Here is a 57,671-nt window from a genome sequence, read left to right as displayed (position 1 = left end):
GCGTTGCTACCATACCCGCAGCCGCAATATTATTAACTTTCAACAGGTTGCCAACGCTCATCAGCGGTTTTTCAAACCAGCGGGTCAGCAGCAGCACCATCGGGTAGGCGCCCAGCAGCACACAGGAGATAGAACCGATAACTTCGATGGCGCGCATCACTTCACCCGGCTTATCGCCCGGTGCCATGAAAATAGGATCAAGACCCGGGATTAGCTCCCAGCCGAGCAGGAACTTGATGACTGCCGCCGCCAGACCGAGGGTGATCAGCGCTACCAGGAACTTGGCGAAGATCTGGAAGCCGTTGATCATTTTTTCCGGGATGAATTTCAGTCCCAGCGCCACCAGCACGGCCACGATCAGCACCGGGATCATGTTCATCAGGATCAGTGCAAAGGTGAACTCCACTGGCTGACCATTTATTTCCACGCCGGAGTACATCGCAACCAAACCACCCGCAATACAGCCAATCGGAATGGTGACGATACCGGCCAGCACGCCCAGCGCCAGATAACGACGGTCAGACGGTTCAATAATTCCCAGCGCAACCGGAATGGAGAAGACCAGTGTCGGTCCCATCATCGCGCCGAGAATCAGGCCAGAGTACAACCATGCCGCCACGTCGCCGCCCGCCAGTTCTTTCGCCAGGAAGAAGCCGCCCATATCGCACGCCAGCAGCGTTCCGGCAAACATCGACGGGTTCGCGCCCAGCATTTCGTACAGCGGAATGATTACTGGTCCGAGCACATGCGCCAGTACCGGCGCCAGCGCGGTCATACCGACCATCGCCAGGCCCAGCGCGCCCATTGCCATAAAGCCTTCTTCGAACTGACCGCCCGATCCCTCAATGCTCTTACCAAACTTACCGAGGAAGCGCGCCGAACCGCCGAACTGAGACAGGATCCTGTCCACGGCAGCAATCAGCATAAAGAACATCATGATGTACATGATGATTTCGTTAATTCCCATAGCCTTCACTCCCTGTCATATGTGTATTTATTGTGCCGCCGCATACAACGCGATAATGTCGGCCTGCGTGGCGGTGCGTGGATTACTGCGAATACAAATATCCTCCAGCGCAGCGTTTGCCCATGCGCTGTAATGCTCGGGCTTTGCCCCAACGTCAGAGAGTCGTTTGGTCTGGCCCACTTCGCTAATCAGCTCGCTGACGGCGTTGATGGCATCACGATCGTCCGACTTCTTGTTGGTTAACGCCCGTCCGATGTGGCTGAAACGCTCACGGCACACCATGCGGTTGAACCCCATTACCGTGGGCAGCAGCATGGCGTTAGCTTGTCCGTGCGGGATGTGCAGCGCAGCGCCCGGCTGGTGTGCCATCGCGTGACACAGGCCCAGTCCCGCGCTGGAAAACGCCATTCCCGCCATGCAGGACGCCAGTAACATGCTTTCCCGCGCCGCCAGATCATGGCCGTATCCCACCGCTTTCGGCAGCGATTTACCAATCATCGCAATCGCGCCAATCGCCAGGCTGTCGGTAAACGGCGTCGCGTTTAGCGCGCTATACGCTTCAACGGCATGGGTCAGCGCGTCAATGCCAGTCATTGCCGTCACGTGCGCAGGAACGCCTTCCGTTACCGCGGCATCCAGAATGGCGACGTCTGGCATAAGGGTTGCGTGGGCCAGCACTTTTTTAAGTCCGGTGGCGGCATCAATAATCACCGTAACGTTGGTGGTTTCTGACCCGGTCCCGGCGGTGGTTGGCACGGCAATCAGCGGTAGACGCGGGCGCAGTACACTGTGCTCCGTCATGTCAGCTAGCGTTTGCGTCGGGTTGGTCACCAGCAGCGCCACTGCTTTAGCGGCATCCAGCACAGAGCCGCCACCAAAGGCCACCACGCCATCGCACTTCGATTCACGCAATTGCGCGACCGCCGCGCAGACGTCCGTGATGCACGGTTCGCCGACCGGACATGGCCACAGCGTCATTGCCACGCCTTTCATCGCCAGGCTACGTTCCAGAGCGGCGGTCATCCCCGCCTCATGCAGGAAGCTGTCAACCATGACAAACATATGCGTCAGTCCGCGCGTTTGCGCTTCCTGTCCGCAGGTACTGAGCGCTCCCAGTCCGCATAATGTGACCGGTGGAACGCTGAACGTTTTTACGCGTTGCAGATTCAGTGCATCGAATGCCTGAAAGAGCGCGGTCTGCAATTCAGCTTGCATAGATTCCTTCCGCTTTTACTTTTCCGCTATTGGCAATCGCCAGCGGGGTCATAAACAGACTGTGCTGCGGTAAATGCACCTGCAGCTCCGGGAAACGCTTACGAAACAGCTCATCAACCCCCGGCTGCATACAGGACCCACCGGCCAGCCATAAATCCGTAATCCCTTGTCCGGCAATATGATGGGCGACAATTTCCGCCATCTTTTCGTAAACCGGCTTAACCACCGGCCAGATTTCTTTGCCGTTGCTGCGTTTGAACTGCTCGGCTTCTTCCAGTTGAATACGACGATTCCCGGCGAGCGTCAGGGAAATGTGGTGCCCACCGGTCGCTTCGTCAGCGGAGTAAGTCACTTTGCCCTGTTTCACAATGGCGATACCAGTCGTTCCACCGCCGATATCGACGACTCCGGCGTTATCAAGCGCCAGCAAATCTGCCACGGCGGTCGGCTCATCCAGCACATGGCTCACCTCAAGCCCGGCGGACTCCAGCACGTTGATGGAGATACGCGGGTCAGTGCCAGGCGGGAATGAGGTAGCCGCATGAGTAAAGCGGCAACCCAGTTGTTGTTCGAGCGTATCGAGATGGCGACGAACAATGGTCACAGCACCGAAGAAATCCCAGACGATGCCATCGCGCACGACGTCGGCCCAGTCCAGACAAACCGCAACCGGCTGCCCTTCGTTGTCGACAACCATCGACACCACATCACAGGTTCCCAAATCAACGCCCAACCACAGCGGTGAATCGCTTGCGGCAGGCGTCTGGTTACACAGCGATGCCGCTTTTTGCAGTCTGGGTGTGAGCCACAGTTGTTCGTCATGCGCCATCTTTTTCACTCCTTATACGATGCGAAACGCATCCACCAGCACACAGCGACGCAGGCGTACAAACGTGCGCGCACTGGTCACCCCTTCCCCGGTTGGCGTGGTAATGGTCATGGTCGTCCAGCCTTCGCCACCAAGTCCAAGGCCGGCAATGCATGGTCCGTTCTTGACGAAAATGCTGGTGTCGATGGCGTTAGCCATACGGTTCATATTGTCGATGTTGCGTGAGTGCATCGCCGCCGTATGGTGACAACCACCTTCGAGCGTAACGGCCAGCGCAATGGCTTCGTCAACGTTAGCTACCCGCACCACCGGCAGCACCGGCATCATCAGTTCAGTCACAGCAAACGGATGCGTGGCGGAGGTTTCGACGAACAACAAGCGGGTTTGCTCCGGAACGTTCAGGCCGATCGACGCGGCGATTTTTGCCGCGTCGCGCCCGACCCAGTCACGGCTGACCGTGCCTTTACCGCGCTCATCGACATTTTTCAGTAGTACCGGTTGTAGCTGTTCAGCCTGGGCGGTTGTCAGTTTGACCGCGTGCTGGCCTTCCATCAGACGCATCAGTTCATCAGCAACGCTATCCACGACGATCAACACTTTTTCATCGGCACAGATAATGTTGTTATCAAACGATGCGCCTTTGACGATGGACTGCGCGGCGCGAGTCAGATCGGCCGTTTCATCCACCACCACCGGCGGGTTACCGGCACCTGCGGCAATCAGACGCTTGTTGGTATGCTTACGCGCAGACTCCACCACCGCTTCACCACCGGTGACGACCAGCAGTCCGATGCCCGGGTACTTGAACAGACGCTGTGCGGTTTCGATATCCGGATTAGCAACGGTTACCAGCAGGTTAGCCGGACCACCTGCGGCGACCACCGCCTGGTTAAGCAGGCCGATCGCGCGCTGAGAAACGCCTTTTGCTGCCGGATGCGGCGCAAAGACGACGCTGTTACCCGCGGCAATCAGGCTGATGGCGTTGTTAATGACGGTCGCCGCCGGGTTGGTGGACGGCGTTACCGAAGCCACCACGCCCCAAGGTGCGTTTTCAATCAGCGTCAGGCCGTTATCGCCGGTCAATACCTGTGGAGACAGGCATTCCACGCCTGGGGTGCCACGAGCCTGCGCCACGTTTTTGGCAAATTTATCTTCAACGCGTCCCATGCCGGTTTCACTGACGGCAAATTCCGCTAATTCTCTGGCGTGTTTTTCGCCCGCTTCACGAATGGCGTGAATGGCCAGTTGGCGCATAGCGACGCTTTTCAGCCCCTGCTGAGCCACTTTTGCTGCCGCTACTGCGTCATCCAGGGAGGCAAAGACGCCCATTTCTTGAACGGCACTGACGGGCTGACTGCTGTCTTTCATTTTCAGCAGCACCGCTTTCACGACCTGTTCAATATCCTGTTGATTCATGATTTTCTGCCTTATTTGTGAAATACCACTTTCCCACCTGCCACCACTTCATCGACGATGCCAATCACGCACAGATCGACAGGCGATGAGTCGTTATGGTGCGCCTGGCGGGCTGAGCTTCCACTGACCAGCAGCACCCACTCTCCGGTTCCCGCCCCGATGCTGTCTATCGCAACAGCGCACTGCCCGTCGGGATTTCCCTGGGCATCAATCATTTCCACCATCAGCAACTTGTCGTGCGCGAGCCCCTGATGGCGAACGGTACAAACAATTTGTCCTGTGACGATTGCCAGTTTCATACCCGCCTCCGTGGCATATTTCAGGTAAAACCTCCCCCTACCCTCCGCAGAAGGTAATGTGAAAAGGAGAGAGGGTGACGCCAGCTTTCTCTCAACGATCCAGTGGCGTCACTTGGACGACTTACATATCGTTGCTGTCGCCTTTGAAGCTGATCGGGAACACTTCTTCCAGATCGCCATGCGGACGCGGGATAACGTGCACAGAAACCAGTTCACCGATACGCTGCGCGGCAGCAGCACCAGCATCCGTAGCCGCTTTGCAGGCTGCCACATCACCACGAACCATGGCAGTACACAGGCCGCCACCGATCTGCTTCACGCCAACCAGTTTCACGCGCGCCGCCTTAACCATTGCGTCAGAAGCCTCAATCAGTGCAACCAGGCCCCGGGTTTCAATCATTCCTAATGCTTCCATTATGCTTTCCTCTTAATCAAAGGGGTCCAGAACGGGACCGTTCATTCAACCAGTGTTTGCGAGACGCTTTCACGGCTCACGTCAGTCTGGCGCGGCACAGCTGCCACTAACGCCAGTTCGATAATTTCCTGTACGCTACAGCCACGAGAGAGGTCATGAAGCGGTGCTGCAAGGCCCTGAATCAATGGACCAACGGCACGATACCCTCCCAAACGCTGGGCGATTTTATAACCAATATTGCCTGCCTCCAGCGATGGAAAAACCATCACATTGGCATTGCCCTTTAACGGACTGGCGGGCGCTTTTTGCGCGGCGACATCCGGCACAAAAGCGGCATCAAATTGCAGTTCCCCATCCACGGTAAGCTGTGGGGCACGCTCACGAACGATCTCCGTAGCCTGCTGCACGTTAGCAACATTGGGATGACGAGCACTGCCGTTGCTGGAAAACGACAGCATGGCCACGCGCGGCTCTTCACCCGTGATCGCCTTCCAGGTTTCAGCGCTGGCGATGGCGATGTCCGCCAACTGTGCAGCGGTGGGCTGCGGCACAACGCTACAGTCTGCAAATCCTAATGACGGCCCGAGATACTGCGGCAGCATCAGGAAAATTGACGACAGCGTTTTGCAGCCAGGCTGTAATCCAATAATGCGCAATCCTGCACGCAGCACGTTTGCCGTTGACGACAAGTTGCCTGCAATACACACATCGGCTTTACCGGCACTGACCATCGCGGCGGCAAACATCAGTGGATCGTTGAGCTTCTCGCGCGCATCCGGCGGCGTTTTTTCGCCCGCGCGGGCCAGCCAACGCAGGGCAAACTCTTCACGCATCTGTACATTGCTTTGTGGATCAATAACCTGAATACCATCCATGGCTACGCGATGGCTGAGCGCAAACTGGCGTAGCGCAAACGGGCTGGCAACGAGAATGGGGCGTGCCAGACCATGCTGGTGCAGGTAATTGGCGGCTTTCAGCACCCGTACATCCAGCGCATCCGGGAACACCACCCGAGCGGGCGTTTGTTTGGCGAGTTGGCGAGCACGTTCAATGATCATGACTTCTCCCCCAGTCGCTGTTGGATTTGGCTGACGCTTAGCGGATGCTTCGCCACGCTCAGAATCATCATTACGTAAACCGTACTGGAAAGACGGTTGAGCGCCTGCAGAATGTCCGGTCGCAAGACTTCAAAACTGCGGGTGATAAATACCTGAGCGGCCACCGTTTCCGTTTCGCGGACTTTAGTGCGCAGCAGATTAAGCAACGCGCAATCACGTCCGTGGCTGGCTTCAGGCACCAGATGATCGTGGTCCAGGTAACGCAGCGGCTGATGCGAAAGGCGGTGTAAATCTTCGTCGCTTAAACCAACAATGGCTTGTGCGGCCAGCGGTTCATCCACAGCATCAGCCCGCATAATATTGCCCAGGCGCGAGCGAATATCCGCCAGCCACGGCTGCCACGGCTCCGCCAGTTCAATTTGCAACCACACGGCCAGACCAATGGTGCTGTCCAGCGCGGCGCGAAATCCAAGCCTCGGGTCACTTTTGGCGACCATTTTGTCCGCCGTCAGATGCGTCAGCGTGTCAGGTTTCTTCGCCACCGGTTGATGACACAGTTCACAGGTCGCCTGCGGATGTGTATCGCTGCTGGTTAAACCATGTACCGGCTGCTGCTGCTGTTCCTCGTCGTCAACAAACAAGCTTCCCTGCTCGTCGATATACTTAATGCGCAGACGACGGCTTTCCAGCAATTCCCGGGCAGACGGCGTCAGGCGAGCATCAGCGGGGAGATGAATTTCAGCCCCTTCGCTGAGCGTATGATTCGCTCTGAGCCATGCTTCGGTAATGAAATCCTTCATACATCCGCCTTAGCAGGACTGCCAGTTCGCAGGCCAGGCCACATACAGGAACTTCACTGTTGATGGCGTACCAAATTCGATGCTGGAGCCTTTCGGGATAAACATCACGTCCCCGGCTTTGGCAATCATGGTTTCGCCTTCATGACGAACGTGCAGCTCGCCTTCCAGAATCATGTCGATTTCGTCGTAGTTCAGCGTCCATGGGAAAAATGCGTTATCCCACTGCATAAACCCGGCGGCCATACTGCTGCCGTCCTGGTCGGTCACCAGATCGGTTAAACCGACGCAGTGCGGCTGCGCGCCATCAAAACGACCAAACTTCACGCTGCTGCCGTCGATGACTTTCACACCGCCTTTGCCAGTCACCGATTTAAAACTCGGCTGCATTCCGCCCTGTTCCAGCGACTGCTTTTCCTTCATCACTTTGTCCATCAGTTGGGCGACCAGGCTTTCGGTAAACTGCCCTTCTGGCAATTGCGCAATGATGGTTTCACGAATGCGCTGGCTTTCCGTTTTGCCGTCCTCCACCGCAGCAGGCGCTGCGGTTGTGGCCGACATAGTGGCCGGAGCGGATTCATCGCATTCAGTGATAGTGACGCCGAGCAGCGCCGCAACTTCGCGCGCCTCCGGGGTGATGATACTGGCGCGCAGAACAACAGACATTTCCTGTTCGCCGCGTGCGTGGGCCGCACGAATATCGTTAGCTGTGATGAGTTTTTTCACCTGCCCTTTCCTCCTTTTGGCTGAGCTCAGTCAGATAATCCACCAGGTGCTGCACACTGCTTGGGTCGTGGCAATTGAGCTCAAAAATTGGCTCCTGAAACCCCATCCCACGAAGTAGTTGTCGCGTTGCGGCGACGTCGGCATCCGGCACATCCGTTTTGCTGATAACGGCGATTTGTCGTTTACTGGCGCCGATATCCAACAGCCCGGCAGGTAAGCGACTTTCTTTATCATTTGCCGCATGTATATAAATCAACGTATCGACATCCTGCAGCGTGGTAATTAAGGCGTGATACCAGCGCGGATGGCTAAAATATTCTCCTGGCGTATCGATATCGCCGTTTTCATTAAACTCCACGGCCTGTGTTTTTCTGGCGAGGGAATAATTCCCTTGTAGCGCGTTAAAGAGCGTTGTTTTCCCTGCCCCCACCGTACCGACAAACGCAATACGTTTCATCACCGCCTCTGATTAACTTTTTGTCAGATTGCACAAAGTGAAATTTAATAATCGCCCGAGGCCGCTTACCGTCTGTAATAACGCTTCTTCTACCGCGCCTACTGAGCCGTAGATCACCAGCGCGCCGCTGAATCTATCGAGAAAGCCGATGTGTACATCCGCCGCTTTCATCGCTAAGTCACCTGCAATCATCGCGGTTTCGCCTGGCGTCAACGTCATGATGCCGATAGCGCCCGCTTCGGGAACGCCGATCTTTTTCGCCAGTTCCTCACCGGGGTGCGCAATGAGATGCGCCAGCGTGACCTGTTTCCCCGGCACAAACTCCTGAATAATGCGTTCTTTTTCCATTGCTCACCGCCTCCGCTAAAACTGCCCTCATCGTGGCAATTTTTTGTCAGAGTAAATAACAAAATTCGGCAACCAGGTTTAAAAGGTGAAGTGGATCACTAAGAAAGAGGAAATAAAAAGGCGCGGGAGAAACCCGCGCCGGAATTAATTAAAGTGAAATTACAGCGGCTGCGTTTGCGCTTCTACGACCGCCAGCGCCACCATATTTACGATACGACGAACAGAAGCAATCGGTGTTAATACGTGAACCGGTTTCGCTACGCCCATCAGTACCGGGCCGACCGTTACGCCTTCTGAACTTGAAACTCGTAGTAAGTTGTAACTAATACGCGCGGCTTCCATATTCGGCATGACCAGAATATTGGCGGAGCCTTTCAGCGGGCTGTCCGGCATCCGGTCATTACGAATACTTTCCACCAGCGCGGCGTCACCGTGCATTTCACCGTCAATCATCAGTTCTGGCGCATGAGCCTTAATCAGCGCCAGCGCCTCACGCATTTTGCTGGCCGACGGGCAGTCAGATGAACCAAAATTGGAGTGCGACAGCAGTGCCACCTTCGGCTCGATGCCAAAGCGACGCACGGTTTCTGCCGCCATCACAGCGATCTCTGCCAGTTGCTCCGGCGTAGGATCGTCATTGACGTAGGTATCGGCGATAAAGGTGTTACCGCTTGGCAGCAGCAGGGCGTTCATTGCCCCAGCCGTATGTACGCCATCACGGTAACCAAATACCGCATTTACCACGCTGAAGTGCTCGTGGTAGTCGCCGATTGTGCCGCAGATCATCGCATCCGCTTCACCGCGCTGCACCATGATCGCGCCGATCACCGTGGTATTAGCAATCACCGCCCGCTGCGCCTGCTCCTGAGTGATCCCACGACGCTTCATGATCTGATAATACTCACTCCAGTACTCTTTAAAACGCGGATCGGATTCATTGTTGACGATCTCAAAATCAACGCCCGCTTTGATCTGCAGACCCAGTTTCTGGATGCGCATTTCGATCACGCTCGGACGACCAATCAGGATCGGCTTCGCCAGACCTAAAGTGATCAATTCTTGAGTGGCGTGCAGCACTCGCGCCTCTTCCCCTTCCGTCAACACCACGCGCTTCGGCGCTTTGCGTGCCAGCGAGAAAATCGGCTTCATAAACAGGTTGGTTTTGTAGACGAATTCGGTCAGCTTATCGATATAAGCGTCAAAGTCGGCAATCGGGCGCGTTGCCACACCGGAGTCCATCGCCGCCTTCGCGACCGCAGGGGCGATTTTGACGATCAGACGTGGGTCGAACGGCTTAGGAATAATGTATTCCGGGCCAAAGCTCAGGTCCTGATCGCCATAGGCAGAAGCCACCACTTCGCTCTGCTCGGCGTGCGCCAGCTCAGCAATGGCGTGTACCGCGGCCAGTTTCATCTCTTCGTTGATAGCAGTAGCGCCGACATCCAGCGCGCCGCGGAAGATGAACGGGAAGCACAGAACGTTGTTAACCTGGTTCGGGTAGTCGGAACGACCGGTGCAAATGATGGCGTCGGAACGCACCTCTTTTGCCAGCGGCGGCAGGATTTCCGGTTCCGGGTTCGCCAGCGCCAGAATCATTGGCGCACGCGCCATCTTCTTGACCATTTCCTGCGTCAGCACTTTCGGGCCGGAACAGCCAAGGAAAATGTCTGCGCCATCAATCACGTCGTCCAACGTGCGCTTACCGTCATCCACCACCGCGTAAGCCGCTTTGGTTTCCGCCATGTTCGGTTCGCGGTCTTTGTAAATCACGCCCTTGGAGTCGCAAACCACAATGTTGTGTTTCTGCATCCCCAGCGCCACCAGCAGGTTCATACAGGCAATCGCTGCCGCACCTGCGCCGGACACCACCATGCGCACATCAGAGATATTTTTCTCAACCACCCGCAGACCGTTAAGAATGGCGGCGGTACTGATGATTGCCGTGCCGTGCTGATCGTCGTGGAAGACCGGAATATTCATGCGCTCACGCAGCTTTTGCTCAATGTAGAAGCATTCTGGCGCTTTAATATCTTCGAGGTTAATGCCGCCAAACGTGGGCTCCAGGGCCGCGACCACGTTGATAAATTTATCCGGATCGAGTTCATCTACTTCGATGTCGAACACGTCAATCCCGGCGAATTTCTTAAACAGAACGCCTTTACCTTCCATCACCGGCTTGCCAGCCAGCGCGCCAATGTTGCCCAGCCCCAGCACCGCCGTACCGTTAGAGATAACCGCAACCAGGTTGCCGCGCGCGGTGTATTTGTAGGCCGCCAGCGGGTCCTTTTCAATTTCCAGACACGGTGCTGCAACACCGGGTGAATAGGCCAGCGCAAGATCACGTTGAGTGGCAAGCGGTTTGGTCGGAGAAACCTGAATTTTGCCTGGTACTGGAAATTCGTGGAAATCGAGGGCGCTTTGTTTTAACTGGTCATCCATCTTGTTGTTCCTTTCACGTATCGATCAAAAAAGTGTCGCAGGTACCCTTCTATTGAGCCGCACATTATCACCTCTGTCAGCGGCGCAAACTTTGAAGGTCCCCAAACTCTCACTACTCAAAGAAAGAATTTGTTATCAATTTATAACAACCATGTTACCTGCTTAAGCCAGCAATACCATGCCTGTCTGCTATGCTTTTTGCTGACAACGCCTGCAAATTCTCCAAAAGTGTGAATTAACACACGCTCTAACGCTTTACTTTTCAAGGAGTATTTCCTATGACCCGTAAAGATCTTGCCAATGCCATTCGTGCGCTAAGTATGGATGCCGTACAAAAAGCTAACTCAGGCCACCCCGGCGCGCCAATGGGTATGGCTGATATCGCCGAAGTACTGTGGAATGATTTCCTCCGCCATAATCCAAGCGATCCTCACTGGTACGATCGCGATCGGTTTATTTTGTCCAACGGCCACGCCTCAATGCTGCTTTACAGTCTGCTGCATCTTTCCGGCTATGACCTGCCGCTGGAAGAATTAAAAAACTTCCGCCAGCTGCATTCAAAAACTCCCGGCCACCCGGAGCTTGGCTACACGCCGGGCGTGGAAACCACCACCGGGCCGCTGGGCCAGGGTTTAGCCAACGCTGTCGGAATGGCGATTGCCGAACGCACGCTGGCGGCGCAGTTTAACCAGCCGGACCATGAGATTGTCGACCATTTCACCTGGGTTTTTATGGGCGACGGCTGCCTGATGGAGGGGATTTCTCACGAAGTCTGTTCGCTGGCGGGCACGCTGGGACTTGGTAAACTCATCGGCTTCTACGATCACAACGGCATCTCAATTGATGGCGAAACCGACGGCTGGTTTACCGACGATACTGCGAAACGCTTCGAGGCCTACCACTGGCATGTGATACACGATATTGACGGTCACGATCCTGAAGCGGTGAAAAAAGCGATTCAGCAAGCGCAAAGCGTTACCGACAAGCCGTCGTTGATTATCTGCCGCACGGTGATTGGTTTTGGATCACCGAATAAAGCCGGGAAAGAGGAAGCGCACGGTGCGCCGTTAGGTGAAGAAGAAGTGGCGCTGGCCCGACAGAAATTAGGTTGGCATCATCCTGCTTTTGAGGTCCCCAAAGAGATTTATCGGGCGTGGGACGCGCGCGAGAAAGGCGAAAAAGCGCAACAGGACTGGAATGAGAAATTCGCGGCGTATCGACAAGCGCATCCGGAACTGGCGGCAGAGTTTACCCGGCGGATGAGCGGAGAACTGCCGGAAGCATGGGAAGAAACAACCCAGCAATATATTACCGACCTGCAAGCCAACCCGGCCAAAATAGCCACCCGTAAGGCCTCGCAAAATACCCTGAACGCCTACGGACCGATGCTGCCCGAACTGCTTGGCGGCTCAGCGGATCTTGCGCCCAGCAACCTGACCATCTGGAAAGGCTCCACTTCTCTTAAGGAGGATCATGCAGGAAACTACATCCACTATGGCGTGCGTGAATTTGGTATGACCGCGATTGCCAACGGTATCGCGCACCACGGTGGCTTCGTACCATACACCGCAACGTTCCTGATGTTTGTTGAATATGCCCGTAATGCCGCACGCATGGCGGCGCTGATGAAAGCCCGACAAATCATGGTTTATACCCACGACTCGATTGGTCTGGGGGAAGATGGTCCCACACATCAGGCCGTCGAACAGCTCGCCAGCCTGCGACTGACGCCGAATTTCAGCACCTGGCGACCGTGCGATCAGGTTGAGGCAGCAGTGGGTTGGAAGCTGGCAGTCGAGCGTCATAACGGCCCTACGGCGCTGATCCTTTCCAGGCAGAATCTGGTGCAGGTTGAACGCACGCCTGAGCAAGTGCAGCAGATTGCCCGCGGCGGCTATGTGCTGAAAGATAGCGGCGGTAAGCCGGATGTTATCCTGATTGCTACCGGTTCAGAAATGGAAATCACGCTGCTGGCTGCGGAAAAACTGACCGGCGAAGGCCGTAACGTACGGGTAGTTTCTCTACCTTCAACCGATATCTTCGACGCCCAGGATGAGACGTACCGGGAGTCGGTCCTGCCAGCAAACGTCAGCGCACGCGTGGCGGTAGAAGCCGGTATTGCCGACTACTGGTACAAATATGTTGGGCTGAAAGGGGCGATTGTTGGTATGACGGGCTATGGGGAGTCGGCGCCGGCAGACAAGCTGTTCCCGTTCTTCGGCTTTACGGTGGACAACATCGTAGAGAAAGCGCATAAGGTGCTGACAAAATAACAATTCATCCGTCTTAACCCGCATACGAGGGACATTACGTCCCTCATTAAAGTGACCAACAAAATAGCCTTTATTCTGGCATGCAGACATCGTTTTTCATTTTAAGTCTTGGCATGCTTTCTGGCGTGGTAAAAAATATTTCACCTGAAACTCAAATATATTTGAATGCAATATAGAATAATCAATTGGTTGGTAATTTTCATCAACTGCCTGCGTTTGAATTCTCAATATTGGATCTTTGGTACTGGTATGAAGAATACTGGCTATTTCCGCCGTTGGAAATACCGGAGAAAACGTTTCAAACGTGCCAATTATTTTAATATTACATTCTTTTTCTATATACGTAAATTTGGAATTCCTCATATGTGAAATGGTTAATTTCGGGAAGCGACTCACTGAAAGCCAGGTTTCCTCTAATTGCGCTGGTTTATTATCAATCACCCGCAGTCGTTTTATATAATATACTGATTCATTTTGCTCCATATTTAATTCTTTAGCAATACGTCCTGAGGCTACCTGTAGTTCAAACTTCATAATCTGGCTAACGACCTCTTTACCACTGTTATATGCAATCTCACTAAAACTGTTCATGTGATGTACATGTGCGACAAAAATCTTCTTCTTCACATAGGTACCGGAACCGTGCTTACGTTCAATTACCCCCTCACTCTCTAAGAGATTCAGCGCTTTTCGTAAGGTATTGCGTGAAACATTAAAACGCTGTGCCAATTCGACTTCTGACGGCAATAAATCACCCACATTATATAAATATCCATTAATGATATCTTTCAGCATTTTTGCAATATTCTGGAATACCACTTTAGCACCTCTTTGCATTCATAAAAAACAATTGGTTACGTTATATGAAAACGAAAAAATGGAAAGTTGTTCATTTTTTCTAATCAAACTGAACCTATTTATCGATATCGACTGTGACCAATGTAACAAAAAACACCCCAAGGATTAAATAATATTAAAACGTAGTCATTCAGATTTAATATAACAATTGAGGATTTATATGAAAAATATATTATTGGTTTGTGCCGCGGGAATGTCGACCAGCATGTTAGTAAAGAGAATGATTGAACATGCCATAACTATCAATGCTGATTTTAATATTAATGCACTGGCTATTGCGGAAGCCAAAGGACGGATCAAAAACAATGAAGCCGATGTTGTCTTATTAGGTCCACAGGTTCGTTTTCAGAAATCTGAAATTGAAGAGGTTGCACAAGGAAAAATCCCTGTCGCGGTTATTGATATGAAAGATTACGGATCAATGAATGGCAAAGCAGTTCTGGAGTTTGCACTGAAACTTCTCAAGTAACCAACGCACTGCATAGTATATTCCTGCTCCTGAGAATAACCAACTCAGGAACCAAAAGACCTATCCAAAATAAATACCTAACAATTACAGGTGACCGTAATGGGATTAATGAATACCTTTGAGCGAGGGATGGAACGTTTTCTTGTTCCAATAGCAATAAAATTAAATTCACAAAAGCACGTTGCTGCTGTTAGAGATGGGTTTGTCTATACCTTTCCAATTATAATGGCAAGTTCATTAATTGTATTAATAAATTTTGCGATCTTATCACCCGATGGCTTTATCGCCGGACTGCTGCATCTTAGCAGCATATTCCCGAACCTGGAAAAGGCTCAAGCCATCTTTACCCCAGTAATGAATGGCTCCGTGAATATCATGTCCATCATGATTGCGTTTCTCGTCGCCAGAAACATGGCAATCAGCTACGAACAGGATGAGCTTCTGTGTGGATTAACAGCTATTGGCGCGTTTTTCATTGTTTATACTCCCTATCAGATGATCGATAACCAGGCATTTCTGACAACCAAATTTTTAGGTGCACAAGGCCTGTTTGTTGCAGTCATCGTGGCGTTATTGACCAGTGAAATTTTTTGTCGGATGGCAAGAAATCCCAAGATAACCATCACCATGCCAGCAGCGGTTCCACCTGCAGTTGCACGATCGTTCAAAGTGTTATTACCCATTTTCTTTGTGATGATCTTTTTTTCAGCACTGAATTTTTTACTCTCCCTTATCTCTCCCAATGGGCTCAACGATCTGATCTATACGTTAATTCAGGCTCCTCTCAAGCATATGGGGACGAACATCTTCGCTGTCATCGTTCTGGGCGCCGTCGGAAATTTTCTGTGGGTTCTCGGGATCCATGGCCCTAATACAACATCAGCTATTCGTGAAACGGTTTTTTCCGAAGCAAACCTGGAAAACCTTTCCTGGGCCGCCCAGCACGGCGCAACCTGGGATGCCCCCTACCCGGTAACCTGGACATCAATCAACGATGCATTTGCAAACTGCGGTGGCTCAGGTATGACCTTAGGATTATTACTGGCGATCTTTATTGCTTCACGTCGCGCTGAATATAGAGATCTGGCCAAGATGTCTTTTATACCCGGTATTTTCAATATTAATGAACCGGTCATGTTTGGCTTACCTATTGTATTGAACCCAATAATGATGGTGCCTTTCATTCTGGTGCCGATTGTTAACTCGCTGATTGGCTATTTCTTTGTCACGATGAAAATCATTCCCCCGGTTGCCTATGCCGTGCCGTGGACCACCCCAGGTCCCCTCATCGCATTTCTTGGAACAGGTGGTAACTGGTTGGCTTTACTCGTGGGCTTGCTCTGCCTCGGCGTTGCAACATTGATCTATTTACCCTTCGTTATTGCTTCCAATAAAGTGAATGCTACCACAACTGAATAACCATCAGATTATCAAATAAAAACCAGGAGTTATTTATGTTTGCCAATGAAGAAACAGTAATGGAATTATTGATTCATGCCGGACAAGCTCGTTCCGACGCAATGGAGTCGCTGAAGTATGCGCGTGAAAAAAATTGGGATGCTGTAACGCAATTGCTGAAAAGCTCAGAAGAAGCAAGCCTTCAGGCTCATAAAATACAAACGGCTTTAATCAGCCAGGATGAAGGCTGCGGAAAAATAAATGTCAATTTAATTCTCGTACACGCACAGGATCATTTGATGAATGCGATACTTTGCCAGGACTTAGTCAAAGAAATAATAGCATTAAGGAAAGAGCTTTTTTCCTGATTTACTTTCCTTCAGCAACCAGTTAGAGGAAGGTATTTTAGCTTATCAAGGATACTCTATATGCAATTAAATAAATACAAAACCAATATTTTATATGTATTGGTATGCCTCGCTTTATACCCTGCTAGCGCACTGGCAAATAAATTAACTATTGAACAAAGGCTGGAACTTCTTGAAACAGAGCTGACAGAAAACAAGAATGAACTGCAAAAAACAAAAGAAGAGTTGGGGCATTACAAATCAAAGGTTGCATCTTTGCAGCACAGTATAATAGCAAATGGTTACCGCAAGGCAGCTATTTCTGAACCATCAAAATCATCCCCCGTCGCCGATAACATAGCGAATGAAAATGGCGAACTCACCCAATCCGCGGAGAATGCTACGGTTAAAGGTAGTCAGCAGATAGCCGTTATTGACAGCAACGGTGAACAGACCACCATTGAAAGCGTCACGCGGCTTTGTTGAATAAATCGAACTTTTGCTGAGTTGAAGGATCAGATCACGCATCTTCCCGACAACGCAGACCGTTCCGTGGCAAAGCAAAAGTTCAAAATCACCAACTGGCCCACCTACAATAAAGCCCTCATCAACCGTGGCTCCATAACTTTCTGGCTGGATGATGAAGCTATTCAGGCCTGGTATGAGTCAGCAACACCTTCTTCACGAGGCAGACCTCAGCGCTATTCTGACCTTGCCATCACGACTGTGCTGGTCATTAAACGCGTATTCAGGCTGACCCTGCGCGCTGCGCAGGGCTTTATTGATTCCATTTTTCTCTGATGAACGTTCCGCTACGCTGCCCGGATTACAGCTGTGTCAGCAGGCGGGCAAAGTCGGTTAACGTCAGTTTCAAAACGTTCACCCGGGGTGAAATCGCGCATCTGGTGATTGATTCCACCGGGCTGAAGGTCTTTGGTGAAGGCGAGTGGAAAGTCAAAAAGCATGGCCAGGAACGCCGTCGTATATGGCGAAAGTTGCATCTGGCAGTTGACAGCAACACACATGAAATCATCTGTGCAGACCTGTCGCTGAACAATGTGACGGACTCAGAAGCCTTCCCGGGTCTTATCCGGCAGACTCACAGAAAAATCAGGGCAGCATCGGCAGACGGCGCTTACGACACCCGGCTCTGTCACGATGAACTGCGGCGTAAGAAAATCAGCGCGCTTATCCCACCCCGAAAAGGTGCGGGTTACTGGCCCGGTGAATATGCAGACCGTAACCGTGCAGTGGCTAATCAGCGAATGACCGGGAGTAATGCGCGGTGGAAATGGACAACAGATTACAACCGTCGCTCGATAGCGGAAACGGCGATGTACCGGGTAAAACAGCTGTTCGGGGGTTCACTGACGCTGCGTGACTACGATGGTCAGGTTGCGGAGGCTATGGCCCTGGTACGAGCGCTGAACAAAATGACGAAAGCAGGTATGCCTGAAAGCGTGCGTATTGCCTGAAAACACAACCCGCTACGGGGAGACTTACCCGAAATCTGATTTATTCAACAAAGCCGCGTCACGCTTAAAGATATCAGCAAGTACATTAAGGATGATATCGGTTTTAGTTACCAGGGATATTTTCGCTCCGGATGGGGGACGGGTAATCACGGTTCGCCGGAAACTTATGCAGCCGGATCGTTGGGCCGTTTTGGTAACGAAATGAGCGGTTGGTTCGATCTGACATTAAATCAACGCGTTTATAATCAGGATGGTAAAACGGCTAATGCGATTGTCACCTACGATGGTAACGTTGGTGAACAATACAACGACGCATGGTTTGGCGACAGTGATAATGAAAATATCATGCAATTCAGTGATATTTATCTGACAACTCGTGGTTTTTTACCTTTTGCACCTGACGCTGATTTTTGGGTGGGCAAGCATAAATTACCTCAGTATGAAATTCAGATGCTTGACTGGAAAACATTAACTGCGGATGTCGCCGCTGGAGTGGGTATTGAAAATTGGGCATTAGGGCCAGGCATGCTCGATGTTTCCTTAAGCCGCGATGATGTTGATGTCTATTCCCGCGATTTTGAACATACCACTCAAATGAATACCAATTCTGTCGATCTGCGCTACAGGAATATACCTTTATGGAATAATGGAATGTTATCGCTGATGGCCAAATACTCTTCACCTAATAAAACCAATCAACAGGAAAACAATGAAAATGACGGTAGCTACTTTGAAATGAAAGATAGCTGGATGTTGACATCAATACTTCGTCAAAACATGGAGCGTGATGCGTTTAACGAATTTACTCTGCAAATTGCTAACAACTCTTATGCCAGTAGTTTCGCCAGTTTCTCCGATGCAAGCAATACTATGTCTCATGGTCGTTACTACTATGGCGATCATACCGACGGTATTGCCTGGCGTTTGATTTCCCAGGGAGAAATGTATCTCGGTGACAATATCATTATGGCCAATGCTTTGGTCTATTCTCATGGGGAAGATGTATACAGTTATGAAAGCGGCGCACACAGTGATTTCGATAGTATTCGTACGGTTATTCGTCCAGCATGGATCTGGAATACCTGGAATCAAACTGGCGTAGAATTAGGCTGGTTTAAACAACGTAATAAAACTCAACAAGGTATTACCCTTGATGAATCAGCATATAAAACGACCCTTTACCATGCCTTTAAAGTTGGAACCAGTATTTTAGGCTCAAGACCTGAAATTCGTTTCTATGGCACATATATTAATATTTTGGACAATGAACTCTCTAACTTTAATTTTGATGATAAAAGTAAAGATGAATTTATGGCCGGTGTGCAAGCCGAAGTCTGGTGGTAATAATTTAATTAAGGAGAAATATTATGTTTGGTTTTAAAAGTGATTTCCTTTGGGGGGGCGCCGTGGCCGCACATCAACTTGAAGGGGGCTGGAATGAAGGCGGAAAAGGAATCAGTATTGCCGATGTTATGACTGCAGGGGCATATGGCGTCCCACGCGAAGTGACCGCAGGGGTAATGGAGGGACGAAACTACCCAAACCATCAAGCTGTTGATTTTTATCATCGGTACAAAGATGATATTAAACTATTTGCTGAAATGGGATTCAAATGTTTTCGCACATCCATCGCCTGGTCCCGAATCTACCCTCTCGGTGACGAAATTGAACCGAATGAAGCTGGATTACAGTTCTATGATGATATGTTTGATGAATGCCTGAAATACAATATCGAACCGGTTATTACTTTGTCTCATTTCGAAATGCCATACCATCTTGTCACTGAATATGGTGGCTGGCGTAATCGTAAAATGATCGAATTTTTTACCCGCTTTGCCAAAACAGTTTTTACTCGCTATCGGTCCAAAGTAAAATACTGGATGACGTTTAACGAGATAAATAATCAGGTTAATTTTCATGAAAGCCTTTGTCCGTTTACTAATTCCGGGGTTCTTTATTCTGATGATGAGAATGAATACGTTCGTGAAAAAATAATGTATCAGGCCGTACATTATGAACTGGTTGCCAGCGCAATGGCCGTAGATGCCGGGCACATTATTAATCCTGATTTTAAAATTGGTTGTATGATTGCGATGTGCCCGATTTATCCTCTCACCTGTGCGCCAGCAGACATGATGATGTCCATTAAGGCAATGCATCGCCGTTACTGGTTCACCGATGTTCATGTGCGCGGCCATTACCCGCAACATATGGTTAATTATTTCGCCAAAAAAAATTTTTCCCTCGACATAACTGAGAGTGATCTTGAGATTCTGCAGCATGGTTGCGTAGATTATATTGGTTTCAGCTACTATATGTCTTTCGTCACCCAATCCACAGATGATAACCCAGATTTTAATTACGTTGAGCCGCACCATTTAGTTAAAAACCCTTATATTCAAACATCTGACTGGGGATGGCAAATCGATGCCCAAGGGCTACGATATTCACTTAACTGGTTCTGGGATCATTACCAGTTACCGATGTTTATTGTAGAAAATGGTTTTGGCGCAATTGACACACTGAAAAATGACAAAACCGTAGACGATCAGTATCGTATTGATTATCTCACGGCACACGTCAGTGAAATGAAAAAAGCCGTGGTTGATGATGGCGTCGATTTAATCGGCTATACGCCATGGGGATGCATTGATCTGGTTTCTGCTGGTACCGGAGAAATGAAGAAACGCTACGGAATGATTTATGTAGACAAAGATAATTCCGGCAGGGGTTCACTGGAGCGTTATCGTAAAAACTCTTTTTACTGGTATAAAGAAGTTATTGCTCATAACGGTAATAATCTTTAATTATTTCTGCCATATCAACACATCACCGCGTGATCCACAGCGTGGGCCAGGCATCTGGCCCATGCCAGTTATCGCAGCTTGGCTCCTGGGCATAACGCACCAGACGAAAACGCTGACCGTCGTAGCGCCAGCGAGTCTGGATCCCGCAATCTGCCATCCCTCGCCCTTTGGCGAGAGTTACCAGCTCCCGCGATTTCTCGTCAAACGTAGCGTTGGTCAGCTCCATATCGCGACTTTCTGCATCCGTTTTAAAAGGCAGACTTAGCCGTACCGCACGTGAAGTCAATGGCGTAGTACGTGAAACCACCCACGCCAGATCGATGGTGTTATACGCCCCGGCCTCACAGCCGATCATCATCAGCGCTTTATCATCCGTTAAGGCCGTCACGCGTATCTCGCGACGCAGCGGATCGATCGAGCAGCGAATACCGTTGATCCGCCAGTTACCGTAGTCCAACAGTTCACTGCGCTCTTGCTGCGTGAGAGGCGTTGGTGTTGGGTTAATGACAGCCACGCCTTTTAAAGCGGGAGCCGGTGGTACGCTGAGCGGTGGCTCGTCGCCTTTTTCGATCCATGCGGTTTCGTTACCGACCCGTTTTTGCTGGGCGTCGATAAACAGCAGCGCGGCTTTTAGCCCGACCAGTGACAAGGTTTGTGCGCCTTTTTGCAGGGTTATCGCCTTCGCGTCCTGGACGGTTTGTAAAAATGCGCTGATGGTGGCCGGATCATCGGTCATCAGCTGCCAGGGGGTAATACGCCAGCGTTCGCCGCGAAGCGAGAGCGGTGCGCCATCCAACAGCAGACGTGGCGCAATATCGCTCTCTTTGATATTGGAAGACTCCAGTCCACCCAATTCAATACGCAACACAGCGTCGGTATGTGCCCCAGCGCTACGGCTTAAAGTCATGACCAGGCCGTGATGTTCTCCGGTATTGCGCGCCACGCAAAAGTTTTGGTTATTGCACGTTACCTGCCAGTCAGAAAACGCCTGTTGCGCAGGCGCTGCCCACAGCAAACTGACGGGTAACAACCCGAGCAGGAAAAGTAAAATAACGCGATAGCGCATGAACGGTACAACCCCGAAGTCAAAACACACAGCCTAAGCGGTATCTTCCTTGCGCGACTGATGTGGCTCAATAAGAATCGTCGGATTGGCCGAAAATTTGTAAAGAAATATAAATACCGGTATTAGTCCATGAGATGCGACGACTGCAAATAATTCAGTAATAGCACCGTTTTACCGTCACGGATCTCACCCGTTTTAATCATTTCCAGCGCCTGGGTAAACGGCAGCTCCAGAACCTCGATATCTTCATCCTCCACACCGCCGCCCGCGTTTGCCCGCTGGTTGTCGCTGTATTGGGCGATGAAAAAGTGGATTATCTCCGTCACGCCCCCCGGCGACATGTACAGTTCGAACAGCTTACGCACTTCACCTACTTCAAAACCGGTCTCTTCAATGGCCTCTTTGCGAATGCACGCCTCCGGTTCGTCGTTATCCAGAAGCCCGGCGCAGGCTTCAATCAGGTGACCATCTTCGTTACCATTGACCCAGGTAGCAACGCGAAACTGGCGAATTAACACCACCGTTTTCTTCTCCGGGTTATACAGCAGGATAGTGGCACCGTTGCCGCGATCGTAAACCTCGCGTTTATGACGAATCACCTCACCGTTGCTACGGGTCAGATCATAGGTGATGTTGCGCAGGATGAAGTAGTTATCGGAAAGGACTTTGTCTTTGATGAGGGTGATTTTTTGCGACATACCGGCTCCACGACGAAAAGTGAGAAATAATACTACGCCGTGAAACCGGGTTTGTCTTGAGCTCAGGCTAGTGAGATTTGGCTGATTTTACGCCCAGCCAGTCAACGATCCCCTGTGCAGCATGTCGCCCTTCCGCCATCGCCGTCACCACCAGATCCGCACCGCGAACCGCATCGCCACCGGCAAAGATTTTCGGGTTACTGGTTTGATAACGGTATGCGCTTTCAACATCGGCGGCAATGCGCCCCCAGCTATCGACCTTAACACCATGCTTCTCAAGCCACGGCATACCGTGCGGATGAAAACCAAACGCCATAATCACCGCATCTGCGGGCATAACAAACTCACTCCCGGCGATGGGGACCGGGCGACGCCGCCCCTGTGCATCAGGCTCGCCAAGCTGGGTACGTAAGAAACGCACGCCGCTGACGCGACCGTCGGCATGCAATACCAGCTCCACCGGCTGGACGTTAAATTCAAAGTTTGCCCCCTCTTCCCGGGCATTCTTCACCTCTTTTTTCGAACCCGGCATGTTGGCTTCATCACGACGATAGGCGCAGGTCACCTGGCTTGCACCGTGGCGCAGCGCAGTACGTACACAGTCCATGGCCGTATCGCCTCCGCCGAGAACAACCACGTTCAACCCGGCGGTGTCGATAAACGGCTCTTCAGGCAACTCATCCAGCCCCATCACCTGTTTGGTGTTGGCAATCAGGAATGGCAGTGCGTCATACACGCCAGGCGCGTCTTCATTCGGCAGATCCGCCTTCATCGAGCGATAAGTCCCGACCCCCACAAACACGGCATCGTAATCCTCGAGTAACGTGGCCAGCGTAACGTCCTTGCCGACCTCACAATTCAGTTCGAAATGAATACCCATGGCGCTGAAGATTTCGCGGCGGCGCGTCAGCAGCGATTTGTCCAGTTTGAAGGCCGGAATACCGAACGTCAGCAAACCGCCGATTTCAGGGTGGCGATCGTACACGGTGGTGTTGATACCGCTGCGCGCCAGCACATCTGCGCAGGCCAGACCCGCAGGGCCCGCACCGATGATGGCAACACGCTTGTCCACTTTCTGCACGTGGCTTATGTCTGGTCGCCATCCTTTGCTCAACGCCCGATCGGAGATGTAACGCTCAATATTACCGATAGTCACCGCGCCATGCTCGTTACGTACGGTACAGGCGCCTTCACAGAGCCGATCCTGCGGGCACACGCGCCCTGTCACTTCCGGTAAGCAGTTGGTCTGGTGAGAAAGTTCAACCGCCGCGTCGATGTTCCCGGCTTTGACCAGCTCAATCCACTGCGGAATATGGTTATGCAACGGACAAGTCCATTCGCAAATACTGTGGTCGCCGCACTTCAGGCAGCGGGACGCTTCCCGCTCCGCCTGTACTGTGCGAAACGGCAGATAGATCTCTTCAAAACTTGTTTTACGCGCTTCAATCGGTAGTTTATCCGGTTCGCCACGCGCAGGCGTAGCCTGCATTTGCTCACGTTTGGTAATGACATGTGGAACAAAATCGGTAGCGCTGGCATGCCAGGGCTGGCTTTCCAGACTGGCGGTACGCAACCTGCGCGCTTTTGACAGACCGGTCAGCGAATTCTCCGTCACCAGCTGTAACGCCTGCGCCGGACAGTTTTCTACGCAGGCGGGTCCCTGTTCACGCTCCTGACACAAATCGCATTTGTGCGCGGTCGCTTTGACCTTTCCTTTAGCGACGGGCGTGAGTACGATCTGCATGGTGCCGAAAGGACAGGCCACAACGCACGATTTACAGCCAATACACTTTTGCGGGTTAACCTGGACGCTGTCATTTTCATGGCTGATTGCCCCGTTCGGGCAACTTCGGGCGCAGGGCGCATCTTCACAGTGATGGCAGGTTACCGCACTGCGCTGCTTCTGATGCTTGATGACGGTAATTCGGGGCTGAAAATGCCGTTGGCTCAGGACATGCTGCTCGCCGTTGTGAGCCATGACGCAGGCGACCTCACAGGCATGGCATCCCAGGCACTGCTGGCTATTGACCATAACAAAACGATTCATGGCTTCCTTCTTTTTTGGTTGCAAAAACCTTATTCTTTATATGAGTGTTGTTATTAACCGACACGGAAGGAAGCGGCAATGTTCATTTGCCCAGGAAGCGCAACTATTTATCCAGAACCTGTGGCAGATCAATTTATTTCATCGCATATGAAATTGTGTTTCAGTTACTATTCAGTTTCATGGCGTTTTTATTAACATTTATCAAATACACCGCATCGTTCAGGCTGTTTTAAGGCGCGACGTGTATTGTGTGGGGATGCACAAGTGACGGTAAAGCGTCCGGTCTCGGCCAGTCTGGCTAAAGCTTTTTTCTACATCGTGTTGCTGTCGATTCTCTCAACGGGTATTGCGCTGCTCACGCTGACCAGCAGCTTACGGGATGCTGAAGCCATCAACGTTGCGGGCTCATTGCGCATGCAAAGTTACCGTCTGGGTTACGATCTGCAAAGCCAAAGCCCGCAGCTCAACGCTCACCGCCAGCTTTTCCAGCAGGCGTTAAACTCACCCGCATTACAAAATCTGAACGCATGGTATGTTCCGCAAGCGGTAAAAAGCCGCTATGGGCATCTGCACGCCAACTGGCTGGAAATGAACGCCCGTCTGATCGATGGCGATTTAAAATGGTACCAGGCCAATATCAATAGCTATGTCGATCAAATCGATCTCTTCGTGCTGGCGCTGCAGCATTATGCCGAACGCAAAGTGATGTTAGTTTTCGGTATTTCACTGGCAGGCGGAATCGGCATATTCACTCTCGTCTTCTTTACCTTGCGGCGCATTCGCCAGCAGGTGGTACGCCCACTCAATAAGCTGGTGATGGCCAGCCAGCACATTGAACACGGTCAGTTTGATATCCCGTCGCTGGATACCGGTTTGCCCAACGAACTGGGGTTGCTGGGCAAGACCTTTAGCCAGATGTCGAGTGAGTTACATAAGCTTTACCGCTCACTGGAAGCCTCCGTTGCGGAGAAAACGCACGATCTCCACGAAGCTAATCGTCGCCTGGAAGTGCTGTATCAGTGTTCTCAGGCGCTGAATACCAGCCAGATTGACGTGTACTGCTTCCGCCACATTTTACAGATTGTCCGTGAGCATGACGCCGCGTATTTCCTGGAACTGACCGTCGGCGATAACTGGCGTATCAGCGAAGGGACGAAAAGCCCCGATCTCCCGATGCAGATCCTGCCGGTCACGATGCAGGAGACCGTTTATGGTGAACTGCACTGGCAAAGCCCAAACGTGAATGCTTCCATCCCGCTGCTCAACAGCGTTTCCTCAATGCTGGGACGCGGGTTGTACTTCAATCAGGCGCAAAAACATTTTCAGCAGCTGTTGTTAATGGAGGAGCGGGCGACGATTGCGCGCGAGCTGCACGACTCGCTGGCGCAGGTGCTCTCTTATTTACGCATTCAGCTCACGTTGCTGAAGCGCTCGATCCCGGAAGATAACGCCCCGGCGCAAAGTATTATGGCCGATTTTTCTCAGGCGCTGAACGATGCCTATCGTCAGTTACGCGAACTGCTCACCACCTTCCGCCTGACCTTACAGCAGGCCGATCTGCCCTCAGCATTACATGAAATGCTGGAGACGCTGCAAAATCAGACCTCGGCTAAACTGACGCTCGATTGCCGACTACCTACGTTGGCGCTGGACGCGCAAATGCAGGTGCATCTGCTGCAGATCATCCGTGAAGCGGTGCTGAACGCGATTAAGCATGCCAGCGCCACCGAAATTGCCGTCAGTTGTGTCACCGCGCCGGATGGCAACCACACGGTTTATATACGCGATAACGGCATCGGCATAGGTGAACCGCACGAGCCTTCAGGACACTACGGGTTAAATATTATGCGTGAGCGGGCAGAAAGGCTGAGCGGCACGTTGACCTTCTCACAACCCTCTGGCGGGGGAACGCTGGTGAGCATCAGTTTTCGTTCGGCAGAATCCGACGGTGGACTGACGTAAAAAAACGAACAGCGTCGTCGGGCCTGACGGCGTTGGCACGAAAGGTACGCCGTAAACGGGCATGATAATTTACATTATCTTCTTTTTTTCTCCACGTTTGACCCGTACCTTGCCGCTAAAGTGAAGCAAGTCATACCTATAACGATACGCAGAAACACGAGGTCCCCTTTTAATGGCGAATTTTTTCATCGATCGCCCCATTTTTGCCTGGGTGTTAGCTATCCTGTTGTGCCTGACAGGAGCCCTGGCTATTTTTTCGCTGCCCGTTGAGCAATATCCCGATCTGGCGCCCCCCAACGTGCGGATTACCGCGAACTATCCAGGTGCCTCTGCGCAAACGCTGGAAAATACCGTAACCCAGGTTATCGAGCAGAACATGACCGGCCTCGACAATCTGATGTACATGTCGTCACAAAGCAGCGGGACAGGCCAGGCATCAGTTACGCTGAGCTTCGTCGCCGGAACCGATCCTGATGAGGCCGTCCAGCAGGTGCAAAACCAGTTGCAATCGGCAATGCGTAAGCTGCCGCAGGCGGTACAGGATCAGGGGGTCACGGTACGAAAAACCGGGGACACCAATATTCTGACCATCGCCTTCGTCTCCACCGATGGCTCAATGGATAAGCAGGATATCGCCGACTACGTCGCCAGTAATATTCAGGACCCGCTCAGCCGCATCAACGGCGTGGGCGATATAGACGCCTACGGCTCACAATATTCCATGCGGATCTGGCTCGACCCAGCCAAGCTAAACAGCTTCCAGATGACTGCCAAAGATGTGACCAACGCTATCGAGTCACAAAATGCGCAGATTGCCGTCGGACAACTTGGCGGCACGCCTTCGGTGGACAAGCAGGCGCTAAATGCGACGATTAACGCCCAGTCCCTGCTGCAAACGCCAGATGAATTCCGTGCGATTACACTTCGTGTCAACCAGGACGGATCTGAAGTTAAACTGGGTGACGTAGCAACAGTTGAAATGGGTGCAGAAAAGTATGACTACCTCAGCCGCTTTAACGGCAACCCGGCTTCTGGTCTGGGGGTGAAACTGGCCTCCGGGGCCAATGAAATGGCAACGGCAGAGCTGGTGCTTAACCGCCTTGACGAACTGTCACAGTATTTTCCGCACGGGCTGGAATACAAGGTGGCGTATGAAACCACCTCTTTTGTTAAAGCCTCAATTATCGACGTGGTGAAAACGCTGCTGGAAGCGATTGCGCTGGTATTCCTCGTGATGTACCTGTTCCTGCAAAACTTCCGTGCCACGCTTATACCGACCATCGCCGTTCCGGTAGTGTTAATGGGCACTTTCTCCGTGCTTTACGCCTTTGGCTACAGCGTTAACACCTTGACGATGTTTGCCATGGTGCTGGCGATCGGCCTGCTGGTCGATGACGCCATTGTGGTGGTGGAAAACGTCGAGCGTATTATGAGTGAGGAAGGACTCACGCCGCGTCAGGCAACGCGGAAATCGATGGGGCAAATTCAGGGCGCGCTGGTCGGCATCGCTATGGTACTGTCGGCGGTGTTCATCCCGATGGCCTTCTTTGGTGGTACTACCGGGGCTATTTACCGCCAGTTCTCGATTACCATCGTCTCCGCGATGGTGCTGTCCGTTCTGGTGGCGATGATCCTCACCCCCGCCCTGTGTGCCACCTTGCTCAAACCACTGCATAAGGGCGAACATCACGGACAAACGGGTTTCTTTGGCTGGTTTAACCGGATGTTTAATCGCAACGCCGAGCGCTACGAAAAAGGTGTCGCCAAAATTTTGCACCGTAGCCTGCGCTGGATCCTGATCTACGGCCTGCTGCTCGGCGGCATGGTCTTCCTGTTCCTGCGTCTGCCCACCTCCTTCCTGCCGCTGGAAGATCGCGGCATGTTTACTACCTCGATACAGTTGCCCAGCGGCTCCACACAGCAGCAAACGTTGAAAGTGGTTGAGGAAGTAGAGAAGTATTACTTCACCCATGAGAAAGACAACATTATGTCGGTCTTTTCCACGGTTGGTTCCGGCCCGGGCGGGAACGGTCAAAACGTAGCGCGTATGTTTGTCCGTTTAAAAGACTGGGATGAGCGCGACGCCATCACCGGAACCTCTTTCGCCATTATCGAACGTGCGACCAAAGCCTTTAATAAGATTAAAGAGGCCCGCGTCTTCGCCAGCAGTCCTCCGGCGATTAGCGGCCTCGGAAGCTCTGCCGGTTTCGATATGGAGCTGCAGGATCACGCTGGTGCCGGTCATGACGCGTTAATGGCCGCACGCGACAAGTTGATTGAACTGGCCGGGACAGACGCGTCCCTGACCCGCGTTCGTCACAACGGTCTGGACGACAGCCCGCAGCTGCAAATTGATATCGATCAGCGCAAAGCCCAGGCGTTGGGCGTTTCCATTGACGATATCAACGACACAATGCAAACAGCCTGGGGCTCCAGTTACGTTAATGACTTCATGGACCGGGGCCGCGTGAAGAAGGTCTACGTGCAGGCGGCGGCAAAATATCGCATGCTCCCGGACGACATCAACCTATGGTACGTACGCAACAATAGCGGCGGCATGGTGCCTTTCTCGGCCTTTGCCACGTCACGTTGGGAAACCGGTTCACCGCGTCTGGAACGCTATAACGGCTACTCCGCCGTCGAGATCGTCGGTGAAGCCGCGCCCGGCGTCAGCACCGGTACAGCGATGGACATCATGGAATCGCTGGTCCATCAGTTACCAACCGGATTCGGCCTCGAATGGACGGCAATGTCCTATCAGGAACGACTGTCGGGCTCTCAGGCTCCAGCCCTGTACGCTATTTCTCTGTTGGTGGTATTCCTGTGTCTGGCTGCCCTGTACGAAAGCTGGTCGGTTCCCTTCTCCGTCATGCTGGTTGTGCCTCTGGGGGTAATTGGCGCGCTACTCGCCACCTGGATGCGCGGCCTGGAAAACGATGTGTACTTTCAGGTCGGGTTACTCACCGTTATCGGGCTTTCGGCAAAGAATGCGATATTGATTGTTGAATTCGCCAATGAGATGAACGAGAAAGGACACGATCTGCTCGACGCCACGCTGCATGCCTGCCGCCAGCGCTTGCGTCCAATTCTGATGACGTCGCTGGCGTTTATCTTCGGAGTCTTGCCGATGACCATTAGCAGCGGCGCAGGTTCCGGCGGCCAACATGCGGTGGGGACTGGCGTAATGGGTGGGATGATTTCAGCCACGATCCTGGCGATTTACTTCGTGCCCCTGTTCTTTGTACTGGTGCGCAGACGCTTCCCGTTGAAACCGCGCCCGGAATAATCGGACACAAAAAAGGCGACTTACGTTGAGTCGCCTTTTTTTATCCCTTGCAGGATATGAATTTCTTCCAGAAAATTATTTACGAAGCATCACTTCGATAAAGTCTTTCCAGTTCCCCAGTTCACGTTCAATCATAACAACCTCTCTTATTATTATGAGCATTCTACAAAAACATCATCATCAAAAGAAGATCATTTAACCGATGGTTGTGATTACATCCTCCCGTGTTTGGGGTTATGTATTCACTATGCGCCATACCCATAAATTTTATGTGACTTAATGCAATATTTTGAAATATTCATACACTATCTACTACTTTGCCAATTCTGATGGAAAAACAGACTGATGCAAACAGATAAATTCTGAATTGTGGTTCAGTACAGATTATTGGAACTTTCAGGAATTATTATTAACCATTGCTCAACAATGTTATATTTTTCTATAACGCCTGAATGACAATATGTATTATCTGCATTCATCAGCACAAGAATAGATATTCAAAATTAGTTAATAAGGATTCAAATGATCACCCTCTACGGTATTAAGAATTGCGACACAATTAAAAAAGCCAGACGCTGGCTGGAAGAAAATGAGGTCGACTACCGCTTTCATGATTATCGCGTCGATGGTCTGGACAACGCGCTATTACACACTTTTATCAGCGAGTTAGGTTGGGAGGCACTGCTCAATACGCGTGGCACGACCTGGCGTAAACTGGATGAATCCACTCGCAGTCAAATCACCGATGCGGCTTCCGCCGCCGCGTTGATGATTGAAATGCCAGCAATTATCAAACGCCCATTGCTCTGCGCGCCGGGTAAGCCTATGCTGCTTGGTTTCAGTGAATCCAGTTATACTCTGTTTTTTAATGAGGTGTAATCTATGTCGTGCCCGGTTATTGAGCTGACACAGCAGCTTATTCGCCGTCCTTCTCTGAGCCCGGATGATGCCGGGTGCCAGGCGTTAATGATTGAACGTCTGCGCGCGGTAGGTTTTACCGTTGAGCGTATGGATTTTGGTGACACACAGAATTTTTGGGCATGGCGCGGTACAGGTGAAACCCTGGCGTTTGCCGGTCATACTGACGTAGTGCCTGCCGGCGATGTCGATCGCTGGATCAATCCGCCGTTCGAGCCGACCATTCGCGATGGCATGTTATTCGGGCGTGGCGCTGCCGATATGAAAGGCTCACTGGCGGCAATGGTCGTGGCCGCAGAGCGTTTTGTCGCCCAGCATCCAAACCATCAGGGTCGTCTGGCATTTTTGATAACTTCAGACGAAGAAGCCAGCGCCAAAAACGGCACCGTGAAGGTGGTTGAAGCGCTAATGGCACGTAACGAACGACTGGATTATTGCCTGGTCGGCGAACCGTCCAGCACCGAAATCGTTGGCGACGTGGTGAAGAATGGACGTCGTGGTTCACTGACCTGCAACCTGACCATTCACGGCGTGCAAGGCCACGTAGCCTACCCTCATCTGGCCGATAACCCGGTACACCGCGCAGCACCAATGCTCAACGAACTGGTGGCAATTGAGTGGGACCAGGGGAACGAATTTTTCCCGGCGACCAGCATGCAGATTGCCAATATTCAGGCAGGTACCGGCAGCAACAACGTTATCCCCGGCGAACTGTTTATTCAGTTCAACTTCCGTTTCAGCACAGAACTGACCGATGAAATGATTAAAGCACGGGTTCACGCGCTGCTGGAAAAACATCAGCTGCGTTATACCGTCGACTGGTGGCTTTCCGGTCAGCCGTTCCTGACCGAACGCGGTAAACTGGTGGATGCAGTAGTGAACGCTATTGAGCACTATAATGAGATTAAACCGCAGTTACTGACTACAGGCGGGACGTCCGACGGGCGCTTTATTGCCCGCATGGGGGCACAGGTAGTCGAACTTGGGCCGGTCAACGCCACTATTCATAAAATAAATGAATGTGTTAATGCCGCCGACCTGCAACTGCTTGCCCGTATGTATCAACGTATCATGGAGCAACTCGTCGCCTGATGAGTACTCCCGCAAGAGGAAAAATGCATGGACTGGCTAGCTAAATATTGGTGGATTTTAGTGTTAGTGTTTCTGGTAGGCGTGCTGCTTAACGTGATTAAAGATCTCAAGCGCGTCGATCCAAAGAAATATCTCGCCAACAAGCCGGAGCTTCCCCCGCATCGCGACTTTAACGATAAATGGGACGACGATGACGATTGGCCGAACAAGGATCAACCGAAAAAATAAACCAACACAGGCCGGAGGAGACTTCATATCGCCATCCGGCCTACGGATTAAATCATCTCAATCACATCATCATCATGAGGCTTACCGCCGCTCAGCGCTTCATCAAAGTAATGCTTCGGTACGGTAAAACGCAGATGATCGAGTGCAAACTGCATGCTGCGTTCATCAATGGCATGCCCCAGGTTTTCGACGATATCCAGTGTCACATCTCCACCCGCAGCAATTAATGCCTCTTGCGCAGCAACGGCGTGAGATAACTCAATCACCCGATCTTCACCGCCGTGAATCAAATGCACCGTCGTCGCGGTGGTTGCCGTCTCTGGCAAAGTAGCATAGCGACCATTGAAGGCAATGACCCGCGACGCCAGCCCCGGCTCGGCTTTGATGCTCTCAAGCGACATAATCGAACCCTGAGAAAAACCAATCAGCGCGGTAGCCTGCGGTGAAACGCCGCTTTGCTTCTGCCAGTAACGAACGGTTTCGATAAATACCGGCATAATCGCGTCAATACGCGCCTGGCGGTTATCTTCCGTTACGCCCTGTACCGAAAACCACTGACGTCCGGAAGTCGTACCGTAAGGCTCTGCCCCGCCAATACTGACAATTAGCGCATCCGGAAACAGCGGCGCAAACCAGGAGCCAATTTCGCCCATGGCAACCGGGTTATCGCCGACGCCATGAAACAGCAGCAATAGCTGTTGAGCGGGTTTATCGGGACTTTGAACAACAAAATGGTCATGTTTCATGGCGATCTCCTTAACTGATGAGAATCATTCTACGCCGCTTAACCGCAATGACCATGCCAGGAAATTGAAGATGTTAGTGAAAAAATTGCCATTGCATAATGCGATTATGTAGCCGCTGTGCACGCTCAGCATCCAGCTGATTTAAGGCCTGTGCCGCTTCAGCGCGCTGAACGACCAGCAGCGCTTTACGGCCTGAGACCTTCAGCTGTTGGCATAATTCGGTGTCGCTGCGTTGAGCCTGTATACGTCCGCGCAATGCCGGAAGGGGTAACTCGCTGTGCTCAAGCAGACGGCTCAGACAGCCCAGTGATGTCAATAGTGGTCGATGCGCGAAGGCAAACCCAGCCAGCTCATCCCAGTCATCCTCATTAAGCGTAGTCTCTTTCAGCGGAGTAAGCGGGATGTGCTCATAGTTCCACTGCGCCAGGATTTCCGCATCCCGACGCAAACGCTGATGCTCTCGCCCGGCAAGGCGCTTGCCCGCTTCGCTGATGGGCAGCAACGCCATGGCGGTATAACAACCGCTGCTGGCTTCGCGATGGTTCCCCATCCGCACCAGCACAAAACCACAGCGCTGCCAGAAACCCCATAGTTCAGCCGTATAACCAAAACTGACGGACAGATAGTCACACTGCGAGCAATAGTGCCGGGCCTGCATAATCAGCTGTTGCCCAATACCTTCTCTTTGGCGCGCAGGATGAACCGCGATTCGACTGACCCGCCGCCCGACGAGCGTCGCCGCTAAGGGATCACTACCGTGTGCCGCCAGCGACTGCGCAACCAGATTGCCTCTGGGTCGGCGATATCCGGCCCAGACGGCCTGGCTTAATTCTGCGGATAATCCCCCTTCATCGACCAGCCAGACGGCTCCCGCCACCGAATCAGCAGCCGAAGCCTGCAGAAAATGCTGCCCCGGCGCGTCCATCATGCGTCGCAGGTCCAGCGGTGAGGTACGATAATGCGCCCCGGAAAGCAGCTGATATACCGCCAGCGGCAGCGCCGGTTGAAAACGCCATGATTGCTGCTCAAATGTCGAGTAGTGCAACTCCCCCGATGGAACATGCGTGAAGTTATCATCGTCAAACACCAGTGCATCGCTGACGATTTTCTCCAGGGGGCATCCCTGCGCCCAGCGCACGGGCTGCTGCAACTCATAGCGTCGCAGATTGGGAAAGCGGGCGCAGAATTTGAGCAAAAAGCCCCTGCCGGTCCCCTCGTAGCCCTGTACCGTAGTGGTTAACAGCGTTCGGGGAAAACGCGCCACCAGTTGCTGCAGCAGCGGCGCGGGGATCGCAGCAGCTTCATCCACGATCAGCCAGTCTGCACGTGCTGTACTGCTTAACAGCGCATCTGGTGCCATAAAGCGATAACGCTCTGCGGCAAATTGCGCCAGCACGTCTGTTGCTGCTTTCGCGGGCGCGGTAACGATCGCCGTCCCGTTTATGCGTGATATCAGCTGTCCTGCCAGCGCGGACTTACCCCGACCACGCGCAGCTGTGATGGCCACCACGCCGGAAGACATATCCAACAAGTGCGTTAAAATCATCGCCTGTTCAGGCTGTGGTTCACCGGTTGCCGCGTGCCAGTCGACACGAGCAGGAAAGTGCGGACACAAAGCGGGCTGATGTTGCTGCCAATGCAGAGCCTGCCCGTCACGGGAAATCACTCTTTTGAGGTGTTCAATAAAGTGCGGTGTTGGGACGGGTTCTGCGCAGTCGCTCCAGCGCAGTGAGTCCGCATCAGGATGCGTGTGCCAGGTATGCCACGGTGGAGTCAGCAACACCAGCCAGCTCCCGGCGATCAGCGTACCGCTTAAGGCGGCAAATGCTGCAGCGTCAAATCCCTGCCCGGCGTCGAAAACAGCATGACGAAACTCACGCCCCAGTAACGTTTGCAGCGCCTGTGGCGTACAGTTTGGTTCAGCAGGGGCATTCGCCCCTACCCACAACCAGTCGCCGGGTAATATGTCGCGTAGCGATAACGCCTGCCCCTGACACCAGTTTTCCTCGCCACTGATAATCAGCAGACGACGGATCCCCTCACGAGCCATCTGTTCGGTTAACGCGCTCAGCGCTGTGTTATCAGACATCCCTGCCCCAGTATCTTAAATGCCTTTACCAAACGTATTACATTGTCCCGGATCGCCGCTGTCAAAGCCGCGCTTAAACCAGGTAAAACGCTGTTCGGAAGTACCGTGGGTAAAGCTGTCCGGCACTACGCGCCCTTGCCCTTGCTGCTGCAGGCGATCGTCGCCAATGGCCTGAGCGGCGTTCAGCGCCTCTTCCAGGTCGCCGGACTCCAGCACGCCCTGCTGCTGCATGCTGTGGCCCCAGACGCCAGCAAAGCAGTCCGCCTGCAATTCCATACGTACGGAAAGACGGTTCACCTCAGCTTGTGAGGCGTTCTGCTGCATCTGGCGAACTTTCGGTTCAATACCCAGCAGTTTCTGTACGTGGTGGCCCACTTCATGCGCGATAACATAGCCCTGGGCAAAATCACCATCGGCGCCCAGCTTGTTTTTCATATCGTCATAGAATGAGAGGTCGATATACACCGTACCATCCGCCGGGCAATAAAATGGCCCCATTACGGACTGGCCCGCGCCACAACCGGTCCGCGTCGCTCCGCGATACATGACCAGCTTTGGTTGTTGGTAGGTCCGCCCCATTTTTTCAAACTGCTGCCCCCAGGTATCTTCCGTGGTGGCCAGAATCACCGAGGTGAATTTTGCCGCTTCATCATCATTGGGACTGATGGAGTGTGAAGATTGCTGTTGGGATACAGGTTGGCCGGTCATTAATCCGGTAAGATCCACGCCATAATAACCTGCGACAAGCACCACAATCAGCAGGATGATACCGCCTTTACCACTGGGTAAACGAAAACCTGGTCCGCCCATAGAGGGGCCGCCGCCAGAGCTGTTTCGTCTGTCTTCCACATTGTCACTTTCACGACGCCCTTGCCAGCGCATAATCACCTCAACTTTTTTATTCATTATGATGATGATCGTAGGCGGTTCGGAACAGGATTACCATAAGAAACAGTAATCAAAATCGGCGGGATTGATGAGCCGGAGAGCGATCGCCGGCTCAGGGGAGGATTAGTCTAACTTCACACCCAGACGATGCGCGACGGCTTCATAGGCTTCGATCAGGCCGCCAAGGCTCTGGCGGAAGCGATCTTTGTCCATTTTATCCAGCGTTTCTTTGTCCCACAGACGGCTACCGTCCGGTGAGAATTCATCGCCCAGGACCACTTCGCCTTTATACAAACCAAACTCAAGTTTGAAGTCGACCAGAATCAGACCTGCATCATCAAACATCTTTTTCAGCACGTCGTTGGCTTTGTAGGTCAGCTCTTTCATACGCGCCAGATTCTCTTTGCTCACCCAACCAAAGGTTTCGCAATAGGAATCGTTAATCATTGGATCGTGCATAGCATCGTTTTTCAGGAACAGATCAAACAGCGGTGGATTCAGTTCAATACCTTCCTCAACGCCTAAACGCTTAACCAGTGAGCCTGCCGCGCGGTTACGTACCACACATTCAACCGGTACCATCTCCAGTTTTTTCACCAGACATTCGGTATCAGAAAGCAGTCGCTCCATCTGGGTAGGAATGCCCGCTTCTTGCAGTTTAGTCATAATGAAATGGTTGAACTTGTTGTTCACCATGCCTTTACGGTCAAACTGTTCAATGCGCGCGCCATCCCCTGCTGACGTATCATTGCGGAATTCGAGCACCAACAGGTCCGGGTTTTCCGTGCTGTATACGGTCTTCGCTTTACCACGATACAACTCAGCTTGCTTTTGCATCTTTATTACTCCTGGGTGTGAATTAACGATAAATATTGCGTTTTTCTGCCGACGCACACGTTTGCGTATCATATCAGAAAAAAAGGGCTGGATAACTCCAGCCCTTCATTTTTACTTACTGAACGCTGCCTGGAAGACTGCGACCAGCGCGTCGTTCTGGCTTTGCGTCAGGGTATGCCCCTTCGGATCGATAAACTGCAAGCTACTACGGTTGTCTAAATCACCGACCTGCAGTTTATAGTCGCCGGATACCAACCCCGGATCGCTTGCGCCCAGCTCCTGCCAGCTGCTATCAGACAGTGGTTTGTAGGTCACGGCGATGCTGCCCTGAGAACGGGTGCTGTCGGTCACTTTCATCCCCACTTTCTCAAGCGCTGCCGGCAGACGCTGCCACACCACGTTGAACGGTCCGCGTACCACCAGCATAGGTAAACCGGTGTCATCGGCGGCGCTCTGAACATCCATGGTGGCTGCAGAGCGGTTCTGCGCAGCATTCGCGGCGTCGTTGGCGTTCTTGTCCAGACCAGCAGAGATAACGTTCATCATCTCAGCGCTGTAACGCTGCATTGATGCCGCATCGGCAACGGGTTTGCCCGCCTGCTCAAGGTTAATCAGTTTCACCGTTATCGCTTGCTGATAGCCCTGCGGTTTAACCGAGATTTGATAACGCCCACGGTACTGCTCGTCTTCATCCAGACGGTTCCAGTCGACCCAGTCGGTGGTTAACGTCTGGCTGGCATCATCACGTTTGGCGATTGTGTAGTTTTTAGACTGAATGACACTCACAACCTGCGGCCACAGCGTGTTACCACGACCATTTTCAACCAGCAACGTTGAGGTATCGCCTGCGATTTGCGTGCGAGCACCGGTGACTAACGCTAACGGCTGAGCCGGTGGACGAATATCCAGTGCCTTACCCACGGCACCGCTGCCGTTGGTTACCGGGATATTATAATCACCCGACATCACCGGCAGAATCATTCCAGCTGGAGCATGAAGCTCAGCAAGCGGTGTGGCCTCCAGATAGGATTCATCACCGCTCACCTGGCGCTTATAACGCGAGTCAGAACTACAGGCCGCGAGCAACATAACAAGCGAAACACCCGCAACCTTGGCCAGGCGCGACTTTTGTACTGAGTAAGCCATCAAATCTCCCTAAACTTTACAGCAAACCGGCATGCTTAAGCGCCGCTTTGACGATTTCACGAGCATTGTCCGTGATTGGCGTCATCGGCAGACGCAGCGTATCGGTCGCCACAAGTCCCAACTCCTTACATGCCCATTTCACGGGGATAGGATTGGGTTCGACAAATAGTTTGTTGTGTAACGGCATCAGACGCTGGTTAATCACCCGTGCTTCAGCAAAATGACCAGCCGCCGCCAGTTTGCACATTTCAGCCATATCGCGCGCCGCAACGTTAGACGTTACGGAAATCACGCCATGACCACCGAGCTGCATGAAATCCAGTCCGGTCGCGTCATCACCGCTAAGCAGAATAAAGTCGTCTGAAACCAGCTCTTTGATCTGGTGAACGCGACTTAAGTTCCCCGTGGCCTCTTTAATAGCGATAATATTTTTTACTTTCGCCAGACGACCTACGGTTTCCGGCAGCATATCGCAGCCGGTACGGGACGGCACATTATACAGAATTTGCGGCAGGTCAGTATGTTCAGCGATGGCTTTGAAATGCTGGAACAAACCTTCCTGGGTTGGGCGGTTGTAGTAAGGCGTCACCGTCAGGCAGCCGACAACTCCGCTGTCGTTGAAACGCTGCGTCAGACTAATGGCTTCCGCGGTCGCATTGGCGCCGGTTCCGGCAATGACCGGAATACGCCCGTCAGCCAGCTCCAGGGTCATCATCACCACATCGCCATGTTCATCATGACTCAGGGTGGCCGACTCACCAGTGGTGCCAACCGAAACGATCGCCGAGGTGCCGCTGGCGACATGATAATCAATCAGTTTTTTCAGGCTCGACCGGCAGACTTTACCTTTCTCATCCATCGGCGTAACAAGCGCGACAATACTTCCCGTGAACATGGGCCATCCTCTGTGCAAACAAGTGTCTCAATGGTACGTTTGGTACGGCAATAAAAGCAAGCGACCAGAGCCGTTCTGATTGTTGTATGCATGTTTTTTTTATGCTTTCCTTATGATTACCTCACCGCTCAAAGGAAGAACAGGTTTGACTTCGTCATCGCAACACTATCTGGTCATTACTGCGCTGGGTGCCGACCGCCCGGGAATTGTGAACACCATCACTCGTCATGTCAGCAGTTGCGGCTGTAATATCGAAGACAGCCGACTGGCCATGCTGGGTGACGAGTTCACGTTTATCATGCTGTTGTCTGGCACCTGGAATGCCATCACCCTGATTGAATCAACCTTGCCGTTGAAAGGCGCAGAGCTGGATTTACTGATTGTGATGAAACGCACGACCGCGCGTCCCCGTCCGGCAATGCCTGCCACGGTATGGGTGCAGGTCGATGTTCCCGATTCTCCGCATTTAATTGAACGCTTCACCGCCCTGTTCGACAGCCACCAAATGAATATTGCAGAACTGGTGTCACGCACACAACCGGCGGAAAACGGAAAGGCGGCGCAGTTGTTTATTCAAATTACCGCACATAGTCCTGCGTCACATGATGCGGCAAATATTGAAGATGCCTTTAAAGCACTCTGTACAGAACTCAATGCGCAAGGCAGTATTAACGTCGTCAATTACTCACAGCATGATGAACAGGATGGAGTTAAGTAATGAACCCACTGAAAGCCGGTGATATCGCACCGAAATTTAGCTTGCCGGATCAAGACGGAGAACAAGTAAATTTAACCGACTTCCAGGGACAGCGTGTTCTGGTTTATTTTTACCCGAAAGCCATGACACCCGGCTGTACCGTCCAGGCCTGCGGCCTGCGCGATAACATGGATGAGTTAAAAAAAGCAGGCGTTGAAGTACTGGGAATCAGCACCGATAAATCGGAGAAACTTTCCCGTTTTGCGGAAAAAGAAGTCCTCAACTTCACGCTTCTGTCCGACGAAGATCATCAGGTTTGCGAGCAGTTCGGCGTCTGGGGTGAGAAGTCATTTATGGGCAAAACCTACGATGGCATCCATCGCATCAGTTTCCTGATTGATGCCGAAGGCAAAATTGAGCACGTGTTCGATGACTTCAAAACCAGCAATCACCACGACGTGGTACTGAACTGGCTGAAAGAGAACGCCTGATTTACGTTTTACCGATCCAGGTCTGATGGCGACACTACGCGTCTTATCAGGCCTGGATCCGCCCCCCCATAGGCCGGAAAAAGCGTTTATTCAAACGTCCCTTTTACGCAGGCTTTCTTCTCTCTGACCACGACTTTTCCCTTCGCCCACAGGTGATTAACCTCCAGCGCATCGTTAAGCACCAGAATGTCTGCATCGCATCCCGCCGCCAGACGCCCCTTATGTTCGAGACCCAAAAATTCTGCGACCGTACGCGTCAGCGGACACAGCGCCTGTTCCAGCGGCACGGCATGCACCTTCACTAACTGACGCACCGTTTCAGCCAGAGATTCAAACCCTGCGACACCAATGCCGGTGAGATTACCCAATGCATCAAATTCCGGCTGACTACCGTTGCCGTCCGAACTCAGGGTAATGCGTGACAGCGGCACATTCTGGCGCAGTGCCGTAGCAATGGCCATGGCCGGATCGACAGGCTCATCAATGCTGCTGGTAATATCGATAAATCCGCCCTGGCAGGCATACTCCAACGCCGCCTGGAACAACGGTTCCGCACGGTTAACGTGTGTCGGCAACAGCTTGGTAATCGGAACATCACAGCACTCGAGGATGTCGTACAACGGCTCCAGCATGCGCGGGCTGTCACCCATGTGGAAAACACTGATCCCCGGCTTGCGCCCTAACAATCCGCCAACGCGTGACTGCGCCGCCATGTTCGCCAGCGCCGAGGTGTCCGGGGCGGAGGAACGATGATCAGAAACCGCGCATTTCACGCCAATGACTTTATCGATCAGCGCCACGTCGCGATCGATACTGCCGGTGATGGTCGGCGATGGCAGAGAATAGGCCCCGGTCAGCATCCATGCGCTGATACCTTCCAACTCCAGCGCGCGGGTTTTCGCCAGCAGCGATTCCGGGTGACGGGTGATGCCATCGGTACCCAGCAATCCCACCACCGAAGTGACGCCAGCTTCCACCAGTCGTGACAAGCGCACTTCCGGCGTACGCGTGTGCGGCCCCGCTTCCCCGCCGCCGCCAATCAGGTGGACGTGCTGATCAATAAACCCCGGGCACACAATCGCACCATCAAGATGGATGCACTTGCAACCGGGAAAGTCTTCAGGAGAAATCGACGGCGCGATGGCAACAATTTTAGTACCAGAGACCAGAATATCCTGGCGTCCTAAATCTTCCGGCGCGTACACATGTCCCTGCAGGAACAACGTCAAATTAAGAATTGAACAGTTCATAACCTTCCTTGTCAGGCAATTACCTGCATAACCCAAATAGAGAGCAGCGCATTAATGACGCATACCGCAATAATCAGTGGATAATAACGAGGATGGACCCCCGCAGTCCCCAGACAGCGTCCCACATTTTGCACCGGATTGCCCATCAGGTAGATAGCCGGTAGCAATACAGTCGCATCATGTCCCGAAAGCGTACCAGCGACAACCAGACTGGCGCAAACGCCGACACCGCCTCCCATACTCATCACCGCCGCCAGCAGCACGGTGGCAGATTCCCCCGGTAACCCCCACAGCGCCATAACCGGTTCGCACACCCGCCCGACAATCTCGAGCAACCCCGTCACCTTCAACGCCTGAATAATCACAAACGCCATCACCACGTTTGGTAACAGGCTGGTAGTTGCAATAGTAAACCCGCGCCGTGCGCCATCGATAAACATATCCATGACGTTTTTACGTACCTGCGTTGTCATCTCAGACCTCCCGCTGCAGACGGCGATTTTCAAGCTGCGCGATCCACAGACGCAGCAGATTCGCTCCCACAAATTTGAAGACAAGGATCACCGCCAGCGGCGTAATCACCGGCACGGTCACCATGGTAAACAGCGCGGCACCCGAGGAAAAATAGTTGGTAATACACGCGCTGCCGCTGGTTTGCCAGCAGGCAAAAATAGCGCGTTCCTGTTCAGTAATAATTCCCTCTTCCGCCATCTCTTTGGTCATCCCTGCCGCAGCATCGGTATTTTGCAAATTCGCAATCAGCGCCAGCGAGCAAATACCAGGAATACCGAGTAACGGGCGCAGGGCAGGCGTCATTAACTGTTGCGCCGCGCGCAAACCGCCCAGCCCTTCAGTGACGGAGATTATGCCGAGAGAAAGAATGACGGAAGGTGCCAGCTCAAGTGCGAATAAGAAGCCGTCTTTTGCTCCCATTCCCCCTGCTCCGCGAAAAGAGACTGCCGTATCGCCTGCGGCATTGATCTGCCCAAACGCGCCATTGAGGATGGTGAAGTCAAAGACTCGCCACCATTCGGTACTTTTCGCAAACATGCCGGAAAAAAGCACAATTGTAATAAAAAAAGCGAGATAACCGCCCCATCCCACTTTTTGCTGCGTGTGTGTGTTATGACCCATGTTGTTCTCCTGTTGGTCTTATTCCTTGCGTGACGAAAAGACATCACGTTGGTCAAGTTAAAGGCAAACACGGAGAAAAACGACACCAGAGGAGATTATTCAGAAAGAGTGGATAGAGGTCAGACAAGTTCAGTTCCGGCGACGTTGCGCCGCCGGTACTTGCCGATTAGGGTTCGTCAACGGCCTGACCATCCGGCCAGGCATGCATTACCGCTTTGATTAACGTCGCCAGTGGGATCGCAAAGAATACGCCCCAAAAGCCCCACAGGCCGCCGAATATCACGACTGAGAGAATAATGACCAGCGGATGCAAATTTACCGCTTCAGAGAACAGCACCGGCACCAGCAAATTACCGTCCAGCGCCTGGATAATCAGGTACACGGCAAAACAGCTCCAGAACTCGGTACCAAGCCCGAACTGGAACAACGCCACACCGACCACCGGAATCGTCACCACAAAAGCACCGATATACGGGATCAGCACGGAAAATCCGACCAGCACCGCCAGCAGCAGCGAATAGTTGAGGCCAAACATCAGGAAGCCGAGCCAGGTCGCTACGCCGACCACCACCATTTCCAACACCTTGCCGCGGATATAGTTGGTGATTTGCTGGTTCATCTCTTTCCACACCTGCCCCGCCAGCCCGCGATTACGCGGCAGCACCCGGCGCACGGCGTTCAGCATTTGTCCTTTATCTTTGATCAGGAAGAACACCATCAACGGGACAAGCACCAGATAGACCGCCAGCGTTAGTAAACCGACCAGTGAAGCCAGCGAATATTTCACCACCGAATCGCCCATGGTGAGCATTCGCGAGCGCATATTCTCCGCCATCGCATCAATAATGCCCGCATCCATCAACGCCGGATAACGCCGCGGCAAGGTAGCGGCAAAATCAGACAGTTTATTGAGCATGCCGGGCATATCGCGGATCAGGTAGATCCCCTGCTGCCACGCAACGGGCATCACCACAAACGCCATCAGCAGCAAAATACCGACAAACAGAATAAGTACAATCGATGTCGCCCAACGTCGTGAACAACCAATATGCTCCAGCCGCACCGTTGGCCACTCAAGCAGATACGCCAGCACTATGGCGACCAGTAGCGGCGCCAGAAGACCGCTAAAGAAGAACAGGATGCCAAAACCGGCAACCAGAATAATCAGCAGGGCAATGGCTTCGGGGTCGCTAAAGCGGCGACGATACCATTGCATCAACATTTCGAGCATAAAACCCTTCCATGAACCCAATAGCGGGATTGCGATCCCGAATTGTATCGAAATGTCACAAAAAAGACTTCGCTTTTTATGGCTGATTACGCAAAGTGAAAAGACATTTTTCCTGGGTGTTCATCGTCAGGTTTCGCAGTTACACTCCCTAAGCTTGCGGAGTGTGAACGATACTTCACGGCATTGGTCAAATGGCTATCTCAAAAAAGAATACAGGACAGAGGTTATGTTCAGGCAGTTGAAAAAAAACCTGGTTGCTACCCTCATTGCCGCACTGACTATCGGTCAGGTCGCGCCCGCATTTGCAGACACCGCGGACACCCTGCCTGATATGGGAACCTCGGCAGGGAGTACGCTTTCCATAGGACAGGAAATGCAGATGGGCGATTATTACGTACGCCAGCTGCGCGGTAGTGCGCCATTAATTAACGATCCGTTGCTGACCCAATACATTAATTCTCTGGGTATGCGTCTGGTCTCGCACGCCGACTCGGTAAAAACGCCCTTCACCTTCTTTTTGATTAACAACGATGAAATCAACGCCTTTGCTTTCTTTGGCGGCAACGTTGTCCTGCACTCCGCACTATTCCGCTATTCCGATAACGAAAGCCAGTTAGCATCGGTCATGGCGCACGAAATCTCCCATGTCACTCAGCGCCACCTGGCACGTGCAATGGAAGATCAGAAACGCAGCGCGCCGTTAACGTGGGTTGGAGCGTTAGGTTCAATTTTATTGGCGATGGCCAGCCCGCAGGCGGGTATGGCTGCGCTGACCGGTACGCTGGCAGGTACACGTCAGGGTATGATTAGCTTTACGCAACAAAATGAACAGGAAGCAGACCGTATCGGTATTCAGGTACTGCAACGTTCGGGCTTTGATCCCCAGGCCATGCCAACGTTCCTCGAAAAACTGCTCGATCAGGCCCGTTACTCTTCGCGTCCGCCGGAAATTTTGCTGACTCACCCCCTGCCTGAAAGCCGTCTGGCGGATGCCCGTAACCGCGCCAACCAGATGCGTCCGGTTGTCGTCCAATCATCGGAAGATTTTTATCTTGCTAAGGCGCGAACATTGGGCATGTACAACTCGGGTCGTAACCAGTTGACCGATGACCTGCTGAGTAACTGGTCGAAAGGCAACGTACGTGAACAACGTGCCGCCCAGTATGGGCGTGCATTGCAGGCGATGGAAGCCAGCAAATATGACGAGGCGCGTAAAGCGCTGCAACCGCTGCTGGCGGCGGATGCAAACAATGCCTGGTATCTCGACCTGGCAACGGATATCGATCTCGGCCAGAAGAAAACCAGCGACGCCATTAACCGGCTGAAAAACGCCCGTGACCTGCGAACCAACCCGGTACTGCAGCTTAACCTGGCGAATGCGTATCTACAGGGCGGACAAGCCAAAGAAGCGGCAACCATCCTGAATCGCTATACATTTAACCATAAGGATGACCCTAACGGTTGGGATCTGTTAGCGCAAACGGAAGCTAGCCTGAACAACCGCGATCAGGAGCTGGCGGCGCGCGCGGAAGGGTATGCCCTCGCCGGACGTCTGGATCAGGCGATTTCGATGCTCAGCAGCGCAAGTTCCCAGGTGAAACTGGGCAGTCAACAACAGGCCAGATACGATGCCCGTATCGACCAGCTACGCCAGCTGCAAGAACGCTTTAAACCGTACACCAAGATGTAACAGGAAAGAAAAATGTCCGACGCGATTAAAATCTACCATAACCCACGCTGCTCCAAGAGCCGTGAAACACTGGAATTACTGAAGTCCAACGGCGTGGATCCGGAAGTGGTGCTATATCTGGAAACCCCGGCTGACCCCGCGACCCTGCGTGAACTTCTGCAGATGCTGGGCATGTCCAGCGCGCGTGAGCTGATGCGCCAGAAAGAAGATCTCTATAAGTCACTTAACCTGGCGGACAAAAACCTGAGTGAAGATGCGCTGATTCAGGCAATGGTAGAAAACCCGAAACTGATGGAGCGCCCCATTGTGGTTGCCAAAGGCCAGGCGCGAATTGGACGTCCCCCGGAGCAGGTACTGGAAATCGTCGGTTAACCTGAAACCTGCCGCAGTCTTTTGGCTGCGGCGCTTACAGCTTCAGTATCTCTTTTACGAACGGAATGGTCAGCTTACGCTGGGCGGTGATTGATGCATGATCAAGTTGATCCAACGTCATAAACAGCGTACGCATTTCCCGATCCAGACGCTTAAGCAGAAAGCGTCCCACATCTTCCGGCAGTTCAAACCCACGTAGCCTGGCGCGTAATTGCAACGCCTGCAGTTTATCTTCATCAGAAAGCGGCTGTAGCTTATAGATTTGCCCCCAGTCCAGGCGCGAAGCGAGATCTGGCAGCCCCAAATTGAGCTGCCTTGGCGGGCGATCACCGGTGATCAGCAGCCGAGTTTTCCCCGACTCCAGGATGCGATTGTAGAGATCGAAGATCGCCATTTCCCATAGCGAATCGCCGGCCACGCATTCGATGTTGTCGATGCAGACCAGCGACAAATGCTCCATACCGTCAAGCACCTCGGGGACGAACCAGGTGCGCTTATCAAGCGGCACATAGCCTACCGCATCGCCCCGCGCAGACAGTTCCGCACAGGCTGCATGCAGCAAATGGCTACGGCCAGCGCCTTCACGCGACCAAAGATAAATATACCCGCTATGTTCCTGACGCAGCACATTTTGCAGTGCAGCCAGTAAAGAGGAGTTATCCCCCGGCCAGAAACTTGCGAAAGTTTCGTCGTCAGGCAGATAAAGTGGCAAAGAGAGCTGTGCCGGTGTGTTCAGAGATACCTCAACCCAGGATTTCATAAAATCGCGTTGAGTTTAACACAGAAATGCGTCGCGATAGAACCGGGCAGCGTCGCCGCCCGGTCAAAGGTTTACTGTTGCTCAGTGTCGGCATCTTTGGCGTCAAGCACCACTTCTTCCGGACGCAGCAGGCTGATAACTTTGAAAATCAGGCTCAGACAGACACCCACAATAGTCGCCAGCGCCATGCCTTTCAGCTCAGCAGCACCGATGTGAACTTTCGCGCCGCTGACGCCGATGATCAAAATAACCGAGGTCAGGATCAGGTTCTGTGCTTTGTTGTAATCAACTTTTGACTCGATTAGCACGCGAATACCGGAAGCACCAATCACGCCGTACAGCAGCAGAGATACGCCGCCCATGACCGGCAGTGGAATGATTTGGATCGCCGCAGCCAGTTTACCCACGCAAGAGAGCAGAATGGCGAAAATCGCCGCGCCACCAATAACCCAGGTACTGTAAACGCGGGTAATCGCCATAACGCCGATGTTCTCGCCGTACGTGGTGTTCGGCGTAGAACCGAAGAAGCCGGAGATCACCGTCGACAAGCCGTTAGCAAACATAGAACGATGCAAGCCTGGATCGCGAATCAAATCTTTTTTTACGATATTCGCCGTTACCACCAGGTGCCCGACGTGTTCAGCAATAACCACCAGCGCCGCAGGCAGAATGGTCAGAATAGCGACCCATTCAAAGCGCGGTGTGTAAAACGTTGGCAGAGCAAACCAGTGAGCCTGCGCTATCGGCGTGGTGTCCACGACGCCCATCACGAAGGAGAGCGCGTAACCGGCCAGCACCCCAATCAAAATCGGGATAATCGCCATAAAGCCACGGAACAGTACGGAACCAAATACCGTCACCGCCAGCGTCACCATTGAGATGATGATGGTTGTTGAGTCTGGCGCTTGTCCTTCAGCAGGCAGTAATCCCGCCATGCCCGCAGCGACCCCTGCCAGCTCCAGACCGATGACGGCAACGATTGCGCCCATAGCCGCAGGCGGGAACATTACATCCAGCCAGCCAGTACCGGCTTTCTTAACAATGAATGAAACCAGGCAGAAAAGGATGCCACACATAATGAAACCGCCCAGCGCCACTTCATACCCTAGCGGCAGCAGCAGCAGAACCGGGGAAATAAACGCGAAACTGGAACCGAGGTAAGCCGGAATTTTACCTTTACAAATAAAGAGATACAGTAACGTACCAATGCCGTTAAACAGCAGAACGGTAGCAGGGTTGATATGAAACAGGACTGGCACCAGTACCGTTGCGCCAAACATGGCGAACAGGTGCTGCAAACTAAGCGGGATTGTCTGTAAAAGCGGCGGTCTTTCACTCACCCCGATAGCACGGCGCGTCATAGTGTTTTCCTCTGAGTGTTGTTTGTTATTAGCGATTGGGTTGTTTTATTCAAAAAAAAGCCGACTCTTAAAGTCGGCTTCTTTTTATTTATTCATTTACTTGGTACCAAAAATCTTATCGCCGGCATCGCCGAGCCCAGGAATAATGTATCCGTGCTCGTTCAGTCCCTGATCGATGGAGGCGGTGTACAGCTCGACATCCGGGTGCGCTTTTTCCAGCGCCGCGATACCTTCCGGCGCGGCAACCAGTACCAGTACTTTAATGCTGCTGCAGCCTGCTTTTTTCAGCAGGTCGATGGTAGCGATAACCGAACCGCCGGTTGCCAGCATCGGGTCAACGATCAGCGCCATACGCTCATCAATGTTAGAAACCAGCTTCTGGAAGTATGGAACCGGCTCCAGCGTCTCTTCATTGCGGTACATACCTACCACGCTGATACGCGCGCTTGGAACGTTTTCCAGTACGCCTTCCATCATGCCCAGGCCCGCACGCAGAATTGGCACAACGGTGATTTTTTTACCTTTGATTTGGTCAACTTCAACCGGACCATTCCAGCCTTCAATGGTCACCTTTTCGGTTTCCAGACCAGCGGTTGCTTCATAAGTCAGCAGGCTGCCAACTTCCGAGGCGAGTTCACGAAAGCGTTTAGTGCTGATGTCGTTTTCACGCATCAGTCCCAGCTTGTGTTTGACGAGTGGGTGTTTGACTTCCACGATCTTCATACTCTTCTCCTTTCCTCAGACGAGTGGCAACCACAAAAAAAATCGCCGGATTATACCGCTTTTCGTCTCTGGCGCAACACTGCATACGCTTGATATGGATCAACCAAAATCGTTTGCGTCCGGATGATGAGTATAAAACAAGCCCCGCTTTGAGGTCGGGGCTTATTGTCAACACTATGAATTTTAAATATTTTCAGCGTTGCTCTGGATGACGTTTCGATACCAGGAAAAAGATTTCTTCGGCGAGCGTGCTAATGTCCCACTCCCGTCATTATTTTTATCAACATAGATAAAACCGTAGCGTTTTTTCATCTCCCCCGTCCCGGCCGAGACTAAATCAATACAGCCCCACGGGGTATAGCCCATCAGATCCACGCCATCTTCCACCACCGCTTTTTTCATTTCGCGGATATGCGCGGCCATATAGTCAATACGATAGGAATCATCCACCGAGCCGTCGGCCTGCTGCACGTCAATCGCACCAAAGCCGTTTTCTACAATAAACAGCGGCAGTTGATAGTGATCCCAGAACCAGTTCAGGGAATAGCGCAAACCGACCGGATCAATCTGCCAGCCCCAGTCCGACTTCTGCACGTACGGGTTAGAAACCAGGCTTTTCGACTCATCGTAATCCAGCTGTGGATTATCTGCCGTAGCCTGCGTCGCGAAAGACATATAATAACTAAAGCCAATGTAATCAACGCAGCCTTCAGTCAGTACCTGGCGATCTTCCTCGGTGATATCAAGTAAAAAGCCACGGCGTTCGAAATAGTTCATCAGATGCTGCGGATACTTGCCGCGCACGTGTACGTCAGTGAACCAGTAGCGGCGGTGCATGGCGTTCATCGCCATCATCATGTCATTCGGCGCACAGGTCAGCGGATAAATTGGGCACATCGCAATCATGCAACCAATTTGCAGCGCCGGATTTATCTCACGTGCGGCCTTTACTGCCAGCGCGCTCGCTACCAGCTCATAGTGCGCCGCCTGGTACATGACCGGTTCGCGATCTTCACCGGGCAGGTATTTCAGACCAGAGTTAGTAAAGGGCGCGAAGTCTTCGTGATAATTTGCCTGATTGTTAATCTCATTAAACGTCATCCAGTACTTCACTTTGTGCTGGTAACGAGTGAAAACCACCCGGGCAAAACGGACAAAAAAGTCGATCAGCTTACGGTTGCGCCAGCCGCCATATTCCGTCACCAGATAGTAGGGCATCTCGAAGTGCGACAACGTAATCACCGGCTCAATGCCATATTTCAGACATTCGTCGAACAGATCATCATAGAACTGCAGGCCAGCTTCGTTGGGTTGCGCTTCGTCGCCTAAGGGAAAAATCCGCGTCCAGGCAATAGAAGTACGAAAACATTTAAACCCCATTTCGGCAAACAGCTTTATGTCGTCTTTATAGCGATGATAAAAATCGATGGCATCGTGGTTAGGGTAATTTTTACCGGCAATGACACCGTCAGTAATTTCACGCGCCACACCATGCGCCCCCGCCGTCATGACATCGGCAACGCTAATTCCTTTACCGCCCTCCTGCCAGCCACCTTCCAGTTGATGAGCAGCGACAGCGCCACCCCACATGAAATCTGCTTTAAATCCTGACATCCCCTTCCCCTATCGTGATGAGTCTGCGCAAAACGCTCTATACCCGTCATACTTCAAGCTGCATGTGCGTTGGCTTTTCTCGCTCACTCCAGTTACGTACTTATGTACGCTCCTGGAGATTCGCTGCGTCGCCGCCTTCCTGCAACTCGAATTATTTAGGGTATAAATGAGGTTCGTAACAGAAAACAGAAACCGGTTTCAGTACGATACTGTGCATTCGGCTGGCAGGTTTCAAGCACAAGACTGTACCCGGTTTCATTTTCGTGGCGCAGTTCAAACAAATAGATAAATGATTGTAAAATGCTGAAAAAATCAGCAGATAAAACTTGATGCAGAGCAGGCTCGCAAACGTTTGCTTTCCCTGTTAGAATTGCGCCGAATTTAACTTTTACTGCAAGTAAACATGTGGGGAAGCAGGCAGTGACCGATAAAACCTCTCTTAGCTACAAAGATGCCGGTGTTGATATTGATGCAGGTAATGCTCTGGTTGATCGAATCAAAGGCGTAGTAAAGAAAACGCGTCGTCCGGAAGTTATGGGTGGTCTGGGTGGCTTCGGTGCGCTGTGCGCATTGCCGCAAAAATATCGTGAACCGGTACTGGTTTCCGGCACTGATGGCGTTGGCACAAAACTGCGTCTGGCAATGGATCTGAAACGTCACGACACTATCGGTATTGACCTTGTCGCTATGTGCGTGAACGATCTTGTCGTTCAGGGTGCTGAGCCGCTGTTTTTCCTCGACTACTATGCGACCGGCAAACTGGATGTAGATACCGCAGCCAGCGTCATTAACGGGATTGCCGAAGGTTGTCTGCAGTCTGGCTGTGCACTGGTCGGCGGGGAAACGGCAGAAATGCCGGGGATGTACCACGGCGAAGATTACGATGTGGCGGGCTTCTGTGTTGGCGTCGTCGAAAAATCAGAAATTATCGACGGTTCTAAAGTGGCTGACGGCGACGTACTGATTGCGCTCGGCTCCAGCGGTCCGCATTCCAACGGCTACTCTCTGGTGCGTAAAATTGTTGAAGTCAGCGGTTGTGACCCGGAAACCACCGAGCTCGAAGGCAAGTCGCTGGCCGATCACTTGCTGGCCCCGACCCGCATTTACGTAAAATCCATTCTGGAACTGATCGAGAAGGTTGATGTGCATGCCATTGCCCATCTGACCGGCGGCGGTTTCTGGGAAAATATTCCACGCGTTCTGCCAGACAACACGCAGGCCGTGATCGACGAATCTTCATGGCAATGGCCAGCCGTCTTCAACTGGCTGCAAACGGCGGGTAACGTTAGCCAGCATGAGATGTATCGCACCTTTAACTGCGGCGTAGGCATGGTTATCGCCCTGCCAGCTCCGGAAGTGGACAAAGCCCTGGCTTTGCTCAATGAGAAAGGTGAAAACGCATGGAAAATCGGTATCATCAAAGCTTCTGATTCCGAACAGCGTGTGGTTATTGAATGAAAAACATTGTGGTGCTCATTTCCGGCAACGGAAGCAATTTGCAGGCGATAATTGACGCCTGCGAACAGAAAAAAATCAATGGCACCATACGTGCAGTATTCAGTAACAAGGCCGATGCGTTCGGCCTTGAACGCGCACGCGAAGCGAATATTCCGGCGTACTCGCTGGAAGCCGCCCAGTTTGCCAGTCGCGAAGCCTTCGACCGCCAACTGATGCAAGAGATTGACGCCTGGGCACCCGATGTGGTGGTGCTGGCCGGTTATATGCGCATCCTCAGCCCGGCGTTTGTCGCACACTATTCTGAACGATTGCTGAATATCCACCCGTCTTTATTGCCGAAGTATCCAGGCCTGCACACGCACCGTCAGGTGCTGGAAAATGGCGATGAAGAGCATGGAACCTCCGTCCACTTCGTCACCGATGAACTGGACGGTGGACCGGTTATTCTCCAGGCCAAGGTTCCGGTATTTGAAGGCGACAGCGAAGATGATGTCACGGCACGGGTTCAGGCCCAGGAGCACACCATTTATCCGCTGGTGGTAAGCTGGTTTACCGATGGTCGACTGAAGATGCGTGAAAACGCTGCATGGCTGGACGGCGTTCGTCTGCCGCCACAAGGCTACGCCGCCGACGAATAATAAAAAAACCTGTAAACCGGATCTCACCCTCCGGTCTACAGGCATAAATACCTTTTCCGGTTAACATCTCCGGTATTCATATATGCTCCCCCTTTCTCTTTGCTATCAGACGGTTTATTGTCATATTTTTCTGGCACAGTTGGACATCTGAGAGCAATGCTCGCCATAATAAATCGGTAGTGTCCCGTGAATGAAACGGAGTAAAAGTGGTAATGGGTCAGGAAAAGCTATACATAGAGAAAGAACTCAGTTGGTTAGCGTTCAACGAACGCGTACTCCAGGAAGCTGCTGATAAATCAAACCCGTTGATCGAACGGATGCGTTTCTTAGGCATCTATTCCAACAACCTCGACGAATTTTACAAGGTTCGCTTTGCCGAACTGAAGCGCCGAATCATTATTAGCGAAGAACAGGGTTCAAACTCTCACTCCCGCCATCTGTTGGGCAAAATCCAGGCTCGCGTATTAAAAGCCGATCAGGAATTTGACGGACTGTACAACGAGTTGTTGCTGGAGATGGCGCGCAATCAGATTTTCCTCATCAACGAACGTCAGCTGTCGGCCAATCAACAGAGCTGGTTACGCCATTACTTCAAGCAATATCTCCGCCAGCACATTACGCCGATTCTGATTAATCGCGAGACGGATTTAGTTCAGTTTCTGAAAGATGACTACACCTATCTGGCGGTGGAAATTATCCGTGGCGATACAATCCGCTACGCGCTGCTGGAAATCCCTTCTGATAAGGTTCCCCGTTTTGTGAATCTGCCGCCGGAAACCCCGCGCCGTCGCAAACCGATGATCCTCCTGGACAACATCTTACGTTACTGCCTTGACGACATTTTCAAAGGATTCTTTGATTACGATGCACTGAACGCCTATTCGATGAAAATGACCCGTGACGCTGAATACGATTTGGTGCACGAGATGGAATCGAGCCTGATGGAGCTGATGTCATCCAGCCTGAAACAGCGTCTGACCGCAGAGCCTGTACGCTTCGTCTATCAGCGCGACATGCCCAATGCGCTGGTTGAGGTACTGCGTGAAAAACTGACGATTTCTCGCTACGATTCGATTGTGCCAGGCGGGCGTTACCATAACTTCAAAGACTTTATTAACTTCCCCAACGTTGGCAAAGCCAACCTGGTAAATAAACCGCTGCCACGTCTGCGCCACATCTGGTTCGACAACGAGAAATTCCGTAACGGATTTGATGCAATCCGTGAACGCGATGTACTGCTGTATTACCCATATCACACCTTTGAGCATGTTCTCGAACTATTGCGTCAGGCCTCCTTCGACCCAAGCGTACTGGCGATAAAGATCAATATCTACCGTGTGGCAAAAGACTCGCGCATTATTGACGCGATGATCCATGCCGCGCATAACAGTAAAAAAGTGACCGTGGTCGTGGAATTACAGGCGCGCTTTGATGAAGAAGCCAATATCCATTGGGCCAAACGTCTTACCGAAGCGGGCGTTCACGTTATCTTCTCTGCGCCGGGTCTGAAAATTCATGCCAAACTGTTCCTTATCTCACGTAAAGAAGGTGATGAAGTCGTGCGCTATGCGCATATCGGGACGGGCAACTTCAACGAAAAAACGGCGCGACTGTATACCGACTACTCGTTGCTTACCGCTGATTCGCGCATCACCAACGAGGTTCGCCGGGTTTTCAACTTCATCGAAAACCCGTATCGTCCGGTGACGTTCGATTATCTGCTGGTTTCTCCGCAGAACTCACGCCGTCTGCTGTACGCGATGATCGACAAAGAGATCGCTAATGCACAGCAAGGCCAGCCTTCTGGTATCACGCTAAAACTGAATAACCTGGTCGATAAAGGCCTGGTTGATCGTCTCTATGCGGCCTCAAGCTCAGGCGTACCGGTTAATTTGTTGATTCGCGGTATGTGTTCTCTGATCCCAAACCTGGAAGGTATCAGTGACAATATTCGCGTGATAAGCATTGTTGACCGCTACCTTGAACACGACCGGGTTTATATTTTCGAAAACGGTGGCGATAAGCAGGTATACCTCTCCTCCGCAGACTGGATGACCCGCAATATCGACTATCGTATCGAGGTCGCCACTCCGCTGTTGGACCCTCGTCTTAAGCAGCGCGTGCTGGATATTATCGATATCCTGTTCAGCGACACGGTGAAGGCTCGCTTCATCGATAAAGAACTCAGTAATCGCTACGTACCGCGCGGAAACCGCCGTAAAGTTCAGTCACAATTGGCGATTTACGATTACATCAAATCACTCGAGCAACCTGACTAACGCTATGCCAATACACGACAAGACTCCACGGCCGCAAGAATTTGCTGCGGTCGACCTTGGTTCAAACAGTTTCCATATGGTCATTGCCCGCGTGGTTGATGGCGCAATGCAGATAATCGGACGACTGAAACAACGCGTTCACCTGGCGGATGGCCTCGGCGAAGATAACAAACTGAGCGAAGAGGCAATGGAACGCGGATTAAGCTGCCTGTCGCTATTTGCCGAACGTCTGCAGGGCTTTCCCCCGTCAAGCGTATGCATCGTGGGAACCCATACTTTACGTCAGGCGCTAAATGCGACCGATTTTCTCAAGCGAGCAGAAAAAGTCATCCCCTACCCGATTGAGATTATTTCCGGTAATGAAGAAGCCCGACTGATTTTTATGGGTGTGGAACACACCCAGCCGGAAAAAGGCCGCAAGCTGGTTATTGATATCGGCGGTGGCTCAACAGAACTGGTGATCGGCGAAGATTTCGAGCCCAGGCTGGTCGAAAGCCGCCGTATGGGCTGCGTCAGTTTTGCCCAGATGTATTTCCCAGGCGGTGTCATCAACCGGGAAAACTTTCAGCGTGCCCGCATGGCAGCAGCGCAGAAGCTCGAAACCTTAACGTGGCAGTTTCGCATTCAGGGCTGGAATGTCGCAATGGGCGCGTCAGGCACGATTAAAGCGGCACACGAAGTGCTGCTGGAGATGGGTGAAAAAGACGGTTTTATCACCCCCGAACGCCTGGACAAACTGACATCTGAAGTGCTGAAGCATGCCTCATTTGATGCGCTCAGCCTGCCGGGGCTGTCAGAGGAGCGAAAGGCGGTATTTGTTCCCGGGCTCGCGATTCTGTGCGGCGTTTTTGACGCACTGGCGATCCGCGAACTTCGCCTTTCTGATGGCGCGCTACGCGAAGGCGTGCTGTATGAGATGGAAGGACGTTTTCGCCACCAGGACGTTCGCAGCCGTACCGCCAGCAGTCTGGCGAATCAGTACAACATCGACAGCGAACAGGCCCGGCGCGTGCTGGAAACGACGATGAAAATGTACGACCAGTGGCATACGCAGCAGCCAAAACTGGCCAATCCTCAACTGGAAGCGTTACTGCGCTGGGCAGCGATGCTGCATGAGGTTGGGCTGAACATCAACCACAGCGGTTTACATCGCCACTCTGCTTATATCTTACAAAACAGCGATTTACCGGGGTTTAATCAGGAACAACAGCTGATGATGGCAACATTAGTTCGTTATCATCGCAAAGCGGTGAAACTGGATGACTTGCCTCGCTTTACGTTATTCAAGAAAAAACAGTTTCTGCCGTTAATTCAGTTGTTGCGCCTGGGCGTGCTGCTGAATAATCAGCGCCAGGCGACTACTACGCCGCCATCCCTGACTCTGATAACCGACGACAACCACTGGACCTTACGCTTCCCGCATGACTGGTTTAGCCAAAATGCGCTGGTGTTGCTCGATCTGGAAAAAGAGCAGCAATACTGGGAGGGCGTAACCGGCTGGCGTCTCAAAATTGAAGAAGAAAGCTCACCCGATATCGCCGCATAAACTCTCAGCAGGTGCCAGTTCAACTGGCGCCTGTTCTTCCAGCGTTTCATGCAATGGCAGGGGTTTACCAATCAAATATCCCTGCATGTAATCAATTCCCAGCGAAATTACCGCACTGCGTATTTCTTCACTTTCAACATACTCTGCAACCACCTGCATTCTTTTCATCCGCGCCAGATGGCAAATAGAAGCCACGATTTGGTAGTCGAGGCTGTTCGAAACGATATTGCGAATAAAGCTGCCGTCAATTTTCAGGATATCGGCATTCACATTCTTCAGCCGCGCATAGCTGGCGTATCCGGTGCCAAAATCATCAATCGCAATCTGACAGCCCATAGATTGCAGCTGCAGTAACGTTGCCTGTGCCTGTTCCGCATTGGTTAAGGCGTTGCTTTCCGTAACTTCAAAGATCAACTGCCATGCTTCAACCTTGTACTTAACCAGTAGCTTGTTGATGTCATGCGGAAGTCGGGCGCGACATATCGACGTGGGTGACAAGTTAATGGCAAACCGACGGGCGGGCATTTTTTCCCGATTCTGCGCCATAAACTTCAGCGTATTTTCAATCACCCATAGATCAATACTGGACGACAAGCCAAACTCATGCGCGACCGGCAAGAAGCAATCAGGGGCGACGGTTTCACCGTCATCCCCCTCAAGACGCAGCAGGATTTCATGATAAACATCGCCGCGTACGCCAGAAATCGGCTGCGCCATCAGGAAAAAACGATTGTGCTCCAGCGCCTGCTGTAGACGATTCATCATCGCAACCTTATCTTTCAGATCACGTTGCAAGTGCATTACGCCCCGGCGCTGCAAGTTCTCTGGCGCATTGGTCGCCAGAGAAAGTTCGGCAATGGTGCTTAACTCTCCCAGTAACAGATAGATATGGTTAACAGGAGAACGGACATAGCAAAAACTGATCCCCACCTGCGGCTGTAAAGGCATGCCATCCCAAATAAAACGGAACTGCTTGATATGCCTGTCCAGGGCCTCAATGCGCTCCTGATGAGACTCGGTGTTAAAACGCAAAACTAAGTCATTACCCGATAGCTGATAGACATGCTCATCCTGTTCCAACTGTGGCGTTATCCACTGTGAGAGTTTTTGCTTGTACTGGATACGCAGCATAATGCCGTAATTTTTTACCAGTAACTCCATGCCCGGAACACGCAAAAAGCAGAGTACTGACCATGGCGTTTTTTTCAAATCCCGGTTCAATGCGCGCAAATTTGGCAGATGCACCATCGGATCAAAGAATGCCAGACGATGATTGCGCCGGGTAACAAAGCGTTGGCGCGTTGCCAGTACGGCAATGAAGTTCACGATGAAGGAGAAAACAAGATAACTCGACGAGGTAATGGCAAGCTGGGTATCGTAGCCAGAATACCAGGGCATATAACGCTGGTAATAATGAATTGCGGTAATAAGTACGACAGACCATATCAGCGAAATAAATCTGTAGCCGTAACGCATTGCTCCCCAGAGCATGACGGGTAGCAACAGCGACAGCGTATAATTTGTGCTAAATATTGAGCTTTGTTCATTTAACGGCATACACAGTAATGCCATAAGTACAGCCAATATAATCAGCCAGATCGCAAACTCGGTTTTGGTAACTTTGTTATCAAACTGCTGCTTTAATTGAGAAAAATAGCCTCTGACATGCAAAGGGTTGCGGATCGTGCGAATAATAAAGTAGCACAAAGGAACCCCAACCAGATTCCCGACGAGCATGGCCTGATAGTTGATCAGCGTGCCAGTATTAAAGGGCATAACCCCCACCATGCCGGATTTACTCTCATAAACGCCCACAAACGCGGCAAACTGGAAGAGGATCAGAAACAGCGTCGCCGGGCAGAAGACCTGCCAAAACATGCGCTGAAACATCAGATGGGAGTCACCGTGAGATACGTTGTTCCGCCGGGGAGCAAAT

Annotated in this window: 51 protein-coding genes and 2 pseudogenes (2 of these 53 cut by a window edge); 21 read left to right on the top strand and 32 right to left on the bottom strand. The window is 52.1% G+C overall.

Annotated features, from left to right (window positions below; all coding sequences use genetic code 11):
• From eutH to maeB, 12 genes are all read right to left on the bottom strand, one after another.
• On the bottom strand, positions 1 to 967 hold the 5' portion of the coding sequence (gene eutH, locus NMD08_RS07625; protein ID WP_003038023.1) for an ethanolamine utilization protein EutH. Its footprint begins 266 nt before the window's first position; the window shows 967 of its 1,233 coding nt (coding positions 1–967); its start codon is at positions 965 to 967; the stop codon falls past the left edge of the window.
• 27 nt (positions 968 to 994) lie between these two features.
• Positions 995 to 2,182 carry an ethanolamine utilization ethanol dehydrogenase EutG gene (gene eutG, locus NMD08_RS07620; protein WP_187253533.1) on the bottom strand — a complete coding sequence of 396 codons (1,188 nt, stop codon included), beginning with the start codon at positions 2,180 to 2,182 and terminating at the stop codon, positions 995 to 997.
• Positions 2,172 to 3,011: an ethanolamine utilization protein EutJ gene (eutJ, locus tag NMD08_RS07615; RefSeq protein ID WP_151217623.1), complete on the bottom strand. Its 840-nt coding sequence runs from the start codon at positions 3,009 to 3,011 to the stop codon at positions 2,172 to 2,174. Before eutJ ends, eutG begins: the two co-directional genes overlap by 11 nt.
• 12 nt (positions 3,012 to 3,023) lie before the next feature.
• Positions 3,024 to 4,427 (bottom strand): aldehyde dehydrogenase family protein, encoded by a 1,404-nt coding sequence (locus tag NMD08_RS07610; RefSeq protein WP_210904492.1) that lies wholly within the window; start codon positions 4,425 to 4,427, stop codon positions 3,024 to 3,026.
• 11 nt (positions 4,428 to 4,438) lie between these two features.
• Complete coding sequence (eutN, locus tag NMD08_RS07605; protein WP_005121909.1) at positions 4,439 to 4,726, bottom strand: ethanolamine utilization microcompartment protein EutN; 288 nt, start codon at positions 4,724 to 4,726, stop codon at positions 4,439 to 4,441.
• Positions 4,727 to 4,847: 121 nt separating this feature from the next.
• Positions 4,848 to 5,141, bottom strand: coding sequence for an ethanolamine utilization microcompartment protein EutM (eutM, locus tag NMD08_RS07600; RefSeq protein WP_005121908.1), 294 nt, complete (start codon positions 5,139 to 5,141; stop codon positions 4,848 to 4,850).
• A 41-nt stretch (positions 5,142 to 5,182) separates the two neighbouring features.
• On the bottom strand, positions 5,183 to 6,199 hold the full coding sequence (pta, locus tag NMD08_RS07595; protein ID WP_048210962.1) for a phosphate acetyltransferase: 1,017 nt from the start codon (positions 6,197 to 6,199) through the stop codon (positions 5,183 to 5,185).
• The gene (gene eutT, locus NMD08_RS07590) at positions 6,196 to 6,999 is read right to left on the bottom strand and encodes an ethanolamine utilization cob(I)yrinic acid a,c-diamide adenosyltransferase EutT (protein ID WP_286544086.1); all 804 of its coding nucleotides are present in this window, start codon (positions 6,997 to 6,999) and stop codon (positions 6,196 to 6,198) included. Before eutT ends, pta begins: the two co-directional genes overlap by 4 nt.
• 9 nt (positions 7,000 to 7,008) lie before the next feature.
• The gene (gene eutQ, locus NMD08_RS07585) at positions 7,009 to 7,722 is read right to left on the bottom strand and encodes an ethanolamine utilization acetate kinase EutQ (protein ID WP_151217624.1); all 714 of its coding nucleotides are present in this window, start codon (positions 7,720 to 7,722) and stop codon (positions 7,009 to 7,011) included.
• Positions 7,700 to 8,179, bottom strand: coding sequence for an ethanolamine utilization acetate kinase EutP (eutP, locus tag NMD08_RS07580; protein WP_151217625.1), 480 nt, complete (start codon positions 8,177 to 8,179; stop codon positions 7,700 to 7,702). The genes eutQ and eutP overlap by 23 nt, the downstream gene beginning before the upstream one ends.
• Before the next feature lie 12 nt (positions 8,180 to 8,191).
• Complete coding sequence (eutS, locus tag NMD08_RS07575) at positions 8,192 to 8,527, bottom strand: ethanolamine utilization microcompartment protein EutS (RefSeq protein ID WP_003037995.1); 336 nt, start codon at positions 8,525 to 8,527, stop codon at positions 8,192 to 8,194.
• A 159-nt stretch (positions 8,528 to 8,686) separates the two neighbouring features.
• Positions 8,687 to 10,966: an NADP-dependent oxaloacetate-decarboxylating malate dehydrogenase gene (gene maeB / locus NMD08_RS07570; RefSeq protein WP_151217626.1), complete on the bottom strand. Its 2,280-nt coding sequence runs from the start codon at positions 10,964 to 10,966 to the stop codon at positions 8,687 to 8,689.
• A gap of 278 nt (positions 10,967 to 11,244) precedes the next feature.
• Here maeB and tkt point away from each other — a divergent pair, with 278 nt between their 5' ends.
• Positions 11,245 to 13,239: a transketolase gene (tkt, locus tag NMD08_RS07565; RefSeq protein WP_370619902.1), complete on the top strand. Its 1,995-nt coding sequence runs from the start codon at positions 11,245 to 11,247 to the stop codon at positions 13,237 to 13,239.
• A gap of 96 nt (positions 13,240 to 13,335) precedes the next feature.
• Here the strand turns inward: tkt and NMD08_RS07560 are convergent, their stop codons facing one another.
• On the bottom strand, positions 13,336 to 14,058 hold the full coding sequence (locus tag NMD08_RS07560) for a GntR family transcriptional regulator (protein WP_278238396.1): 723 nt from the start codon (positions 14,056 to 14,058) through the stop codon (positions 13,336 to 13,338).
• A gap of 199 nt (positions 14,059 to 14,257) precedes the next feature.
• Between NMD08_RS07560 and NMD08_RS07555 the strand changes: the two genes are divergently transcribed.
• The 7 genes and pseudogenes from NMD08_RS07555 to NMD08_RS07525 all read left to right on the top strand — a co-directional run bounded on the left by NMD08_RS07555 (position 14,258) and on the right by NMD08_RS07525 (position 20,593).
• Positions 14,258 to 14,566 carry a PTS sugar transporter subunit IIB gene (locus NMD08_RS07555; protein WP_192464953.1) on the top strand — a complete coding sequence of 103 codons (309 nt, stop codon included), beginning with the start codon at positions 14,258 to 14,260 and terminating at the stop codon, positions 14,564 to 14,566.
• A 99-nt stretch (positions 14,567 to 14,665) separates the two neighbouring features.
• The gene (locus tag NMD08_RS07550) at positions 14,666 to 15,985 is read left to right on the top strand and encodes a PTS sugar transporter subunit IIC (protein WP_370619899.1); all 1,320 of its coding nucleotides are present in this window, start codon (positions 14,666 to 14,668) and stop codon (positions 15,983 to 15,985) included.
• A gap of 35 nt (positions 15,986 to 16,020) precedes the next feature.
• Positions 16,021 to 16,332: a PTS lactose/cellobiose transporter subunit IIA gene (locus NMD08_RS07545; RefSeq protein ID WP_192464952.1), complete on the top strand. Its 312-nt coding sequence runs from the start codon at positions 16,021 to 16,023 to the stop codon at positions 16,330 to 16,332.
• 60 nt (positions 16,333 to 16,392) lie between these two features.
• Positions 16,393 to 16,797: a carbohydrate porin gene (locus tag NMD08_RS07540; RefSeq protein WP_370619897.1), complete on the top strand. Its 405-nt coding sequence runs from the start codon at positions 16,393 to 16,395 to the stop codon at positions 16,795 to 16,797.
• A 21-nt stretch (positions 16,798 to 16,818) separates the two neighbouring features.
• Positions 16,819 to 17,786: pseudogene (locus tag NMD08_RS07535) on the top strand (IS5-like element IS903B family transposase).
• A gap of 57 nt (positions 17,787 to 17,843) precedes the next feature.
• A pseudogene (locus tag NMD08_RS07530) lies at positions 17,844 to 19,130 on the top strand (carbohydrate porin); the annotation flags it as partial.
• A gap of 23 nt (positions 19,131 to 19,153) precedes the next feature.
• Positions 19,154 to 20,593, top strand: coding sequence for a 6-phospho-beta-glucosidase (locus tag NMD08_RS07525; RefSeq protein ID WP_370619895.1), 1,440 nt, complete (start codon positions 19,154 to 19,156; stop codon positions 20,591 to 20,593).
• A 22-nt stretch (positions 20,594 to 20,615) separates the two neighbouring features.
• On the opposite strand, the gene NMD08_RS07520 is transcribed toward NMD08_RS07525, so the two are convergent.
• From NMD08_RS07520 to aegA, 3 genes are all read right to left on the bottom strand, one after another.
• Complete coding sequence (locus NMD08_RS07520; RefSeq protein ID WP_151217631.1) at positions 20,616 to 21,659, bottom strand: DUF1176 domain-containing protein; 1,044 nt, start codon at positions 21,657 to 21,659, stop codon at positions 20,616 to 20,618.
• 122 nt (positions 21,660 to 21,781) lie between these two features.
• Positions 21,782 to 22,357 (bottom strand): GDP-mannose pyrophosphatase NudK, encoded by a 576-nt coding sequence (gene nudK / locus NMD08_RS07515; protein ID WP_151217632.1) that lies wholly within the window; start codon positions 22,355 to 22,357, stop codon positions 21,782 to 21,784.
• A 67-nt stretch (positions 22,358 to 22,424) separates the two neighbouring features.
• Entirely contained in the window at positions 22,425 to 24,404 is a 1,980-nt protein-coding gene (gene aegA, locus NMD08_RS07510; RefSeq protein WP_187253538.1) for a formate-dependent uric acid utilization protein AegA, read from the bottom strand.
• 264 nt (positions 24,405 to 24,668) lie between these two features.
• On the opposite strand from aegA, the gene narQ reads away from it, so the two are divergent.
• Positions 24,669 to 26,366: a nitrate/nitrite two-component system sensor histidine kinase NarQ gene (gene narQ / locus NMD08_RS07505; RefSeq protein WP_151217634.1), complete on the top strand. Its 1,698-nt coding sequence runs from the start codon at positions 24,669 to 24,671 to the stop codon at positions 26,364 to 26,366.
• A 172-nt stretch (positions 26,367 to 26,538) separates the two neighbouring features.
• A complete protein-coding gene (acrD, locus tag NMD08_RS07500) occupies positions 26,539 to 29,652 on the top strand; it encodes a multidrug efflux RND transporter permease AcrD (protein ID WP_370619893.1) in 3,114 nt (1,037 codons plus the stop codon).
• Positions 29,653 to 29,727: 75 nt separating this feature from the next.
• Here the strand turns inward: acrD and ypfM are convergent, their stop codons facing one another.
• Positions 29,728 to 29,787, bottom strand: coding sequence for a protein YpfM (gene ypfM / locus NMD08_RS07495; RefSeq protein ID WP_001386977.1), 60 nt, complete (start codon positions 29,785 to 29,787; stop codon positions 29,728 to 29,730).
• A gap of 387 nt (positions 29,788 to 30,174) precedes the next feature.
• Here ypfM and NMD08_RS07490 point away from each other — a divergent pair, with 387 nt between their 5' ends.
• From NMD08_RS07490 to NMD08_RS07480, 3 genes are read left to right on the top strand one after another with little or no spacing between them, the layout of a single operon-like run.
• Positions 30,175 to 30,531: an ArsC family reductase gene (locus NMD08_RS07490; RefSeq protein WP_151217636.1), complete on the top strand. Its 357-nt coding sequence runs from the start codon at positions 30,175 to 30,177 to the stop codon at positions 30,529 to 30,531.
• 3 nt (positions 30,532 to 30,534) lie between these two features.
• Entirely contained in the window at positions 30,535 to 31,662 is a 1,128-nt protein-coding gene (gene dapE / locus NMD08_RS07485) for a succinyl-diaminopimelate desuccinylase (RefSeq protein WP_005121892.1), read from the top strand.
• A gap of 27 nt (positions 31,663 to 31,689) precedes the next feature.
• Positions 31,690 to 31,890: a membrane protein gene (locus NMD08_RS07480; protein ID WP_003037974.1), complete on the top strand. Its 201-nt coding sequence runs from the start codon at positions 31,690 to 31,692 to the stop codon at positions 31,888 to 31,890.
• A gap of 47 nt (positions 31,891 to 31,937) precedes the next feature.
• Here NMD08_RS07480 and ypfH read toward each other — a convergent pair whose 3' ends face one another.
• The 6 genes from ypfH to dapA all read right to left on the bottom strand — a co-directional run bounded on the left by ypfH (position 31,938) and on the right by dapA (position 38,491).
• Positions 31,938 to 32,636, bottom strand: coding sequence for an esterase (ypfH, locus tag NMD08_RS07475; RefSeq protein WP_151217637.1), 699 nt, complete (start codon positions 32,634 to 32,636; stop codon positions 31,938 to 31,940).
• Between the two features lie 73 nt (positions 32,637 to 32,709).
• Positions 32,710 to 34,725: a tRNA(Met) cytidine acetyltransferase TmcA gene (locus tag NMD08_RS07470; protein WP_370619891.1), complete on the bottom strand. Its 2,016-nt coding sequence runs from the start codon at positions 34,723 to 34,725 to the stop codon at positions 32,710 to 32,712.
• A 15-nt stretch (positions 34,726 to 34,740) separates the two neighbouring features.
• Positions 34,741 to 35,607 (bottom strand): neutral zinc metallopeptidase, encoded by an 867-nt coding sequence (locus NMD08_RS07465; protein WP_005121887.1) that lies wholly within the window; start codon positions 35,605 to 35,607, stop codon positions 34,741 to 34,743.
• A gap of 129 nt (positions 35,608 to 35,736) precedes the next feature.
• Positions 35,737 to 36,450, bottom strand: coding sequence for a phosphoribosylaminoimidazolesuccinocarboxamide synthase (purC, locus tag NMD08_RS07460; protein ID WP_003835086.1), 714 nt, complete (start codon positions 36,448 to 36,450; stop codon positions 35,737 to 35,739).
• A 111-nt stretch (positions 36,451 to 36,561) separates the two neighbouring features.
• Positions 36,562 to 37,596, bottom strand: coding sequence for an outer membrane protein assembly factor BamC (gene bamC / locus NMD08_RS07455; protein WP_370619889.1), 1,035 nt, complete (start codon positions 37,594 to 37,596; stop codon positions 36,562 to 36,564).
• Between the two features lie 16 nt (positions 37,597 to 37,612).
• Entirely contained in the window at positions 37,613 to 38,491 is an 879-nt protein-coding gene (gene dapA / locus NMD08_RS07450; protein ID WP_006683510.1) for a 4-hydroxy-tetrahydrodipicolinate synthase, read from the bottom strand.
• Positions 38,492 to 38,636: 145 nt separating this feature from the next.
• Here dapA and NMD08_RS07445 point away from each other — a divergent pair, with 145 nt between their 5' ends.
• Both NMD08_RS07445 and bcp read left to right on the top strand, forming a co-directional pair.
• On the top strand, positions 38,637 to 39,209 hold the full coding sequence (locus tag NMD08_RS07445; protein WP_043017165.1) for a glycine cleavage system transcriptional repressor: 573 nt from the start codon (positions 38,637 to 38,639) through the stop codon (positions 39,207 to 39,209).
• Complete coding sequence (gene bcp, locus NMD08_RS07440; protein WP_151217641.1) at positions 39,209 to 39,679, top strand: thioredoxin-dependent thiol peroxidase; 471 nt, start codon at positions 39,209 to 39,211, stop codon at positions 39,677 to 39,679. The genes NMD08_RS07445 and bcp overlap by 1 nt, the downstream gene beginning before the upstream one ends.
• An 86-nt stretch (positions 39,680 to 39,765) precedes the next feature.
• Here bcp and iadA read toward each other — a convergent pair whose 3' ends face one another.
• The 4 genes from iadA to NMD08_RS07420 all read right to left on the bottom strand — a co-directional run bounded on the left by iadA (position 39,766) and on the right by NMD08_RS07420 (position 43,294).
• A complete protein-coding gene (gene iadA, locus NMD08_RS07435) occupies positions 39,766 to 40,929 on the bottom strand; it encodes a beta-aspartyl-peptidase (protein WP_370619887.1) in 1,164 nt (387 codons plus the stop codon).
• A gap of 11 nt (positions 40,930 to 40,940) precedes the next feature.
• Positions 40,941 to 41,402, bottom strand: a complete 462-nt coding sequence (locus tag NMD08_RS07430; protein WP_003037948.1) for a YjiG family protein — start codon at positions 41,400 to 41,402, stop codon at positions 40,941 to 40,943.
• Between the two features lies 1 nt (position 41,403).
• Entirely contained in the window at positions 41,404 to 42,063 is a 660-nt protein-coding gene (locus NMD08_RS07425) for a nucleoside recognition domain-containing protein (RefSeq protein WP_286538875.1), read from the bottom strand.
• 166 nt (positions 42,064 to 42,229) lie between these two features.
• A complete protein-coding gene (locus NMD08_RS07420; protein ID WP_151217644.1) occupies positions 42,230 to 43,294 on the bottom strand; it encodes an AI-2E family transporter in 1,065 nt (354 codons plus the stop codon).
• A gap of 226 nt (positions 43,295 to 43,520) precedes the next feature.
• Here NMD08_RS07420 and bepA point away from each other — a divergent pair, with 226 nt between their 5' ends.
• Both bepA and arsC read left to right on the top strand, forming a co-directional pair.
• Positions 43,521 to 44,984 (top strand): beta-barrel assembly-enhancing protease, encoded by a 1,464-nt coding sequence (gene bepA / locus NMD08_RS07415; RefSeq protein ID WP_252837828.1) that lies wholly within the window; start codon positions 43,521 to 43,523, stop codon positions 44,982 to 44,984.
• 12 nt (positions 44,985 to 44,996) lie between these two features.
• Positions 44,997 to 45,356: an arsenate reductase (glutaredoxin) gene (arsC, locus tag NMD08_RS07410; RefSeq protein WP_151224079.1), complete on the top strand. Its 360-nt coding sequence runs from the start codon at positions 44,997 to 44,999 to the stop codon at positions 45,354 to 45,356.
• A gap of 34 nt (positions 45,357 to 45,390) precedes the next feature.
• On the opposite strand, the gene NMD08_RS07405 is transcribed toward arsC, so the two are convergent.
• From NMD08_RS07405 to NMD08_RS07390, 4 genes are all read right to left on the bottom strand, one after another.
• Positions 45,391 to 46,092 carry a DnaA inactivator Hda gene (locus NMD08_RS07405; RefSeq protein ID WP_211924219.1) on the bottom strand — a complete coding sequence of 234 codons (702 nt, stop codon included), beginning with the start codon at positions 46,090 to 46,092 and terminating at the stop codon, positions 45,391 to 45,393.
• A gap of 95 nt (positions 46,093 to 46,187) precedes the next feature.
• Positions 46,188 to 47,477, bottom strand: a complete 1,290-nt coding sequence (gene uraA, locus NMD08_RS07400; RefSeq protein WP_003037932.1) for a uracil permease — start codon at positions 47,475 to 47,477, stop codon at positions 46,188 to 46,190.
• Positions 47,478 to 47,573: 96 nt separating this feature from the next.
• On the bottom strand, positions 47,574 to 48,200 hold the full coding sequence (gene upp / locus NMD08_RS07395) for a uracil phosphoribosyltransferase (protein ID WP_003037929.1): 627 nt from the start codon (positions 48,198 to 48,200) through the stop codon (positions 47,574 to 47,576).
• Between the two features lie 183 nt (positions 48,201 to 48,383).
• Positions 48,384 to 49,814 (bottom strand): 6-phospho-beta-glucosidase, encoded by a 1,431-nt coding sequence (locus NMD08_RS07390; RefSeq protein WP_187253543.1) that lies wholly within the window; start codon positions 49,812 to 49,814, stop codon positions 48,384 to 48,386.
• 420 nt (positions 49,815 to 50,234) lie between these two features.
• On the opposite strand from NMD08_RS07390, the gene purM reads away from it, so the two are divergent.
• From purM to ppx, 4 genes are all read left to right on the top strand, one after another.
• Complete coding sequence (gene purM, locus NMD08_RS07385; protein WP_003838485.1) at positions 50,235 to 51,272, top strand: phosphoribosylformylglycinamidine cyclo-ligase; 1,038 nt, start codon at positions 50,235 to 50,237, stop codon at positions 51,270 to 51,272.
• Positions 51,269 to 51,910, top strand: a complete 642-nt coding sequence (purN, locus tag NMD08_RS07380; RefSeq protein ID WP_370619883.1) for a phosphoribosylglycinamide formyltransferase — start codon at positions 51,269 to 51,271, stop codon at positions 51,908 to 51,910. Before purM ends, purN begins: the two co-directional genes overlap by 4 nt.
• A gap of 212 nt (positions 51,911 to 52,122) precedes the next feature.
• Positions 52,123 to 54,189 (top strand): polyphosphate kinase 1, encoded by a 2,067-nt coding sequence (ppk1, locus tag NMD08_RS07375; RefSeq protein ID WP_003037917.1) that lies wholly within the window; start codon positions 52,123 to 52,125, stop codon positions 54,187 to 54,189.
• Between the two features lie 4 nt (positions 54,190 to 54,193).
• Entirely contained in the window at positions 54,194 to 55,735 is a 1,542-nt protein-coding gene (gene ppx, locus NMD08_RS07370) for an exopolyphosphatase (RefSeq protein WP_187258609.1), read from the top strand.
• Here the strand turns inward: ppx and NMD08_RS07365 are convergent.
• Positions 55,715 to 57,671, bottom strand: the 3' portion of a protein-coding gene (locus NMD08_RS07365; protein WP_370619881.1) for an EAL domain-containing protein. The gene runs 314 nt beyond the window's last position; the window shows 1,957 of its 2,271 coding nt (coding positions 315–2,271); its start codon lies beyond the right edge, outside the window; it ends in the stop codon at positions 55,715 to 55,717. The genes ppx and NMD08_RS07365 overlap by 21 nt on opposite strands.

The sequence above is a fragment of the Citrobacter meridianamericanus genome (assembly GCF_041320245.1).
GTDB classification, from domain to species: domain Bacteria; phylum Pseudomonadota; class Gammaproteobacteria; order Enterobacterales; family Enterobacteriaceae; genus Citrobacter; species Citrobacter meridianamericanus.
This window is presented reverse-complemented; position numbering and strand designations above follow the sequence as displayed.

Coding starts and splice junctions, on each gene's coding strand:
- eutG (WP_187253533.1), bottom strand. CDS start 2,182: ATGCAAGCTGAATTGCAGACCGCGCTCTTTCAGGCATTCGATGCACTG.
- eutJ (WP_151217623.1), bottom strand. CDS start 3,011: ATGGCGCATGACGAACAACTGTGGCTCACACCCAGACTGCAAAAAGCG.
- NMD08_RS07610 (WP_210904492.1), bottom strand. CDS start 4,427: ATGAATCAACAGGATATTGAACAGGTCGTGAAAGCGGTGCTGCTGAAA.
- eutN (WP_005121909.1), bottom strand. CDS start 4,726: ATGAAACTGGCAATCGTCACAGGACAAATTGTTTGTACCGTTCGCCAT.
- eutM (WP_005121908.1), bottom strand. CDS start 5,141: ATGGAAGCATTAGGAATGATTGAAACCCGGGGCCTGGTTGCACTGATT.
- pta (WP_048210962.1), bottom strand. CDS start 6,199: ATGATCATTGAACGTGCTCGCCAACTCGCCAAACAAACGCCCGCTCGG.
- eutT (WP_286544086.1), bottom strand. CDS start 6,999: ATGAAGGATTTCATTACCGAAGCATGGCTCAGAGCGAATCATACGCTC.
- eutP (WP_151217625.1), bottom strand. CDS start 8,179: ATGAAACGTATTGCGTTTGTCGGTACGGTGGGGGCAGGGAAAACAACG.
- eutS (WP_003037995.1), bottom strand. CDS start 8,527: ATGGAAAAAGAACGCATTATTCAGGAGTTTGTGCCGGGGAAACAGGTC.
- maeB (WP_151217626.1), bottom strand. CDS start 10,966: ATGGATGACCAGTTAAAACAAAGCGCCCTCGATTTCCACGAATTTCCA.
- tkt (WP_370619902.1), top strand. CDS start 11,245: ATGACCCGTAAAGATCTTGCCAATGCCATTCGTGCGCTAAGTATGGAT.
- NMD08_RS07555 (WP_192464953.1), top strand. CDS start 14,258: ATGAAAAATATATTATTGGTTTGTGCCGCGGGAATGTCGACCAGCATG.
- NMD08_RS07550 (WP_370619899.1), top strand. CDS start 14,666: ATGGGATTAATGAATACCTTTGAGCGAGGGATGGAACGTTTTCTTGTT.
- NMD08_RS07545 (WP_192464952.1), top strand. CDS start 16,021: ATGTTTGCCAATGAAGAAACAGTAATGGAATTATTGATTCATGCCGGA.
- NMD08_RS07540 (WP_370619897.1), top strand. CDS start 16,393: ATGCAATTAAATAAATACAAAACCAATATTTTATATGTATTGGTATGC.
- NMD08_RS07525 (WP_370619895.1), top strand. CDS start 19,154: ATGTTTGGTTTTAAAAGTGATTTCCTTTGGGGGGGCGCCGTGGCCGCA.
- NMD08_RS07520 (WP_151217631.1), bottom strand. CDS start 21,659: ATGCGCTATCGCGTTATTTTACTTTTCCTGCTCGGGTTGTTACCCGTC.
- nudK (WP_151217632.1), bottom strand. CDS start 22,357: ATGTCGCAAAAAATCACCCTCATCAAAGACAAAGTCCTTTCCGATAAC.
- aegA (WP_187253538.1), bottom strand. CDS start 24,404: ATGAATCGTTTTGTTATGGTCAATAGCCAGCAGTGCCTGGGATGCCAT.
- acrD (WP_370619893.1), top strand. CDS start 26,539: ATGGCGAATTTTTTCATCGATCGCCCCATTTTTGCCTGGGTGTTAGCT.
- NMD08_RS07490 (WP_151217636.1), top strand. CDS start 30,175: ATGATCACCCTCTACGGTATTAAGAATTGCGACACAATTAAAAAAGCC.
- dapE (WP_005121892.1), top strand. CDS start 30,535: ATGTCGTGCCCGGTTATTGAGCTGACACAGCAGCTTATTCGCCGTCCT.
- NMD08_RS07480 (WP_003037974.1), top strand. CDS start 31,690: ATGGACTGGCTAGCTAAATATTGGTGGATTTTAGTGTTAGTGTTTCTG.
- ypfH (WP_151217637.1), bottom strand. CDS start 32,636: ATGAAACATGACCATTTTGTTGTTCAAAGTCCCGATAAACCCGCTCAA.
- NMD08_RS07470 (WP_370619891.1), bottom strand. CDS start 34,725: ATGTCTGATAACACAGCGCTGAGCGCGTTAACCGAACAGATGGCTCGT.
- NMD08_RS07465 (WP_005121887.1), bottom strand. CDS start 35,607: ATGCGCTGGCAAGGGCGTCGTGAAAGTGACAATGTGGAAGACAGACGA.
- purC (WP_003835086.1), bottom strand. CDS start 36,450: ATGCAAAAGCAAGCTGAGTTGTATCGTGGTAAAGCGAAGACCGTATAC.
- bamC (WP_370619889.1), bottom strand. CDS start 37,596: ATGGCTTACTCAGTACAAAAGTCGCGCCTGGCCAAGGTTGCGGGTGTT.
- dapA (WP_006683510.1), bottom strand. CDS start 38,491: ATGTTCACGGGAAGTATTGTCGCGCTTGTTACGCCGATGGATGAGAAA.
- bcp (WP_151217641.1), top strand. CDS start 39,209: ATGAACCCACTGAAAGCCGGTGATATCGCACCGAAATTTAGCTTGCCG.
- iadA (WP_370619887.1), bottom strand. CDS start 40,929: ATGAACTGTTCAATTCTTAATTTGACGTTGTTCCTGCAGGGACATGTG.
- NMD08_RS07430 (WP_003037948.1), bottom strand. CDS start 41,402: ATGACAACGCAGGTACGTAAAAACGTCATGGATATGTTTATCGATGGC.
- NMD08_RS07425 (WP_286538875.1), bottom strand. CDS start 42,063: ATGGGTCATAACACACACACGCAGCAAAAAGTGGGATGGGGCGGTTAT.
- NMD08_RS07420 (WP_151217644.1), bottom strand. CDS start 43,294: ATGCTCGAAATGTTGATGCAATGGTATCGTCGCCGCTTTAGCGACCCC.
- bepA (WP_252837828.1), top strand. CDS start 43,521: ATGTTCAGGCAGTTGAAAAAAAACCTGGTTGCTACCCTCATTGCCGCA.
- arsC (WP_151224079.1), top strand. CDS start 44,997: ATGTCCGACGCGATTAAAATCTACCATAACCCACGCTGCTCCAAGAGC.
- uraA (WP_003037932.1), bottom strand. CDS start 47,477: ATGACGCGCCGTGCTATCGGGGTGAGTGAAAGACCGCCGCTTTTACAG.
- upp (WP_003037929.1), bottom strand. CDS start 48,200: ATGAAGATCGTGGAAGTCAAACACCCACTCGTCAAACACAAGCTGGGA.
- NMD08_RS07390 (WP_187253543.1), bottom strand. CDS start 49,814: ATGTCAGGATTTAAAGCAGATTTCATGTGGGGTGGCGCTGTCGCTGCT.
- purN (WP_370619883.1), top strand. CDS start 51,269: ATGAAAAACATTGTGGTGCTCATTTCCGGCAACGGAAGCAATTTGCAG.
- ppk1 (WP_003037917.1), top strand. CDS start 52,123: ATGGGTCAGGAAAAGCTATACATAGAGAAAGAACTCAGTTGGTTAGCG.
- ppx (WP_187258609.1), top strand. CDS start 54,194: ATGCCAATACACGACAAGACTCCACGGCCGCAAGAATTTGCTGCGGTC.